Annotated in this window: 33 protein-coding genes (1 of these 33 running past the window's edge); 13 read left to right on the top strand and 20 right to left on the bottom strand. The window is 71.5% G+C overall.

Translation table 11 applies throughout. The features are described 5' to 3' along the window. The 8 genes from V5O40_RS02955 to V5O40_RS02920 all read right to left on the bottom strand — a co-directional run. Positions 1-1,856 carry the 5' portion of an amino acid adenylation domain-containing protein gene (locus tag V5O40_RS02955; protein ID WP_332904012.1) on the bottom strand. Its footprint begins 5,905 nt before the window's first position, so 1,856 of the gene's 7,761 nt are visible here — the first part of the coding sequence; it begins with the start codon at positions 1,854-1,856; its stop codon lies off the left edge, out of view. A 10-nt stretch (positions 1,857-1,866) separates the two neighbouring features. Further along, positions 1,867-9,621, bottom strand: coding sequence for an amino acid adenylation domain-containing protein (locus V5O40_RS02950; RefSeq protein ID WP_332904011.1), 7,755 nt, complete (start codon positions 9,619-9,621; stop codon positions 1,867-1,869). A 40-nt stretch (positions 9,622-9,661) separates the two neighbouring features. After that, positions 9,662-10,849 carry an NAD(P)/FAD-dependent oxidoreductase gene (locus V5O40_RS02945; RefSeq protein ID WP_332904010.1) on the bottom strand — a complete coding sequence of 396 codons (1,188 nt, stop codon included), beginning with the start codon at positions 10,847-10,849 and terminating at the stop codon, positions 9,662-9,664. Positions 10,850-10,968: 119 nt separating this feature from the next. Further along, positions 10,969-11,199: an acyl carrier protein gene (locus V5O40_RS02940; protein WP_332904009.1), complete on the bottom strand. Its 231-nt coding sequence runs from the start codon at positions 11,197-11,199 to the stop codon at positions 10,969-10,971. Between the two features lie 17 nt (positions 11,200-11,216). After that, positions 11,217-12,791 (bottom strand): amino acid adenylation domain-containing protein, encoded by a 1,575-nt coding sequence (locus tag V5O40_RS02935; RefSeq protein ID WP_332904008.1) that lies wholly within the window; start codon positions 12,789-12,791, stop codon positions 11,217-11,219. A 112-nt stretch (positions 12,792-12,903) separates the two neighbouring features. Next, the gene (locus V5O40_RS02930; protein WP_332904007.1) at positions 12,904-13,560 is read right to left on the bottom strand and encodes an LmbU family transcriptional regulator; all 657 of its coding nucleotides are present in this window, start codon (positions 13,558-13,560) and stop codon (positions 12,904-12,906) included. Between the two features lie 130 nt (positions 13,561-13,690). Continuing rightward, complete coding sequence (locus V5O40_RS02925) at positions 13,691-14,341, bottom strand: FMN-binding negative transcriptional regulator (RefSeq protein ID WP_332904006.1); 651 nt, start codon at positions 14,339-14,341, stop codon at positions 13,691-13,693. 33 nt (positions 14,342-14,374) lie between these two features. Continuing rightward, positions 14,375-14,590 carry an MbtH family protein gene (locus V5O40_RS02920; RefSeq protein ID WP_269742079.1) on the bottom strand — a complete coding sequence of 72 codons (216 nt, stop codon included), beginning with the start codon at positions 14,588-14,590 and terminating at the stop codon, positions 14,375-14,377. A gap of 377 nt (positions 14,591-14,967) precedes the next feature. On the opposite strand from V5O40_RS02920, the gene V5O40_RS02915 reads away from it, so the two are divergent. The 4 genes from V5O40_RS02915 (at position 14,968) to V5O40_RS02900 (ending at position 19,496) form a co-directional block, all read left to right on the top strand. Further along, on the top strand, positions 14,968-15,921 hold the full coding sequence (locus V5O40_RS02915; RefSeq protein ID WP_332904005.1) for an ATP-binding cassette domain-containing protein: 954 nt from the start codon (positions 14,968-14,970) through the stop codon (positions 15,919-15,921). Continuing rightward, positions 15,918-16,679, top strand: a complete 762-nt coding sequence (locus V5O40_RS02910) for an ABC transporter permease (protein WP_332904004.1) — start codon at positions 15,918-15,920, stop codon at positions 16,677-16,679. Before V5O40_RS02915 ends, V5O40_RS02910 begins: the two co-directional genes overlap by 4 nt. Before the next feature lie 181 nt (positions 16,680-16,860). Then, positions 16,861-17,817, top strand: a complete 957-nt coding sequence (locus V5O40_RS02905; RefSeq protein WP_332904003.1) for an ABC transporter ATP-binding protein — start codon at positions 16,861-16,863, stop codon at positions 17,815-17,817. Beyond that, entirely contained in the window at positions 17,814-19,496 is a 1,683-nt protein-coding gene (locus V5O40_RS02900; RefSeq protein WP_332904002.1) for an ABC transporter permease, read from the top strand. Before V5O40_RS02905 ends, V5O40_RS02900 begins: the two co-directional genes overlap by 4 nt. Positions 19,497-19,594: 98 nt before the next feature. On the opposite strand, the gene V5O40_RS02895 is transcribed toward V5O40_RS02900, so the two are convergent. Then, positions 19,595-20,806 (bottom strand): cation:proton antiporter domain-containing protein, encoded by a 1,212-nt coding sequence (locus tag V5O40_RS02895; protein ID WP_332904001.1) that lies wholly within the window; start codon positions 20,804-20,806, stop codon positions 19,595-19,597. Between the two features lie 202 nt (positions 20,807-21,008). Here V5O40_RS02895 and V5O40_RS02890 point away from each other — a divergent pair, with 202 nt between their 5' ends. Together V5O40_RS02890 and V5O40_RS02885 are read left to right on the top strand one after the other, a co-directional pair. Next, positions 21,009-28,262 (top strand): SpvB/TcaC N-terminal domain-containing protein, encoded by a 7,254-nt coding sequence (locus tag V5O40_RS02890; protein WP_332904000.1) that lies wholly within the window; start codon positions 21,009-21,011, stop codon positions 28,260-28,262. Between the two features lie 28 nt (positions 28,263-28,290). Next, positions 28,291-37,527, top strand: coding sequence for a Tc toxin subunit A-related protein (locus V5O40_RS02885; RefSeq protein ID WP_332903999.1), 9,237 nt, complete (start codon positions 28,291-28,293; stop codon positions 37,525-37,527). Positions 37,528-37,718: 191 nt separating this feature from the next. Here the strand turns inward: V5O40_RS02885 and V5O40_RS02880 are convergent, their stop codons facing one another. The 6 genes from V5O40_RS02880 to V5O40_RS02855 form a co-directional block, all read right to left on the bottom strand. Then, positions 37,719-39,029, bottom strand: a complete 1,311-nt coding sequence (locus V5O40_RS02880; protein WP_332903998.1) for a sensor histidine kinase — start codon at positions 39,027-39,029, stop codon at positions 37,719-37,721. Continuing rightward, a complete protein-coding gene (locus tag V5O40_RS02875; RefSeq protein WP_332903997.1) occupies positions 39,026-39,694 on the bottom strand; it encodes a response regulator transcription factor in 669 nt (222 codons plus the stop codon). Before V5O40_RS02875 ends, V5O40_RS02880 begins: the two co-directional genes overlap by 4 nt. 110 nt (positions 39,695-39,804) lie before the next feature. Further along, on the bottom strand, positions 39,805-41,172 hold the full coding sequence (locus V5O40_RS02870; protein ID WP_332903996.1) for a cytochrome P450: 1,368 nt from the start codon (positions 41,170-41,172) through the stop codon (positions 39,805-39,807). Further along, positions 41,169-42,281, bottom strand: coding sequence for an alpha-hydroxy acid oxidase (locus V5O40_RS02865; RefSeq protein WP_332903995.1), 1,113 nt, complete (start codon positions 42,279-42,281; stop codon positions 41,169-41,171). Before V5O40_RS02865 ends, V5O40_RS02870 begins: the two co-directional genes overlap by 4 nt. Before the next feature lie 3 nt (positions 42,282-42,284). Next, entirely contained in the window at positions 42,285-43,865 is a 1,581-nt protein-coding gene (locus tag V5O40_RS02860; RefSeq protein ID WP_332903994.1) for an FAD-dependent oxidoreductase, read from the bottom strand. A gap of 34 nt (positions 43,866-43,899) precedes the next feature. Beyond that, the gene (locus V5O40_RS02855; protein ID WP_332903993.1) at positions 43,900-45,450 is read right to left on the bottom strand and encodes an aromatic amino acid ammonia-lyase; all 1,551 of its coding nucleotides are present in this window, start codon (positions 45,448-45,450) and stop codon (positions 43,900-43,902) included. A 73-nt stretch (positions 45,451-45,523) separates the two neighbouring features. Between V5O40_RS02855 and V5O40_RS02850 the strand changes: the two genes are divergently transcribed. Next, positions 45,524-47,095, top strand: coding sequence for an NAD(P)-binding domain-containing protein (locus V5O40_RS02850; protein WP_332903992.1), 1,572 nt, complete (start codon positions 45,524-45,526; stop codon positions 47,093-47,095). Next, on the top strand, positions 47,092-48,645 hold the full coding sequence (locus tag V5O40_RS02845; RefSeq protein WP_332903991.1) for a class I adenylate-forming enzyme family protein: 1,554 nt from the start codon (positions 47,092-47,094) through the stop codon (positions 48,643-48,645). The genes V5O40_RS02850 and V5O40_RS02845 overlap by 4 nt, the downstream gene beginning before the upstream one ends. A gap of 57 nt (positions 48,646-48,702) precedes the next feature. Here the strand turns inward: V5O40_RS02845 and V5O40_RS02840 are convergent, their stop codons facing one another. Then, positions 48,703-49,137 carry a LysE family translocator gene (locus V5O40_RS02840; RefSeq protein WP_332903990.1) on the bottom strand — a complete coding sequence of 145 codons (435 nt, stop codon included), beginning with the start codon at positions 49,135-49,137 and terminating at the stop codon, positions 48,703-48,705. A 292-nt stretch (positions 49,138-49,429) separates the two neighbouring features. Between V5O40_RS02840 and V5O40_RS02835 the strand changes: the two genes are divergently transcribed. From V5O40_RS02835 to V5O40_RS02825, 3 genes are all read left to right on the top strand, one after another. Further along, positions 49,430-50,476, top strand: a complete 1,047-nt coding sequence (locus V5O40_RS02835; protein WP_332903989.1) for an extracellular catalytic domain type 1 short-chain-length polyhydroxyalkanoate depolymerase — start codon at positions 49,430-49,432, stop codon at positions 50,474-50,476. Between the two features lie 150 nt (positions 50,477-50,626). Continuing rightward, on the top strand, positions 50,627-51,874 hold the full coding sequence (locus tag V5O40_RS02830) for an FAD-dependent oxidoreductase (RefSeq protein WP_332903988.1): 1,248 nt from the start codon (positions 50,627-50,629) through the stop codon (positions 51,872-51,874). An 8-nt stretch (positions 51,875-51,882) separates the two neighbouring features. After that, positions 51,883-52,347 carry a MarR family winged helix-turn-helix transcriptional regulator gene (locus tag V5O40_RS02825; RefSeq protein ID WP_332903987.1) on the top strand — a complete coding sequence of 155 codons (465 nt, stop codon included), beginning with the start codon at positions 51,883-51,885 and terminating at the stop codon, positions 52,345-52,347. 95 nt (positions 52,348-52,442) lie between these two features. Here V5O40_RS02825 and V5O40_RS02820 read toward each other — a convergent pair whose 3' ends face one another. After that, entirely contained in the window at positions 52,443-52,763 is a 321-nt protein-coding gene (locus V5O40_RS02820; protein ID WP_332903986.1) for a histidine phosphatase family protein, read from the bottom strand. 159 nt (positions 52,764-52,922) lie between these two features. On the opposite strand from V5O40_RS02820, the gene V5O40_RS02815 reads away from it, so the two are divergent. Next, positions 52,923-53,738 (top strand): hypothetical protein, encoded by an 816-nt coding sequence (locus V5O40_RS02815; protein ID WP_332903985.1) that lies wholly within the window; start codon positions 52,923-52,925, stop codon positions 53,736-53,738. Positions 53,739-53,876: 138 nt separating this feature from the next. Here the strand turns inward: V5O40_RS02815 and V5O40_RS02810 are convergent, their stop codons facing one another. The 3 genes from V5O40_RS02810 to V5O40_RS02800 all read right to left on the bottom strand — a co-directional run bounded on the left by V5O40_RS02810 (position 53,877) and on the right by V5O40_RS02800 (position 55,784). Next, the gene (locus V5O40_RS02810) at positions 53,877-54,479 is read right to left on the bottom strand and encodes a mycothiol-dependent nitroreductase Rv2466c family protein (protein ID WP_332903984.1); all 603 of its coding nucleotides are present in this window, start codon (positions 54,477-54,479) and stop codon (positions 53,877-53,879) included. Positions 54,480-54,499: 20 nt separating this feature from the next. Continuing rightward, positions 54,500-54,943, bottom strand: coding sequence for a hypothetical protein (locus V5O40_RS02805; protein ID WP_332903983.1), 444 nt, complete (start codon positions 54,941-54,943; stop codon positions 54,500-54,502). A gap of 262 nt (positions 54,944-55,205) precedes the next feature. Then, positions 55,206-55,784, bottom strand: a complete 579-nt coding sequence (locus tag V5O40_RS02800; protein ID WP_332903982.1) for a DinB family protein — start codon at positions 55,782-55,784, stop codon at positions 55,206-55,208. A gap of 260 nt (positions 55,785-56,044) precedes the next feature. Here V5O40_RS02800 and V5O40_RS02795 point away from each other — a divergent pair, with 260 nt between their 5' ends. Then, positions 56,045-57,610 (top strand): SGNH/GDSL hydrolase family protein, encoded by a 1,566-nt coding sequence (locus V5O40_RS02795; RefSeq protein ID WP_332903981.1) that lies wholly within the window; start codon positions 56,045-56,047, stop codon positions 57,608-57,610. Positions 57,611-57,671: the final 61 nt, after the last annotated feature.

Raw genomic sequence — 57,671 nt, 5'->3', positions numbered from 1 at the left:
ACCGCGACCCCCTTGGGCACGCCGGTCGACCCGGAGGTGAACATCACGTACGCGAGATGATCCGGCCGCACACCGGTCTCCGGCAGCTGCGCCGCCGGGCCGTCCAGGCACAGGTCGTCGAGCCGCAGCACCGACGGCGCGCCGGTGACCACCGTCGCCGTCGCGGCGTCGGTCACCACCAGGGCCGGTCGGGCGGCCTCGAGCAGGAGGGCGACCCGTCCGGCCGGATAGGCCGGGTCGACCGGCAGGTAGGCCCCGCCGGCCTTGAGCACGCCCAGCAGCGTGACCACCAGGTCCACCGATCGTGGCAGGGCCACGGCGACCACGGTGTCCGGTCCGACACCGCGCTGCCGCAGCAGCGCGGCCAGCCGGCTCGCGCGGACATCGAGTTCCCGGTACGACACCGTGGTCGGTCCGCACACCACCGCCGTCGCGTCCGGGGTGCGGACCACCTGGGCGGCGACCAGTTCCGCGACCGTGGCGTCCGGCACCGGTGCCGTCGTCCGGTTCAGCCGGGCCAGCCGGTCCCGCTCGGCGTCGGTGAGCAGGTCCACCGCCGCGAGTCGCGCCGCGGGATCGGCGACCACCTGCCGCAGCACCCGCAGATAGCGGTCGACCAGGTGCTCGGCCGTGGCCGGGTCGAACAGCTCGGTCGCGTACTCCAGCCGCCCGTAGGCACCGCCGGCCGGGGCCGGGACGATGTTGAAGAAGAGGTCGAACTTCGCGGTCCCGGTGCCCGCCGGTACCGGGGTGACCCGCAGCCCCGGAAGCTCGACCTGCGCCCATTCGAACTGCCAGGCCAGCATCACCTGGAACAGCGGCTGGTAGGCGGTGGTCCGGTCCGGGCTCAGCAGCTCCACCAGACGCTCGAACGGTACGTCCTGGTTGTCGTAGGCGGCCAGGGCCCGGTCCCGGACCTGCCTGAGCAGATCCTCGAACGTCGGGTTGCCGGACAGGTCGACGCGCAGCACCCAGGTGTTGGCGAAGAAGCCGATCAGGTCGTCGAGTTGCTCGTCGGCGCGCCCCTCGATCGGGCTGCCGATCGTCAGGTCGTTGCCGGCGCCGAGATGGTGCAGCAGCACCGCCAGCGCGGCCTGGGCGACCATCGGGGCCGTGCCGCCGTGCTGCGCGGCGATCTTGGCGACTCCGGTGAGCAGTTCCTCGTCCAGCTCGAAGTCGACGTGACCGCCCTGGTGGCTGGCGGCCGTCGGACGCGGCCGGTCCAGCGGCAGGTGCAACGGTTGCGGCACGTCGGCCAGCTCCGCACGCCAGTACTCGACCTGCGCGGCGGCGATGCTGTCGGGGTCGGACTCGTCACCGAGCAGCTGTTGCTGCCAGATCGTGTAGTCCTTGTACTGCACCGGCAGCGGGGCCCACTGTGGTGCGGCACCCCGCAGCCGGGTCGAGTACGCCGTCACCAGGTCCCGCAGGAACGGCCCCATCGACGCCCCGTCCGCGGCGATGTGGTGGAACACGAACGCCACCAGGTGCTCCTGCGGAGCCTCCTGGAAGATGGTGGCCCGCAGCGGAATCTGCGTCTGCAGGTCGAACCCCTGGCGTACCGCGGCCTGCACCGCGGCGTGCGAGGCGTCGCGGGCGACGGTGAGGAACCGGCTCTGGAAGACCGCCTCCTCGGGTGACAGCACCCGCTGTTCGGGGGTGCCGTCCGCGTTCTCGACGATGAGGGTACGCAGGCTCTCGTGCCGGGCGATGACATCGGTGAAGGCCGCGCACAGCGCCGCCGTGTCCAGTGGCCCACTCAGGCGCAGGACGAACGGGATGTTGTACGTCGCGGACGCGCCCTCCAGGCGGTGGAGGAACCACATCCGGCGTTGGGCGAAGGACAACGGGATCATCGACGCACTCCTACACGTTCATCGGGCGCAGCTGAGGGCGACTTGAGGTGGAGAGCTTCTCGATCTGCGCCGCCAGCTGGGCGACAGTCGGACTGCGGAAGACCATGGTGACCTTGACGTCGACCTTGAGCTCCTTGCGGATGCGGCCGATCAGGCGAGTGGCCAGCAGGGAGTGGCCGCCGTGCTCGAAGAAGTCGACGTCGATGCCGACCTCGTCCACCCCGAGCAGTTCGGCGAAGAGCCGGCAGAGGACCTCCTCGGTGTGGTCACGCGGTCCCCGCCCGGTCGCGGCGGTGGACTGCTCCGGGGCGGGAAGTGCGTTGCGGTCGAGCTTGCCGCTCGACGTCAGGGGAAGTCCGTCCAGCGGGACGATCGCCGAGGGGACCATGTACTCGGGCAGGCTCTGCCGGGCCTGCTCGGTGAGCGCCGTCAGGTCCAGCCGCGCGGCGTCCGCGGCCGCGGTGGCCGGTACGACGTACGCGACGAGCCGTTGGTCGCCGGGGCGGTCCTCGCGCAGCACCACCACCGCGGTGCCGACCTGCGGGAGTGCGGTGAGCACCTGCTCGATCTCGCCCAGCTCGATGCGGAACCCGCGAACCTTGACCTGGAAGTCGGACCGACCGAGGTACTCGATCTGGCCGTCCTGGTTCCAGCACACCAGGTCGCCGGTGCGGTACATCCGGGACCCGGGGGCGCCGAACGGACAGGCGACGAACCGGCCGGCGGTCAGCCCGGTCTGTCCCAGGTAGCCGCGGGCCAGCCCGGCGCCGGCGAGGTACAACTCGCCGACCACTCCGGGCGCGACCGGGCGCAGCGACCCGTCGAGCACGTACACCTGGGTGTTCCACACCGGCGCGCCGATGGGCACCCGGTCCGCGCCCGGCACGTGCCGCCACGCCGTGACCTCGACCGCGGCCTCGGTCGGACCGTACAGGTTGTGCACCTCGCAGCCGGGCAGCAGGTCGACCGCCGCGTTGGCCAGGGCGGCGGGGAACGCCTCCCCCGCGACCTCGATCCAGCGCAGGCTGTCGCACTCCTTGGCCGTGGGCTCGGTGAGGAAGGCGTCCAGGAGGGAGGGCACGAAGTCCGCTCCCGTCACCCGTTCCCGCTGGATCAGGTCACTGAGGTAGGCGGGGTCCCGGCGTCCGTCCGGCCGGGCGATCACGACGGCGGCGCCGACCTGTAGCGCTGCGAACAGCTCCGGCACCGACACGTCGAAGCTCGCGGTGGTGCTCAGCAGCACGCGGTCCTCGGCGCCGACGTCGAAGTGCGCCAGGCCCCACCTGAGCCGGTTCATGATCGCCCGGTGCGTCACCTGCACGCCCTTGGGCACACCGGTCGAGCCGGAGGTGTAGATGACGTACGCGGCGTGGTCGGGCGACAGCGTGCGCCGTGGGTTCTCCGTCGGGTGGCCGGACACGTCGGGCAGGTCCTGGTCGAGCACCAGCAGCGGCCGCGCGCTGTCCAACACCTTGCGGGCCCGGTCGGCCGGTAGCTCGGTGTCCAGCGGCAGATAGGCCGCGCCGGCCTTGACCACCGCGTAGATCGCGACCAGCAGGTCCACCGAGCGGGGAATCCGCACCGCGACCAGCTGCTCGGGTCCGGCGCCCTGGTCGACCAGCCAGTGCGCCAACTGGTTGGCGCGCCGGTTGAACTCGCCGTACGTCAGGTTCTCCCGCTCGTGGATCAGCGCCAGCCGGTCCGGGTCGCGTTCCACCTGGGCCTCGAACGCGCCGGGAAGCGTGTCCGCGGGCACCGGGTGTGCGGTGTCGTTGACCTTCCGCAGCAACCAGTCCCGCTCGTGGTCGGAGAGCACGTCCACGGCGCCGACGGCGGTCGTCGGGTCGTCGAGCATCTGCTCCAGCACCCGGACGAGTCGCGCGGCGATCACCTCGGCCGCGTCCCGGTCGAACAGGTTGGTCTGGTAGTCGAGGGAGAGCCGCAGATAGGGGTCGGAGGAGTTGAGCGTCAGCGGGTAGTGCGAGCCGGCGAGCGGCCGGATGCGGTCGATGGTGAAACCGGCGGCGGTGTTCGCCTCGACGATGCCGACCCGGTCGATCGGATAGTTCTCGAACACGACGATCGTGTCGAACAGGGCGGGCAGCCCGGTGCCCCGCTGGATGTCGGCCAGCCCGTAGTAGTGGTGGTCGAGCAGCGCGACCTGCCGGTTCTGCAGCTCGGTGACGACCTCGCCGATGCTGTCGTACGGCCGGCAGTGGGCCCTGGTCGGCAGGGTGTTGATGAACAGGCCGACCATCTCGTCGGAGCCGGTCAGTTCCGCCGGGCGACCGTTGACCGCGGCGCCGAACACCACGTCCGGCCGGCCGGTCAGCTTCGACAGCAGGATCGCCCACGCGCCCTGCAGCAGGGTGTTCAGGGTGACCCCGAGCTGCGCGGCCCGCCCGGCGAGCTCGCGTCCCTGGTCGATCGAGAACGGCACCTCGACGCGCCCGAGAGCGGAGGCCTCCTCGGCGATCGGGGTGTCCGGTGCCACGATGGTCGGCTGGTCGAAGCCGGCGAGTTCGGCCTGCCACCGGGCGGCCGACTCCTCGCGGTCCTGGCGGGACAGCCAGGCCAGGTAGTCGCCGTAGTCGCGCACCGGTGGCAGCGCCTGGTTGTCGGCGTAGAGCTGGACCAGATCCTTGATCACCAGAGGTGACGACCAACCGTCGAACAGGGTGTGGTGGGCCGTGATGACCAGCTTGGCCCGCTGCGGTCCGCAGGTGAGCAGGGCCAGGCGCAGCAGCGGCGGCCGGGTGGGGTCGAGCCGGTCGGCCCGGTCCTCGGCCAGCAGGCGGTCCAGCGCGGCGTTCTGTTCCGCGTCGCCCTGCCCCGTCAGGTCGATGTGCCGCCAGGGCAGGGCGACGTGTTCCGGTACGACCTGGACGGGATCGCCGTCGGTCGCGGTGAGGAACGCGGAGCGCAGGTTCGGGTACCTGCGCAGCAACGCCTGTCCGGCCGACCGAATCCTCGTGGGCTCGACGGGTCCGGACAGGTGCAGCACGAATTGCATGTGGTAGACGTCGAAGGTGTCGTCGGCGAGCGCGGCCTGGAACTGGATGCCGGACTGGCCCGGTGCCTGCGGCCACACCTCGGCCAGCCGGCCGTAGCGCTGCTCCCAGCCCTCGATCTCGTCCTGCCGGACCGAGACCAGCGGGGCGTCCGAGGGAGTGAGGCCACCGACGGGCGTACGGGCGGCGTACGCGGCCATGCCCCGCAGCACGTCGGCCCACAGGTCGGCCAGTTCGGTGACCCGCTCCCGGGACAACACCCCGGACGGGAACATGAAGATCGTCTGCAGCTGGGTGCCGTCGGCGGTGTCCACGGCGACCGAGTTGACCTCCAGTGCGGACAGGGCGGGCAGGTCCGGATCGGGCATCGCGATCAGCTCGGTGGACCAGGACGCCGGCACCCACCCGTGGGCACGCAGGTGTTCGGGCACGTCCGTGTCGGAGATCCGGCCGAGGTAGTTGAAGCCGATCTGCGGTGGCGGGTAGTCGGCAAGTTGCTCCCCGGTCTCCGGGTTGAGGTAGCGCAGCAGTCCGTAGCCCAGCCCCTTGTCGGGAACCTCGCGCAACTGCTCCTTGACCAGCTTGATCGCCGTACCGGCGGCCGGACCGCCGACCAGCACGTCGGCGAGGTCGACCCCGGGTACCGCCACCCGGGCCGGGTACATGCTGGTGAACCACCCCATGGTCCGGGACAGGTCCGCACCGGGCACCACGTCCTCCTCGCGGCCGTGCCCCTCCAGCCGAACCACGGTGGGTTGCGGCGCACCGCGCCACCGGTCGAGGGCCAGGGCCAGCGCGGCGAGCAGCACATCGGTCCCGGTCGCCCGGAAGGCCGCCGGCAGCTCGGTCAGCACGACGTCGGTGACCTCGGCGGGCAGCCGCAGCCGCACGGTGTCGACGGTGCCCATCAGGTCCACCGCCGGGTCGAACATCCGCTGTCCCAGCGGCGGGTTCGGCAGCTCCAGCAGGTCACGCCAGTACGCCAACTCGGTTTCCCGCTGCGGGGAGAGCGCCTCGTCGGCCAGGGCGGCGGTCCACCGGCGAGCCGACGTGCCCACCGCGGGCAGGTCGGCCGGGCGTCCGGCGCGGACGTGGTGCCACGCCTCGGCGAGGTCCGACATCAGGATGCGCCAGGAGACACCGTCCACGACCAGGTGGTGCAGCACGACGAGCAGTCGGCCGGTGCCGTCGGTCGCGGCGAACCAGACGAAGTCGGCCATGATCCCGGCTTCCGGGTCGAGCCGATCGAGCGCGGTCTGCAGTTCCGCCTGCGCCCGCGCCAGCGCGGACGGCGCCGCCCAGTTGCCGTCGCAGGCGACCGGGTGCAGCAGGTCGCCGGCTCGTACGCTGCCCGGTGGGCGGACGTCGAGGCTGAGGTCGCCGTCGCGGACCAGCCGCGCACGCAGCAGGTCGTGCCGGTCGAGGACGGCGTCCAGCGTCGCGGTCAGCCCGTCCGCGTCGATGCCGACCGGCAGCTCGAGCGTCATGGCCATGGCGAAGCGGTCGATCGCGCCGCCGTGTTCGAACACCTGCCGGGCCACCGGGGGCAGCACCATCGGGCCGACGCCGCCACCGGCGTGCTCGACGAGCGCGGGGGTGCGGTCACTTCGGGCGCTCGCCAGCTCGGCGAGCCGGGCCACGGTGCGGCCCTCGAAGATCTCCCGGGTGGTGAGGTGCAGGTTACGCGCCCGGGCCCGGGCGACCACCTGGATCGAGCGCAGGCTGTCCCCGCCGATGCCGAAGAAGTCGTCGTCGATACCGACCCGGTCGACCCCGAGCACGTCCGCGTACGCCGTGGCGATGATCGACTCGGCCTCGGTGCGCGGCGCCCGGTAGGTCCCGCCGGAGAACTCCGGTTCGGGCAGGGCAGCGCGGTCCAACTTGCCGGTCGGGCCGACCGGAAGTCGGCTCAGGGCGACGAAGGCCGACGGCACCATGTAGTCGGGCAGCCGGGCCGCGACGAACTCGCGCAGCTCGGCCGCGGAGGCGCCGGCCTGCACGTCGACGTCGCCGATGCCGCCGGCACCGTCGTCGCCGACCCCACCGTCGCCGGTGTGGACCACGTAGGCGACGAGCCGCCGACCGCCGCCGGGGACCTCGCGGGTGATCACGACGGCCTCGCTGATGCCGGGATGCTGCGTGCAGGCCGCCTCCACCTCGGCCGTCTCGATGCGGAAACCGCGCACCTTGACCTGGCTGTCGTCGCGACCGACGCACTCCAGTTGGCCGTCGGCCCGCCAGCGGACCAGGTCGCCGGTGCGGTACATCCGCTCGCCGGCCGGGCCGAACGGGTTGGCCACGTAGCGTTCGGCGGTCAGGCCCGGTTGGCCGTGGTAGCCGCGCCCGAGCGAGGCGCCGGCGACGTACAGCTCACCGAGCACCCCCTGCGGTACCGGCACGAGTCCCGGACCCAGCACGTAGGCGCGCACGTTGTCCAGCGGGGTGCCGATGGGCGCGACGTCGCTGTGCGTCCAGTCCTGGTTCGCGGGCAGGGAGAAGGTGGTGGCGTAGAAGCTCTCGCTCTGCCCGTACGAGTTGACGATCTGCACGTCGGGCCGGACCTCGCGGATCTGCCGCATCAGGCGGCCGGGCAGCACCTCACCGGCGAGCACGACGGTCCGGACGTTCGGTGCCCGGTCCAGGTGGGCGGTCAGTTCGCCGAGCACCGACGGCACCGCGCTGACCACGTGCCCGTCCCAGCCGTCGCGCTCGGCGAGTGCCAGCGCGTCGGGCACCACCTCGACGGTGCCGCCGGTGGACAACGTGGTGAGCAGCTCGAAGACCGAGACGTCGAAGTTGACCGAGGTGCCGGCGAGCATCCGCCAGCCGGGTGGCGCGTCCAGGCGGCGGGTCAACGCCCGCACCCCGTTGACGACGTTGCGGTGGGTGATCGCGACGCCCTTCGGCCGGCCGGTGGAGCCCGAGGTGTACATGACGTACGCGAGGTTGTCGGCGGCCGGCGGCCGCACCGGGGTGGTCCCGTCGGGCGCGGCCCACTTGTCGCTTTCGTCGAGGTTGACCACCGACATGTCGTCGCAAGGCAGCTCCGCCGAGGTCGCGGTGTCGGTGACGGCGAAACGCGGACGCGCCTCGGCCAGTACGCCCGCGGCCCGGGCGCCCAGGTACCGCGTGTCCATCGGCAGGTACCCGGCACCGGACCTGAGGATCCCGAGGAGGCCGACCACCAGGTCCGCCGAGCGCGGCACCGCCAGCACGACCAGGTCCTCCGGGGTGGCCCCGCGCCGCCGCAGTTCCCGGGCGAGACGCTCGGCCCGGTCGTCGAGTTCGCGGTAGGTGAGCGTCCGGCCGGCAGACACGACCGCCACCGCGTCCGGGGTGCGGGCGGTCTGAAGCCGGACCAGCTCCGGGATCGTCTGCTCGTCGACGGTCGTGGCGGTGTCGTTGAACCGGGTGAGCAACCTGTCGCGTTCGGCCGGCGCGAGCACGTCGGTCCGGTCGACGTCGCGGTCCGGGTCGGCGACGAGCTGGCGCAGCACGCGGGTGAAGCGGGCGGCGACGTCCTCGACCGTCTGCCGGTCGAACAGGTCGGTGGCGTACTCCAGGCGGACGCCGGCGCCACCGGAACCGTCCGGGATGATGTTGAAGAACAGGTCGAACTTGGCCGTTCCCGTCTCCAGGGTCTCCGACTCGGTCCGCAGACCGGCGAAACGGAGCTCGCCCAGGGGTTCCTGCCAGGCGAGCATCACCTGGAAGAACGGGTGGTACGCGGTGGAGCGGTCCGGGTTCAGCAGCTCCACCAGTCGTTCGAACGGAAGGTCCTGGTTGTCGTAGGCGCCCAGGCAGCGATCACGCACCCGGTCGAGCAGCTGACGGAAGGTCGGGTTGCCGCTGAGGTCGACCCGCAGCACCCAGGTGTTGACGAAGAACCCGACCAGGTCACGCAGCTCCTCGTCGACCCGGCCGGCGATGGGCGCGCCGATCGGCACGTCGTCGCCGCAGCCCAGGTGGCGCAGCAGCACCGCCAGCGCGGAGTGCATGACCATCGAGACCGTGACGTCCTGCTCGGCCACGAGTCGCTGCACGGCCGCGAGCAGCTCGGGTTCGATCGGGAACTGCACCAGGTCGCCGTGCGAGCGCATCACCCGCGGACGGGGCCGGTCCGTCGGCAGCGCCAGGGGCTGTGCCAGACCGTCGAGGGCCGCACGCCAGTACGCCAACTGCCGGGCGGCCACGCTGTCCGGGTCGGACTCGTCACCGAGCATCTCCTGCTGCCACAGCGTGTAGTCGGCGTACTGCAGCGGCAGCGGCTCCCACTGCGGCGCCCGGCCCTGGCGACGCGCCGCGTACGCGGTGCTCAGATCGCGCAGCAGCGGCCCCAACGACTCCCCGTCCAGGGCGATGTGGTGCACCACCAGGACGAGGGTGTGCACCTCAGGTCCGGTGCGCAGCAGCCGGGCGCGGATCGGTGGGTCGGTGGCCAGGTCGAAGGTCTCCTTGGCCACCTCGTCGACCGCCGCCGGCCGGTCCGCCTCCGCGACCTGCACGGCCGGCAGGGCGAAGGGCCTGGCTCCGGACGGCAGCACCTCCTGATACGGGATCCCGTCGTCGCCCTCGACGATCACCGTACGGAGTACCTCGTGCCGGTCGATGACGTCCCGGAGCGCTGACTCCAGCGCACCGACGTTCAGCTCACCGGTCAACCGCAAGGCGAAAGCGCCGTTATAGGTCGGCGACGGCCCCTCGAACCGGTCCACAAACCACAACCGGCGCTGCGCGAACGACAACGGAATCATTGTTTCTCCAAATCGGCGAACCTGGGGAGCAGAACGTCAGTCAGTCCTGGTCGAGCAGAGCCAGAAGTTCCTCGTTGTAGAAGTCGTCGATGGAGATCGCCCCCGACAGGGTCGAGAAATAGCGATCGATGTGCTCCTGGTGACCGACCAGCTTGCGCAGCATGTCCGTGCGCCCCTCGGGCTTGAGTTCGGCCACGTTGAGCGCGCCCTGGTAGTGGTTGAGCGCCTCGTTGCTCAGGCTGCGCTCGTAACGCCGCAGCGCCGACCGCAGCTCCCGGTCGTCGTGCAGGTCCGCGCCGACGTAGTCGGTGAGCGTCTGGGCCTGCACCCACGCCTCGGTGATGCCACGCGCGGTGATGGAGTCCTTGTGGTTGACCGCGTCGCCCACCAGCACCCAGCCGGGCCCGTACGCCTTGCGGAAGTAGTTCTCCTGGTGCCCGGTGCCGTACAGCTGCTCCACCCGCTCGCCGGACCGCATCCGCTCGTACAGCTCGGGTGCCGTCGTGCGGAACGCCTCCAGATAGGCGGGCTCCACCGCCTTGCGGACATCACCGAAGTCGGCCTGCGGGAAGTAGGTCATCAGCAGGGTCAGGTCGTTGTTCGTGGGTACGACGCCGATCCAGCGGCCGGGCCGCTCGTAGAGCTCGAAGTTCGCCGGCACCCCGGCCCAGTAGCTGTAGTAGACGCAGGTCAGCCGGGCGTGCTCGATCACGTTCGGCGCGCCGACCTTGCGGGCGACGAGCGAACGCATGCCGTCCGCGCCGACCACGAGCCGTGCCCGTTCGGTCGTCTGCACGCCGGCGGGCGTGGTGTACCTGACCCCCACGACCCGGTCGTCCTCGTAGATCAGGTCGTTGACCGCGCAGGACTGCTGGAACTCCGCCCCGGCCCGCACGGCACCCGCCGCGAGGATGGGGTCGAGGACGTACCGCCGGGGCGCGTACGTGGTCCGCAGGCCGTTGATCGGCAGGGAGAACCCCTCCACGCGCACTCCGGGTGCCTCGTACACCTGGTGGGTGATGGGCTGGACGTCGGTGGCGCGCAGCTCGTCGAGCAGCCCCCACCGGTCGAGCAGCGCCACGCCCTGCGAGTGCAGGTAGTGCGAGGAGAGCGTGTCCTGCGGGAACTTCGCCTTCTCCAGGAGCAGGACCCGGTACCCCTGCCGCGCGAACAGCATGGCCGTCGGCGAACCCGCGCAACGGGCACCTATGACAATGACGTCGTACATGGCGCCTCTCTTAACCAGGCTTCACAATTGATACGGTCCCGGACGGGGGCCGGGTGAGATAAGCGTTCACACAGCGCGTGAAGAACCGCTGTCGAGCGTCGGCAGGCCGGTGTGTGCAGCTATCCGGTCGTGGCCCGCGTGGATTCGATGTACGCCGAGATGGACGCCACCGTCGGATTGCGGAACAGCTGGTCCACTGGCACCTCGACACCCAGTTCGACGATGAGGGACCGCTGAATTCGGGCCATTATCACCGACTGGCCACCGAGGGCGAAGAAGTCGTCGTCGACAGCCACGTCGTCCCGCCCCAGTTCGCGGCGCCAGATCGCGTGTACTCTTTCGGTGATCATCACGTTCCCTTCGTCGGTCATCGGGCCGGTGACCCGGTCCGCAGCTCGTCGAGCAGCGCCGCGCGGTCGACCTTCCCGTGCGGCGTCAACGGCAGTCGGGCGATGGTGCGGAATCGGGCCGGGACCATGTTCCGCGGCAGGGACTCCAGCAGGCGGGCACGCACGTCGTTGTCGGCCAGCTCGGCACCGGTCGGCACCAGGAAGGCGGTCAGCTCGCAGTCGCCGGAGTCGTCGGGGCTCACCACGACGGCGGCCTGCCGGACTCCGGTCAGCCGGCCCAGCGCCCGTTCGATCTCGTGCGGATCGATGCGCATGCCGCGTACCTTCACCTGCGTGTCGATCCGGCCCAGGACGATGAGCTGACCGGTGTCGGTGACGTAACCGCGGTCACCGGTGCGGTAGATCCGCACCGGAGCGCCGTGGATCTGGATCGTGGTGAATCGCGCCGACTCGGGACCCGAGCCGTTCAGGTAACCCGCGCCGACGCTACGTCCGGCGATGCAGATCTCGCCCGGTTCCCCGGTGGGTATGCCGCGCAGCTGCTCGTCGAGAATGTGGATGTCGGTGTTGTAGCCGGGCCGGCCGACCGGCGCGACGTCGTGCTCGTCGCTGCGATAGTCGGCGAGGTCGTACGAGGTCGCGACGTCCGCGCACTCGGCGACGCCGTACTGGTGCAGCAGGGTGCAGGTGTTCCCCTCGGCCCTGGCCCACTCCAGGACGCGTTCGACGTGCAGCGGCTCCCCGCCGAACAGCACGTAGTCCAGCCGGGTGAGGGCGTCTCCGCCGCTCGCGACCTCCCAGTCCACCAGGACGTAGAGCGTGGACGAGGCGCAGTTCACCGTCCGGATGTCGTGCTCGGACAACATCCGGTACGCCATCGCGGCGTCGAAGTTCCGAGTGGCCATGAGGTACTGGGTGGCGCCGCAGAACAACGGCATCATCAGGCTGCGCTGCGAGAGGTCGAATCCGAACGCGCTGACCACGAGGTTGTGCGACCCACGGTGCAGGTCGAACTCGAGGGTCAGCCAGTTCAGGAGGTTGAACCAGTTCTCGTGCCGGACGGCGGTCAACTTCGGCGTACCGGTCGAGCCCGAGGTGAAGACCGCATAGCAGAGGTCCTCGCCGGTGAGCGGCACGTCCGGGTTGACCACCGGCATCGCCGCCAGCGCGTCGGACGCCTGCGCCAGGTCGATGACCGGGGCGTTCGCGCACTCCACCAGCTCGACCGTGGCGGGCGCGGCGACGATCGCGGCGAGCTGCGGTATCTGCCCCAACAGCAGTCGCAGGCGTGCGGCCGGGTACGCCGGGTCCAACGGTACGTAGGCCGCACCCGCCTTGAGGGTGCCCAGGATGGCGACCAGCATGTCGATCGAATAGTCGAGGCAGACACCGACCTTGGCACCAGGGCCGTGCCCGCGCTCGGCGAGCAGATGCGCGAACTGGTTGGCCCTGGCGTTCAGGTCTCGGTACGACAACCGCTGCCCGGCACAGTGGACCGCGATGGCGTCGGGAGTGTCCGCGGCGTGTGCCTCGAACCGGTGGTGGACCACCGGCACCGAGGGCAGCGGTACTCGTTTACCCGGAAGAATCATCAACCTACTCCGATGTGACGGGTGGCCGGCCGGCCTGCAGCCGGTAGCGGCGGATCACCCACTTGGGACCGAGGGGATGCCGGATCACCACGAGGGGGACGGTGCGGCGTCGTCAGGCGACGCGCCGATCGACGGCGTCGAGGACACGGGTGACCCATTCGTCGACGGAGAGACCGCGCGCGGCGGCCAACCTCGAGTAGCAGTCCAGTTGGTTCGCGGACAGCTCGATCGTGATCTTGGTGGTCGAGCCCTTGCGTTTCTCGGCGTCGCTCGCCTCTGGCAGCTGCACGACGCCCTGGCTCTGCTCGCCGTCGGCGACCGGGGGTGCGGCGTTCGCGCCGCGCTCGGCCAGGCTGGCCCGAACCGCCTTGCGGAGTTCGTTGCGCGACCATTTCTGCTGCTCCGCCTTGCGGAGCCAGTAGTCCTGCTCCGCCGGTGCCAGGCGGGCCAGCTCGGCGTGGTGGGCGAAACTGAGCGTGTCCCGCCGGCGGCCCTGCTCGAACCGCCGGGCCACCCACGCGTAGTTGCGCAGCGTCTGGTAGTCCAGGCCGGTTCGCTCGATGGCCTCCCGGTACCGCCGCCACCCGTAGGTGGCCTCTCCGAAGATCAGCCAATCGGCGAGCCACCAGGCCGACGAGTTCGCCAGCTCGCGGAGACTGCTGCCGATCTGTTCCCAGGATCGCTCGGACAGACCCTGCGGGAAGACCATTCCCGACTTCCGTACCGTCGCCTGGTTGCCGACGAACGAGACCACGAGATCGTGCTGCACGGGTCCGCCGGCGCTCACCGGTCTGGTTCGGCATTCGTCCACGGTCTTCACTGATGTCCCCCAATCCTTGTCGAAACCAGAGGCGGGCGGCGCGAGTTCACCCGAGCGAACCTCCAGCCGCCCGGCCCGCTCAGCCGCGCTCGGCCATCCTGGTCATGTACTCCGCCACTTCGCGCTGCCCCCCGGCTGCTTCCTGAAAGTGTCGGCACACCTGACCCTGCGTCTCACGGTTCTGTTCCTGACTGAGCTTGAAAATCGCCTCGGACCGGGTGACGGTGAAACGAAAGGCGCCAACCCCGGGAAGAATGCGGCGGAAGTGGCCCATCGAATCGGCCATGTCCCAACCGTTTCCGAATTCGGCCTCCAGGGTCCCCGCGGTCGCCCGCACCACCGCCAGCGTCTCCTCCGCGGTCCCGATCGGCTCGATCACGCCGCGCAGCTGCACGGCCGTGTAGTTCCAGGTCGGCGCCGCTGGCGTGAACGGGTACAGCGTCGGCGAGACGTATCCGTGCGGGCCGGCGAAACTGAGCACCGCGGGCGTGCCGGTGCGCAGCGCCTTCCACTGCGGATTCGCCCGGTTCATGTGGCCGAGCAGCGTGGTGCCGGTCAGGTCCGGCGAGTCGTGGGCGGCCGCGGCCGGATCCGCGATGACCGGCAGGTGGGTGCCGAACGGCCCGTCCGCGTCGGCACCGTTGGTCATCAACAACGCCAGCGGATTCCGCCGAATCAACTCCCCGATCCACTGTGGGTCGGGCTCCCGGTACATGCGAGGCACAAACATGACGCTCCACTCCTCCGCGAGATACGACGACGGTCAGTTCGCCGCCATGGCCTCCCGTAGGCTCCGCGGGCGCAGGTCGGTCCAGTTCTGCTCGACGTATTCCAGGCAGGCGGCCTTGACGTCCGCGCCGAAAACGACCCGCCAACCAGCCGGCACCTCGGCGAAGACCGGCCACAGGGAGTGCTGGTCCTCGTCGTTGACCAGGACGTAGAAGCTGCCGTTCTCGTCATCGAAAGGGTTCGTGCTCACGTGCCACCGTCCTTGAGATCGTCGCGGAATGACTCGGGTTCGAATCGAGATGACGCCCGACATTCAACGGCCGCCGAATAAATGCCAGGTCATCGTAGGCGCCGGCCGCAGATACCTGTCAAGGATGGCGATACCCCTGTTCCGGAGGGCTCTCCCCCAACCATTTACGGGGCCCCTGTCGCAGAAACGTTCCCGCCCGAGACGGCCCCTATTCTCGTCCGGCAACCCCTATAGGTGGCTTCGGGACGTAGACACCGCATTGGCGACAAATACGCTTACTACTCGGCAGACGCTGAGCCGAACCATCCTGAGAGGGACGCCGGTGCCCGATCACGGCGAACGCGCTGCGTTTCGGACACGACGAGGACGGTGGAGAAGTGAGACGTTCAGCGGTTTCTGTTTCGGGACTGCGCAAGAGCTACGGCGACAAGGTGGTCCTCGACGGCATCGACTTCGACGTCCCCGCGGGATCGGTCTTCTCCCTGCTCGGCCCGAACGGGGCAGGCAAGACCACGACCGTGAACATCCTGACGACCCTGATGCGGGCCGACGCCGGCACGGTGCACGTCGCCGGACACGACGTGACGACCGCGACCAGGCAGGTCCGCTCGGCCATCGGCGTGACCGGCCAGTTCGCCGCGGTGGACGAGCTGTTGTCGGGCCGGGAGAACCTGCGCCTGGTCGCGGACCTCAAGCACCTGCGTGCCGGTGACACGGTCGTCACGCGGCTGCTGGAACGCTTCGACCTGGTGGCGGCCGCGGACAAGCTCGCCTCGACCTACTCCGGCGGCATGCGACGCAAGCTCGACCTGGCGATGACGCTCGTCGGCAACCCGGACATCATCTTCCTGGACGAGCCGACGACCGGCCTCGACCCACGTAGCCGGCGCACGATGTGGAGCATCGTCCGCGAGTTGGTCGCCGACGGCACCACGATCTTCCTGACCACCCAGTACCTCGAGGAAGCCGATCAGCTCGCCGACCAGGTGGCGGTCCTCAACGAGGGCCGGCTGGTCGCCCAGGGCACCCCCGAGCAGCTCAAGCGCCAGGTCCCCGGCGCACACCTGCAACTGCGGTTCGCCGAGGTGCACGACCTCGACGCGGCGGCCCGGATCCTGGGCGCCGTCACCCGGGACGACGACGAGCTGACCCTGCAGGTGCCACACGACGGTGAGCCGCGGTCGCTGCTGGCCCTGCTCAACCGCCTCGACGAGCAGTCGATCACGCTCCGGGAGTTCGCCGTCCGGACCCCCGACCTCGACGACGTCTTCCTGTCCCTGACCGAGCACTCCGCCACCAGCCGCCCGCGTGAGGAGGCGATCGTCCGATGAGCACTGTCGCGACCTCGTTCGGTGACTCGACCGTCATGCTGCGCCGCAACCTCCGGCACACCCTGCGCAACCCGACCACGGTGTTCAACGCGATCCTGTTCCCGATCGTGATCATGCTGATGTTCGTCAAGGTGTTCGGCGGCGCGTTCGACGTCGGCTCCAGCTACATCGACTACGCGACACCGGGCCTGCTCGTGATGGCGGTCAGCTACGGGCTGGGGGCCACCGCGACGGAGGTGAACTCCGACATGACCAAAGGCATCATCAATCGTTTCAAGGTCATGGACGTCTCTCGGGGATCCGTGCTGACCGGGCACGTGATCATGACCACCCTGCGCTGCCTGGTGGCCTGCGCCGCCATCATCGGAGTTGCCTTCGGGTTGGGCTTCCGCCCCAGTGCCGGTCCCGTCGACTGGCTCGCCGCGATCGGCGTGATCGTGCTGCTCGGCTTCGCGGCCGGATGGCTCACCGTGGCGTTGGGGCTTGCCGCGAAGACCGTGGAGTCGGCCGGCATCGCCACCGTACCGCTGATCATGCTGCCGTTCCTGAGCAGCGCGTTCGTGCCAGCGGACTCGATGGGCGCCGGCATGCGGCAGTTCGCGGAGTACCAGCCGTTCACCCCGATCATCGAGACGCTGCGCGGGCTGTTGATGGGCCAACCCTCGACCGGTAGCGCGCTGGCAGCCGTCGCCTGGTGTCTCGGGCTGGCGTTCATCGGATACCTGTGGTCGGTCTCCACCTTCAACAAGCGCGCGTGACACATCGATCCCTCACTATGTAGTTGGGCCCGGGCGCCAGGGCGGACACCCCCGGCACCTCGGCCCCCGTGGCACCGGCTCGACGAACCTTGATCGCCGAGCCGGTGCCGCACGGTCGACACGCCGCACCGACCGGCCAACGCTCACACCGCGGCACCCGCCTCTCTCCCTGGGAGTGACAATGACAGCGAACCCCGTCGAAATCGCCGACCTGCGCAAGTCGTTCGGCTCCGTCAAAGCGCTCGACGGCCTGCACCTGACCGTCCGTCCCGGTGAGATCGCCGGATTCCTCGGCCCCAACGGCGCCGGGAAGTCGACCACGATCCGGGTGCTGCTCGGCCTGCAGCGCCGCGACTCCGGTACCGCCCGGCTCTTCGGTGGCGACGCCTGGCGCGACGCCGTGGCCCTGCACCGCCGGCTCGCCTACGTTCCCGGTGACGTGAGCCTGTGGCCCAACCTCACCGGCGGCGAGGCCATCGACTACCTGACCCGGCTGCACGACACGTCCGACCGGGCGGAGCGGCGAAAGCGTAAAGCCACCCTGCTGGACCACTTCGAGCTCGACCCGACCAAGAAGGCACGCACCTACTCGAAGGGCAACCGCCAGAAGGTGGCGCTCGTGGCCGCCTTTCTCATCGACCCCGAGCTCTACATCTTCGACGAGCCGACCTCCGGCCTGGATCCCCTGATGGAGGCGGTCTTCACCGAGCACGTCCAGCGGGTCAAGGACGCGGGACGGGCGGTGCTGCTCTCCTCGCACATCCTGAGCGAGGTGGAGAAGGTCTGCGACACCGTCACGATCATCAGGAGTGGTCGTACGGTCGAGTCCGGCACCCTCGCCGAGCTGCGCCACCTGACCCGTACCACGGTCAGCGCGCTGGTCGTCGACGACCCGGCGGCCATCACCGGACTCGCCGGTGTCCACGACGTCACCACCACCGCCGCCAGCGGCGACGTCACCAAGGTCGACCTCTCCGTCGACAACGCGCAGATCGGCGCGGTCCTGGCCGCGCTGTCGCGGCTGGACGTACGCGGTCTCACGGCCACCCCACCGTCGCTGGAGGAACTGTTCATGCGGCACTACGGCGCGGAACCGGCCGCCGCGGCGCCCCGAGACGTCGAGGCGGTGACCCGATGAGCACGCCGACCGCCGACATCGCTCGGCAGGCGCCGCCCACCCGCCCCGCGACGACACGAACTCCGGCGTCCAGCGCCACCCTGGCGGGCACCGGCTACCTCCTGCGGTTCATGTTGCGACGCAACCGGGTCCGACTGGCGGTCTGGACGGGTTCCCTGGTGGCGTTCTGCGGTTACTACGTGGTCGCCATCGCGGCGGTCTACCCCACCGCCGCCGACCGGCAGAACCGGGCCGACTCGATCGCGAACGCCGGTGGCACGCTGCTGGCCGGACCGGGTTACGGGCTGGAGGACTACACCATCGGCAGGATGTTCGCCAACGAGATGGCGCTGTGGTTGATGGCGCTCCTGGCGACGATGAACATCCTGCTGATCGCCCGCAACACGCGCGCCGAGGAGGCGAGCGGCCGCACCGAACTCGTCCGGGCCCTGCCCATCGGACGGCACGCGGGCACCGTGGCGGCGTTCCTCATGGTGATGATCGCCGACGCCGCCTTCGCCCTGTTCGGCAGCGCGCTGATGATCAGCGCCGGGCAACTCGCCGCGGCGGACACCTTCACCCTCCTGACCGGTGTGATGCTCACCGCCCTGGTCTTCGCCGCCGTCACGACGGTGACCAGCCAACTGACCGTGCACAGCCGCGGTGCCTCCGGCCTCGCCTTCGCGGCACTCGCCGCCGCGGTGCTGATCCGGGGCATCGGCGACATCCAGCGGGAACACGGCAGCTGGTTGTCCTGGCTGTCGCCGATCGCCTGGACGCAGCAGACCAGACCGTACGCGGACGTCCGGCTCTGGCCGCTCGGCCTGAGCGTGCTGGCGATCGTCGTGGCGCTGGTCGTCGGGGCCGTCCTGGCGTCCCGGCGTGACCTCGGGGGCGCCCTTCTGCACGGTCGGCCCGGTCCCGCCGCCGCCGCGCCGTCGCTGGCCAGCCCGTTCGCGCTCGTCGTCCGCCAGCAGCGCGGGGCGTTGCTGTGGTGGCTCGTGGGGTGTGTGGCGATGTTCGGACCCGCCGGGCTGTTCCTCGGCGCGGACTCCGGTGACGCCCTCCAGCGGATCGCCGAGCAGAACGAACTCACCGAGACCATCTTCGGTGACGACCCGATCCTGGCGTTCCTGGCCATCATGATGCTGCACAACGCGCTCGCCGTGGCCGTGTTCAGCACCGCCTCGGTGCTGCGGGTGCAGACCGAGGAGGACGAGGGCCGGCTCGGGCTGGGCCTGTCCCGGCCGACGTCGAGGACCACCGCACTGCTCGCGCACCTGGGCGTCGCCGGGATCGGCGCGCTCGTGCTGCTCGTCGCCGGCGGTGCCCTGCCGCTCTGGGTCGGCGCCTCCCTCTCCGGCGGCGACACCAGTCTGCTGATCCTGCTGAAGAGTGCCGGTGCGTTCGCGCTCGGCATCGCGGTCCTGATCACCTTCACCGCGGCGCTCTACGCCTGGGTTCCCCGGGCGAGCGCGCTCGCGTGGGTGTTCTGCGGGATCATCGTGGTGGAGCGGTTCTTCGGATCGGTCCTCCAGCTACCCACGGCGGTCAAGGCCCTCTCGCCGTTCTGGTGGGTCGGCAGCTACCCGAACGCGCCCCTCGATCCGGCACACCTGGTGGGTCTCGGCGTGGCGGCGGCCGCGCTGCTGGCCCTGGCGGTCGCCGGTTTCCGCCGGCGTGACCTCAGCGCGGGCTGAGCACCTGTTCGACCGCCCAGCGTCGGGCGGTTCCCGATGGCCCTGGCCCGACGGCCGGGGCCATCGGCGCTACGGCCGCCAGCGACACCGAGCCAGGTTCACCCGGTGGACGCCGAAGGCCGCCGGGCGTACCAGCGACGGCCCGGGGCGGCGGTGACACCGTGCGCCACCGTGCTCGCCACCACCACCAGGCTCCCGGCAGCCCACAACCGGGGGTCGGCGACCCCGTGCTCCTGACTGTGCGTCAGATAGAACAGCGCCGACACCCCGACCGGGCCGAACCAGCCGAGAAACACCGCGCTCCGCCAGGACATCCCCAGCGCCGGCTTCAGCGCCAGCACCACCGGCAGCCGACGCAGCAGCAGCAGCGCGACGACGAAGGCGAGGACCGGCCACCCGAGTTCGACCCAGTCGCGCCACGGCACCTCGATGCCGAGCAGGAAGAACAGCGGCAACACCAGGTAGCGGGTCAGTGCGTCGTCGAGTCGCTGCTGCGACGCGCGGGAGCGGCCACCGACGACCGCGTTGTACGCGAGACCGGCGACGAAGACCGCGAGAATCCCGTCCGTGTACGCCAATCGGGCGACTCCCAGCGCGGCGACGCCGAGCACGATCGTGAAGACCAGCAGGGAGCCCCGGTCCACGTCCTCCCGCTCCTCCGCGGCCAGGATGGCCCGGCCGGCGGTCCAACCGACGGCCACGCCGATCACCAGCGCGCCAACGACCGCCCAGATCACCTCGACGAGAGCGCCGCTCAGCGACCCGGACGTGACGACGGCCAGGGCGAGCACGACGAAGGCGAAGGCGAGGCCGTCGTTGGCGCCGGACTCGCCGCTGATGACCTGCCGCAGCCGGGCCGGGAGTTCCCGCTCGGCGGGCCGACCGGAGACGACGCTGGAGGCCAGCACCGGGTCCGTCGGTGTCACGCACGCGCCGAGCAGCAGCGCGAGGGCCAGCGGAAGACCGAGGACGAGCCAGGCCAGGCCGGCGCTGACCACCGCCATGCCGACCATCGCGACGGCGAGCAGCACACCGACCGGTCGGATCACCGACCGGTAGGCCGGCAGCGGAAAACGCAGCGCTACCGCCATCAGCGAGATGGCCAGCAGTATCCGACTGGACTCCACCATCAGCCCCGTCATCTGGTCGGCGGGCAGGTCGATCAGGCCGAGCACCGGACCGGCGAGGACACCCAACGACAGCGCGAGCAGCGGCTCACTGACCGGTGCCCGTCGCACGGCACTGGACCAGAAGGCCAGCAACAGTGCCAGTACCCCCACCAGGGCGTAGCTGAGATGCAGCCGATTCATTCCCGGTCGTTACCCGTTGCCTCCCGTGGCATACCAGCCGGTTGCCGCCCGGTCGGGTGGACCGTCCCGGTCCCGGCCCGCTCGATCCCGACCAGCCCTGGTGCCCGCGTCCGCCGTTGTCGGGTTGACATCAGATGCGTGTGCGGTCCGCCGCCGGCCGCATAGCCTCCAGCCACTCGCCAGACGGCAATCGGGAGGCGCGGTGGCGACCCGGGACCGGCACGACGCCCAGCCGCCCACGACCACGGTCCGGCCGGCTGTGGCGCTGCCGACGCCGGGCGGCGCGATCCGCGGCCTCGGTGAGAAGTTCGCCGCCAACCCGGTGACCGGCAGCGCCTCGCTCACCGTGCCGCTCGGCGCCACCGCCGGTCGCTCCGGCTTCGGCCCGGACCTGGCGATCGGCTACGACTCGGCGGCCGGGCAGAGCGCTTTCGGCTACGGCTGGCAGCTCGACCTACCGACGGTCAGCCGGCAGACCGAGCGGGGTGTGCCCCGCTACCGCGACGACACCGACGTCTTCGTGCTCTCCGGCGCGGACGATCTGGTCCCCGCCCCCGACACCGTGGTGGTCCGCGACGGCTACCGGATCCAGCGGTACCGACCGCGCATCGACTCCGGCGACGCACGCATCGAACGGTGGAGCAGCATCGCCGACCGGACCGACGTGCGCTGGCGGGTGATCAGCGCGGACAACGTCACCTCCTGGTACGGCCGCGACCAGGCCAGCCGGATCGCCGACCCCACCGAGCCGGACCGCATCTTCAGCTGGCTGCTCTGCCAACGCCATGACGACAGGGGCAACGTCATGGTCTTCGAGTACCAGGCCGAGGACTCGTCCGGTGTGGACGCCCATCGCGTCGACGAGCACCACCGCACCGACGCCGGCCGCGGCGTCAACCGGTACCTCAAGCGGGTGCGTTACGGCAACGAGACGCCGTACCACCCGGGTGACGGGGCGGAGCTGCCCACCGCGTGGCACTTCGACCTGGTTCTCGACTACGGCGCGGACGGCGACGAGGCGTGGCCGGTCCGCGCGGACCCCTGGTCCAGCTACCGGGCCGGGTTCGAGGTGCGGACCTACCGGCTGTGCCGGCGCGCGCTGATGTACCACCGGTTCCCGTCCCTCGGTAACACCGCGCAGCTGGTCGCGTCGACCGATTTCGGCCACCAGGTCCGCGACGGGTACACGTTCCTCGCGACGGTGACCCGACGCGGGTACGACGGCACCGCGAGCGGCGAGCTGCCGCCGCTGTCGATGTCGTACCAGCAGGGCGTGGTGGACCCGGTGGCGCACGAGGTGACCGGCCTGCCGTACGGGTTCGACGAGACGACCCGGTTCTGGGTCGACCTCGCCGGTGAGGGTGCCGCCGGCCTGCTCGCCCGGCACCGCGGCGCGTGGTGGTACGCGCGCAACCTGAGCCCGTCGACCGGCCGGGCGCGGTTCGCGGCACCCCGCTCGACCACGGCCCGGCCCAGCGGGGACACCGGTCTGCTGCTCGACCTCGACGGCTCCGGCGCGCCCGACCTGGTCCGCCTGACCTGCACCGGATCCGTCGTCGCCCGCCGCGCCGACGACGGCGCCTGGCGGGGGGCCGAGCCGCTGACGGCGGCGCCGGTCCCGGCCGGGGATCCCGCCGGCGCGCGCCTGCACCTGGCCGACCTGACCGGCGACGGCCTGCCGGATCTGGTCGCCGAGAACGCCAGTGGGGCGCGGTGGTACGCGTGTCTCGGCCGGGACGGTTTCGCGGCGGCGATGGCGCTTGTGGACGGCGCCACCGGCGCTCCGCTGCCCCGCTTCACCTCCGGCGAGGGCACCGAGCTGGTGCAGTTCGCCGACATGACCGGCGACGGCCTACCCGACCTGGTGCGCGTCGGCAACGGCGCGGTCCGGTACCGCCCCAACCTGGGCCACGGTCGATTCGGCGCCTGGGTCCGCATGGCCGACGCCCCCTGGTTGGACGGGCCCGGCCAGTTCGACCCGCGCCGGGTGCTGCTCGGCGACGTCGACGGGACCGGCCCGGTCGACCTGGTGTACCTGGCCGCCGACGCGACCCGGCTGTATGGCAACCGCAGCGGCAACGGCTTCGCGCCGGCCCGTACGCTCACCGGGGTGCCCACCCCGGACCGGGTGACCGGCGCGGCTCTGATCGACCTGCTCGGAGTCGGCACCGCCTGCCTGGTCTGGTCCACGCCGCCGCCCGCCGGCGGGCGGACACCGCTGCGCTACCTGGACCTGATGGGCGGGGTGAAACCGCACCTGCTGATCGGCTACGACAACGGGCTGGGCGCGCAGGTGCGGATCGAGTACCGCCCGTCGACCGCCTTCTACCTGGAGGACGAGGCGCGGGGACGGCCCTGGGCCACCCGGCTGCCCTTCCCGGTGCAGTGCGCGTACCGGGTCACCACCACCGACCGGGTCCGGGAGACGGTGTTCGTCCGCCGCACCTCCTACCACGACGGTTGCTACGACCCCAGGGAACGGGAGTTCCGTGGCTTCGGCCTGGTGGAGACGCAGGACACCGAGAGCTACGACAGCTTCGCCGGTGCGGCGAACGCGTCCGACCCGAGCCTGCACCAGCCGCCCGTGCTGACCCGTAGCTGGTACCACACCGGCTCCCTGGCCGGGGAGGGCCTGCTGCACACCCGCCGGGCGCAGTACTTCGTCAACCCGGAGTGGGCCGAGCACCGACTGGCGGAGCCGGTGCTGCCGGCCGGGCTGACCGACGACGAGTACGCCGAGGCGGTGCGCGCCCTCAAGGGGCTGCCGCTGCGTACCGAGGTGTACGCCCTCGACGGGTCGGCGCGCGAGGATCTCCCGTACACGGCGACCGAATGGTCCTACCAGATCCGGCGGGTGCGGCCACGCGTGTTCCGGGTGGCCCCGGCCGAGGCGGTGCGGTACGGCTACGACCGGGTACCGGCCGATCCCCGGGTGGAGCACATGCTGGTGCTGGAGCTGGACGACCTGGGGCTGGTCCGCCGCTCGGCGAGCGTGGTGTACCCGCGTCAGCGGGTCGACCCGGCGCTGCCGGAACCGGTCCGGGTAGCGCAGGCCCGGCGGCACGTCACGTACACCGAGCACGACCACACCGCCGATGTGTCCACCGCCGACGCGCACCGGTTGCGGGTGGTCCACGACAGCCGCGGCTACGAACTCGCCGGGCTCGACGCGCCGGCCGGCTTTTTGTCCCGCGCCGACCTGCTCGCCGCCGTGGCCGGCGCCCCACGTGTGCCGTACGAGCAGCTCGACGGCGACGGCGTCCGGCTGCGGCTGCTCGCCCGGTGGCGGGTCGACTTCCTCGCCGACGACCTCAGCGGCCCGCTGCCGGCGGGCACCATGCAGTCGCTGGGCCTGGTCCACCGGGTGTACCGGCTCGCGCTCACCGACGGTCTCGTGGCGGCCGGCTACGACGGTGCCGTCTCCGCCGCCGACCTGACCGCCGCCGGCTACCTCCCGGGCGACGGCGGGTGGTGGCTCCCGTCGGGCACCGACGTCCTCCCGGCCGACGCCCGCGAGCACTTCTACCTACCGGCCGGCCATCGCGACCCGTTCGGTCTGGTCACCACCGTGGAACGGGACCACGACCTGCTGCCCCGGCGGATCACCGACCCGCTCGGCCACCAGACCTCGGCCCGCAACGACTTCCGGGTGCTGGCACCGGACCTGGTCACCGACGTCAACGGCAACCACCGGGCCGTGCGCTACGACCCGCTCGGGGTGGTCGTCGCCTCCGCCGCGGCCGGGCAGGACGGCGAGGGTGACACCCTCGCCGATCCGACCGCCACCGTCGAGTACGACCTGTTCCGGCAGCCCGCCCGGCTCGTGGTGCGGCACCGGGAGCAGCACGGTGCCGCCAACCCGCGTTGGCAGGAACGGCACGTCCACCTCGACGGCACCGGCGCCGCGCTGACGACCAAGACGCAGGCGCCACCCGGTCCGGCCCGCTCCGTCGACCCGGAGACCGGCCTGGCGGTCGAGGTCGACACCGGCACCGAGCTGCGCTGGATCGGCACCGGACGGACGATCGTCGACAATCGTGGCGCTCCGGTCAAGCAGTACCAGCCGTACTTCAGCACCACCCCCGACCACGAGTCGGAGGCCGTCCTCGTCGAGACCGGGGTCACTCCGGTGATCCGCTACGACCCGGTCGGCCGGATGATCCGGGTGGACGCGGCCGACGGCACCTTCACCCGGTTCGAGCACGGCGCCTGGCTGACCCGCGAGCACGACGCCAACGACACGGTGCTGGACAGCCTCTGGTACGGCGAGCGCGGCTCGCCGTCGACCGCCGATCCGGAGCCGGCCGACCCGCACCGGCGGGCGGCGTGGCTGGCGGCGGCGCACGCCGGCACGGCGACGGAACGTCACCTCGACGGACTCGGCCGTGAGGTGCTGGCCAGCGCCGACAACGGTGCGGACGGACCGGTCCGCTCCCGGTCGGAGGCCGACCTGGCCGGGCACGTCGTGACCGCCTTCGACGCCCGGGACCGCCCGGTCGCCACGGTGGTCACCGACCTGCTCGGCCGCGCGGTACGGGCGCACGGCGCGGAGCGGGGCACCCGCTGGATGCTCACCGACGTAGCCGGCACCCCCGTGCGGGTGTGGGACGACGCGGGACGGGTCTTCGCGACCGGGTTCGACGCCTTCCGTCGGCCCACCACGACGACCTGCACCCACCCCGGTGGGCAGGCCGTGGTGGGCCGGGTGGTCTACGGCGACGCGCATCCGGAGGGGGCGCGGCGCAATCTGCTCGGACTGGCGCACGTCGTGTACGACGCGGCCGGCTCGGTGACGCTGGAACGCGCCGACTTCCGGGGTCGACCGGTCGAGCTGACCCGCCGGTTCACCCACGACATCCACTCGCCGGTGGACTGGAGCGGTGATCCCGACGCGCTGCTGGAGCCGGCCGGGCACACCGCGTCGGCGCGCTACGACGCCGTGGACCGGGTGACCGAGGCGACGCTCGCCGACGGGACCGTGCTGAGCCCCGGCTACGACGTGGCCAACCGGCTCGTCGCGCTCACCGCCACCGGGCACGGGTCCACGCACACCTTCCTGGTCGGCGAAAGCTACGACGCCCAGGGCCGGCGGCTGAGCGTGGAACTCGGCAACGGCGCGGTCACCCGGTACGCGTACCACCCCCGCTCGCTGCGGCTGACCGGGGTCACCACCACGGCTCAGGGCGGTGGCCGGCTCCAGGATCTCGCGTTCTTCCACGATCCGGTCGGCAACGTCACCGAGATCGTCGACGGGGCGCAGCAGACCCACTTCTTCGCCAACGCGGTGGTCCGGCCGGACACCCGGTTCACCTACGACGCGCTCTACCGGCTCGTGCGGGCCAGCGGGCGGGAGCACGCGGGGCTGGATCAGACCGACCACACCGACCCGGTGCCGGTGGCGCTGCCGCACCTCAACGACGCGACGGCGGTGCGCCGGTACCACCAGCTCTACCGCTACGACGACCTCGGCAACCTGACCGAGGTGCGGCACGTCGCGGACGGCGGCGGATGGACGCGGCGCTACCGCTACGCGTACGACGCCGATCCGGCCGACCTCACCAACCGGCTGCTCGCCACCAGCCTGCCCGGTGACCTGCCGGGGACGTTCAGCGCGAGCTACGGACACGACGCGCGCGGCAACATGGTCACGATGCCCCACCTGGCGTCGCTGAGCTGGGACGTCTTCGACCGGCTCGCCGGCGCTGACCTGGGTGGCGGCGGCACCGTCCAGACGGCGTACGGTGCGGGCGGCGACCGGGTCCGTAAGGTCGTGCAACGGCAGGGTGGGCTGCGCACCGAGCGGCGGTACCTGGGCCCGGTCGAGTTGTACCGCGAGTGGATGAACGGCACGTTGCGGCGGCAACGGTGGACCCTGCACGTCTCCGACGGTCAGGGGCGGCTGGCGCAGGTCGACACGACCACGGTGGGCGACGGGCCGGTGGGCGTTGCGGTGGTGCGGTACCGCTACAGCAACCACCTCGGCTCGTCGATGCTGGAGACCGACGCGGACGGGGTGCCGATCTCCTACGAGGAGTACCACCCCTTCGGCACCACCGCGTACCGCTCGTCGCGGCCGTCGGCACACCACAGCCTCGCGCGCTACCGGTACACCGACGGGGAGCGCGACGAGGAGACCGGGCTCTACCAGTTGGGGGCCCGGTACTACGCGGCCTGGCTGGGGCGGTGGACCAGCCCCGACCCGGCCGGCTTCGTCGACGGGCCGAACCTCTACGCCTACTGCCGCAACAACCCGGTCACGCTGGCCGACCCGACCGGCACCAACGGCGGCCGTCGCCGGCTGCCGTACGAGTATCCGGAGCTGAACAGCGCGATGGCGGCCGACCCGGGCAGCTTCCGGGACACCGGCGAGGTGGCCGCCACCCACGGCAGAAGCGGCACCGAACTCCGTTGGCGAGTGCTCCAGCACGACACCTTCGGCCGGGTCTGGCAGTACGCCGGGGCGGTCACCGGCCCGTACCACACGGTCGTCTGGGGTGGTCCGCCACTCATCCGCGAGTCCGACGCGTTGGCCCGCTGGTCCGACGCCCGGGTCGGACCGCCGGCACCGCAGCCGCAGGAGGGCGGCGACCTCACCGGGCCACCAGGTCCCGCCGAGCCGACACCCCCGGAGGCCGACAGCGCGGGCGGCGGGGGTGACGAGCCGGCACCGGAGGCCGGGCCCGGCACCGAAGCGGGCACCGGCCAGGAGCCCGGCGAGGCGCCGGGCCGCAGCGGCGGACAGGGCGCGGTGACCATGTGGGACACCCACCAGCGCCGCCAGTACATGCAGGGCAACCGGGCCGCCTCCGACGCGGCGCAGCGGTCGATCGCGCAAAGCGTCGCCGAGGGCAACACCGACGACGCGATGCGCACCGCGCAGGAGGTGTCGGAGGCCCGCAACGCGCGGCGGCTGGCCACCCAGAGCCGGCTCAGCCCGGGCAGTCGCGCCCTGTCCCAGGTGATCGAGGGCGAACGCAGCTTCGCCTCGATGCTCAGGACGTACCTGAACCGGCTGCCCGGTGTGGAGGGCGGCCGACCGGTCCCCTCCCCTGGTCCGGGCGAGACCGCCCGGCGGATCGCCGTGGCGGCCGGCGAGAGCCGGGGCTCCCTGAAGGTCCTCACCAGGATCGGGCGGGTGGCCGGCCCGGTGGGGCTCGCGTTCGGCGCCGTCTTCGGCATCCACGCGGTGGCGACCGCGCCGGAGGGGCAACGCGGCCGGGTCGCCGCGCGGGAGATCGGCGCCTTCGTCGGCGGCGCGATCGGCGCCTCGGTCGGGATGTCGGCCGGAGTGGCGCTGGCCGGCGGCATCTCCGGATTCCTGATCGGTCTCGGCGTGATCAGCGGCCCGATCGGGTGGCTGGCGATCGGTCTCGGCCTGCTCGGCGCGGGGTTGGTCGGCTGGTGGTGGAGCCGGCGGGGTGGCCAGCTCGGCGAAGCGATCTACGACTGGTGGTAGTGGTGACGACGTTGGAAATGAGGCCGACATGCCGGTGAACGACGGACGGGACGAGGAGACGGTCCGGCTCGCCCCGGTCGTGGCACGGGACCAGCACGAGTTCACCACGGCCAGCAGGACCCGGGTGGCCCGGCTCCACCGGCTGCTCGCGCAGGCCGGGCAGCAGGTCGACCCCGGGGAGGTGGCCGCCCGCACGTTCGGCCCCAGCACGACCGCGGCCCTGCGGGCGGTGACCGGCGGCGCCGTCGTCACCGACGAGGTCACCGCGCGGCTCAAGGCACGCGCGCTCGCCGCGAAGCTGAGTTCCCGGACCCAGGTCGCCGGTGCGCAGCGGGCGCTGCGCCGGGCGCTGGAGATCGCCAAGGTGAGCGCGCCGATCGACGGCGCCGAGTTGCGTTCGCGGGAGGTGGGTCCGACGACCCGGGCGGCGATCACGGCGTTCCAACGCCGCTACGGGCTGCCGACCACCGGCGAGTTCGACCCGGTGACGTGGGAGCGGATGGCCTCGGTGAACGCCTCCCGGCCGCAGCCGGTCCGGGCGCTTACCGTCAAGCCGGACGTGCCGCTCACACCGGTGCGGAAGACGTTGCGGCTCAACATGCGCGGTCCCGAGGTCGGGCGGGCCCAGCAGGCGCTGGCGAAGCTGGGTCTGACCATCGCCGTCGCCGAACACGGCCAGCAGCGCTTCGGTGGCACGACGCGCGCGGCGGTGCTGGAGTACCAGCACCGCAAGCACCTGCGGGCCACCGGGCACCTGGACAGACCCACCCTGCGTGCGCTCAACCTGGAGATCACCGGCGGTGCGGTGACGCATCCGTACCGGCTGCGGGGCACGGTCCGCGACGAGCACTGGCGCGGGCTGGGCGGCGTGACCGTACGGGTGCGGGAGCGCCCGGTCCGCGGCGAAGGGACGCTGGTGGCGGAACGGCGGACCCTGGCCAACGGTTTCTTCGACATCCCGTACCCGGCGGCGGCCCGGCCGACGCAGCTGGAGGTCACCTTCGTGCGGGCCGGGCAGTCGCTGGGCAGCCGGGTGGTGGCCAACCCGAAGATGATCTCCTGGGTGAACCTGACCCTTGGCGACCAGCCCTACCGGGGCACGAGCGACTTCAAGACGCGGATGCGCGCGGTGGCGGCGGTGCTCGACGGCATCGCAATCACGGACCTGGTGGAGACCGAGCGGGACCAGGAGGTCACCCGGGTCGCGGTGGCGGCGCGGCTGACCCAGGACGAGGTGATGCGGCTGCTGCTGGCGCACCGGGTCGCCGCCGAGCTGGGCGCGCCCTTCACGCCCGCGACCTGCTACGGCTTCCTCGCCCAGAACCTGCCGCCCACGCTGCCCGACGACCTGCTGGCCGCCACCGACGAGTGGAACGCCGTCGACCGGCTCGTCGACGACACCGCCACCGGGCTCGGCTTCCTCGACCCGGAGACGGCGACGGCGGCCTTCGACGCGGCGACCGCCGCGAACCTGTTCCCGATCGGCGTGACCCGGCAGCGCGACCCGATCCTCGCCGCGCTCGCCGCCCGCCGGACCGCGTTCACCCTCGACAAGCCGATCCTCACCGGCTCCGGCACGCTACGCGGCCTGCTGGCGGTCTCCGCGGTCGACGAGTCGGCCTTCGGCACCGTCGCCGACGCCTTCCTGCGGCACCAGGGACCGGGACCGGAGTTCTGGGCGGAGCTGACCGAACGCGCCGCCCAGGTCGGCGGCGAGGCCGTCGTCGCCGACCTGCGCACCACGGTCGAGGTGGCGCAGGTGGCGGCGAACGACAGCGCGCTGGTACAGCACCTCAAACGGGTCATCGCCGACCCCGACGACCCGACCCTGACCAGTGCCCGGGGGCTGGCCAGGCTCACCGTCACGCAGTGGCGGTCCATGGTCGAGGTTGTCGGCGGCGGGGTGGCGACCGAGCTGGCCGAACGCGCCGAGCAGCTCTTTCCCGACGTCGCTCTCGTCGCGCACGTCGGCCGGGCCACCGGGCATGGTCTCGCGCACGTGCCGCAGGTGGCCGAGTTCCTCGACGAGCGGCCCGACTTCGTGCTGCGCGAGGCGAACGTGGACAGCTATGTGGCCCGCAACGCCCCGGGCACCGACCCGGCGGTGGTCGGCGAGTTGCGCGTGGTGCAGCGGGTGCACCGCCTCGCCCCGGACGCCGACACCGGCAGCCGACTGCTCGCCGCGGGGCTGCACAGCTCGGCTCAGCTGCTCGCGCTGGGTCAGGACGGGCTGGCCCGCGCCCTGCCCGGGGTCGGTGCCCTGGCCCGCAGTCACCTGCTCGCCACCGCGCAGCTGCAGTACGCGCAGGTGCTCGACCGGATCGCCGAGTTCCGCCGGGACCTGCGCCCCGGTGACCCGTACGTGCTGGCCGAGCAGAACCTGACCGCCGAGCAGGTGCAGGAGGTGCTCGGCGAGATCCCGAACCTGGAACTGCTGTTCGGGCCGCTCGACTACTGCGACTGCCCCGGCTGCCTGTCGGTGTACAGCCCGGCGGCGTACCTGGCCGACCTGCTGCGCTTCCTGGGCAACCGGTCGGCGGTCGCACCCGGCACGACCGTGCTGGACGTGCTGCTCGACCGGCGGCCCGACCTGGCCGACGTCAAGCTCAACTGCGCCAACACCGAGACACCGATGCCCTACGTGGACCTGGTCTGCGAGGTCCTGGAGAGCCGGATCCCGGGCGCGCCACCCGCGCCGCAGACGTGGCAGACCACCCGGGCCGCGGCCGAGGTCCGCGCCTTCCCGGAGCACCAGCGCACGGCGGCGTACGACACGCTGCGGCAGGCCGACCACCTCACCGGTGGCTTCGACCTGTGGCAGGAGGAGGCCCGGCTGCTCCTGGAACACCTGGGCGTGCCCCGCCCGGAGCTGATGGCGGCGTTCGCCGGCACCAACCCGACCGAGGTGAGCGTGGCCGGTGAGTACTTCGGTCTCTCCTCGCACGCGACGACGCTTGTCACCACCGTCGCGGCGGACGCCGCCACGCAGACCGACATCTGGGGGCTGGACGCGACCCGCACCCAGCTCTCCGTGGCCGAGTTCCTCCAGCACAGCCGGCTGTCCTACGACGAGCTGCTGGAGCTGCTGCGGGTGCCGTGGTCCGGGCCGGTCACGCTGCACCGCCCGGACGGGACGTGTGACCTCGACCGGCAACGGCTCACCGGGCTCACCCCGACCGTCTTCGACCGGCTGCACCGGTTCCTGCGGCTGTGGCGGCACACCCCGTGGCGGCTGCACGAACTGGGGCAGCTGCTCGCCGCGCCGGGCGTGTGCGGTGGCGCGCTGGACGGTGCCGCGTTGGTGTCGCTGCACCGGTTCGCCCAGGTGTGCCGCCGGCTGGCACTGCCGTTCACCTCGGCGCTGTGCCTGTACGACACGATCGGCACCGCCGCCGAACCGGGCCAGGTGTCGCCGTACGACGCGTTGTTCCAGAACAAGCTGCTGACCAACCCGGTGGATCCGGCGTTCACCCGTCCGCTGCCCGGCACCGAGCCGCTCGCCGCGCACCGGGCGACGCTGGCCGCGGCGTACCAGGTCACCGAGGCGGAGCTGGTGCTGCTGCTGGCCCGTACCGGCCCGCTGCTGACGCTGGACACCCTCACCGTCGCACTGCGCCACGTCACGCTGGCCCGGGGGTTGCGGATCCCGATCGCGGACCTGCTGCTGCTGGTGGACCTGTGCCACGGCACGCTGCCGGATCCGTTCGCCACCCCGCAGGCCACGCTGGAGCTCATCGGCCGGTACGAGGAGATCGCCCGGTCCGGGTTCGCCGTGCCGGAGGTGGACCATCTGCTGCACCACCGCCCGGACTCCCCGTTCGAGCCGCGTGCGGACACCGTCACGCAGCAGGTCGAGGCGTTGCGGGAGAGCCTGCGCAGCACGCCGGCCGCGGACCTGCACGGTCAGATCGTGGCGCACGTGGCGGTCACCTTCGGCTTGGCCGACCAGCAGAGCGCGGTCCTGCTCGACGCGCTCGGACTGCTCACCGACCTGTCCGACCCGGCGCTCACCGAGCAGGACTCCGACGGCGTCTTCGTCAACCCGGTCACCCCGGTCGCCTTCCCGGCCATCTACCGGGCCTGGCACCTGCTGCACAAGACCGCGATCCTGGTGCGTCGGCTGCGCGTCGAACCGGCCGTGCTGGGCTGGCTGTTGGACCGGGCCGGGACCGCCGGCTGGCTGCACCCGGGCGACCTGCCGGTCACCGCCCCACCCGCCGGGCCGCTGTTCGACAGGTGGCGGCAGCTGGTGCGCTGGCTGCACCTGCGGGCCCGGTATCCGGAACCGGAGGAGGTCACCCTCGCCGGCATCTTCGACGCGGCGCTGGCGGCGGCCCCGATCGGCGAACTCCGTACCGCCCTGGGCACCCTCGCGCACGCCGATCCCGGTGATCTGAGTGCCCTCGACGGTGGGGATCCGGCCGCGTACGCGGACGTGGTGCGGCTGGAGCGGATCCTGCACGTGCTCGGACTGGCCCGCCGGCTCGGTGTCGACGTGGTGACCGCGCGCGGCTGGGCGCGGCGGGACGGCTCGGCGACGGCACAGCGGGCCGTCACCCGCGAGATCGGGCAGATCGTCAAGGCCAAGTACGACCACGACGTGTGGCTGGCCCGGATCACCCCGATCCAGGACGCGCTGCGCGAACGCAAGCGCGCCGCCCTGGTGGCGTACCTGCTGGAGGAGTCCGCCCGCAGCACACCGCCGACCATCAGCGTCGACGGGCGCGAGTGGGCCAACCCCGCGTACTGGCGGGACACCAACGACATGCTGCGCTGGTTCCTGCTCGACGTGGAGATGTCCGCCTGCCAGCTCACCTCGCGGATCAAACAGGCCATCGGCTCGGTGCAGATGTTCGTGCAGCGCTGCCAGCTCAACCTGGAACGCCCGCTGGTGGTGATCTCCGCCGACGAGGCCGCCGACACCACGTCGCTGGACAGCTGGCGGCAGTGGACGTGGATGAAGAACTACCGGGTCTGGGAGGCCAACCGCAAGGTCTTCCTGTACCCGGAGAACTGGATCGAGCCCGAGCTGCGCGACGACAAGACCCCGTTCTTCATCGACCTGGAGGACGACATCCTCCAGGGCGAGATCACCGACGCGAGCTGCGAGACGGCGTTCCACCGCTATCTGCGCAAGGTGCACGAGGTGTCCCGGCTCACCGTGGTCGGCACGTACCACGAGATCGACGCCGGCACCAACGTGCTGCACGTGGTGGCGCGCACCCCGGCCGACCCGGCGCGGTACTTCTACCGCACCTTCGACCTCGGCTACGGGCGCTGGACGGCGTGGGAGAAGGTCGAGCTGGACATCGTCGGCGATCACGTGGTGCCGGTCGTCTACAACCGACGCCTGCACCTGTTCTGGCTGGTCTTCGCCGAGAAGACCCAGCAGGTCCGCAAGCAGCCGCCCGCGCGGGCCACCGAGACACCGGCCGACACTCCGGAACCGCCGAAGCTGCTGGAGATCCAGCTGGCCTGGAGCGTACGTACCCCCGACGGCTTCGCCGCCCGGCGGACCTCGCCGTTCCTGCTGGTGCATCCGTGGCAGCGGCCGACCTCCGCCTACCATCTCAAGCCGCGCCACAAGTCCCGGGAGAACCATCTCTGGCTGGACGTGTACCTCTCCACCACCCGGGAGTTCAACAACACCCGGTTCTACGACCCGTACGCCGACCAGTACGCGTACGTGACGAAGAACCGTTTCGACGAGCGGCTCCGGCCCTGGCACTCGTCGTCGTTCGTCTTCGACGGCGAGGTGGTCGCGCTCAAGCTCAAGCCGTTGCGCGGGCAGTACCGGGTGCTGCTGCCGGGCGGCATCATGTCGGAGCATCCGGTCGTCACGGACTCATACGCGTACGTGCACGACTCGCTGGACAGCCGGACCCTGGCGCCGCTGAACGGTCCGTACGAGATCGCGCCCCGGCTGGTGCTGCCCGAGGGAATGCACTTCGAGTTCACCCGGCTGACGAACAACCGCCGGCACGCGGCCAACGGCAACACGGTGCGCGTGATCTCCGGCGGCACCAGCGTCACCCTGGCCCGGGGTGGCAAGGCACCGTTCGAGGTGGCCCAGTCCCCGCACCAGATCCAGTACGACGTGCAGACGAATCTGTCGCCGCTGCTCTACCAGGACCGCAGCCGGTCGTTCTTCATCCTGCCCCGGTGGCGGCCGATGCTGATGTCCTGGTGGGGCGCCAACGCCGGGATCCAGTGGTTCACGGTGCTCGGCTTCACCTGGTACCCCTTCCACCACCCGTACACCGCGCTGTTCCTGCGCGAACTTGGCCGGTCGGGGCTGGACGGCCTGCTGAACCGGCGGATCCAGCGGTTCCCGCAGCACTACCCGCCGGGCAACGCGTTCACCTTCGCCGGCTACCAGCCGGCGGCCTGGAACGCGGCGGACAGCACCGCCGCCACCGACGTGGTCGACTTCACCGCGTACGGCGCGTACGCCCAGTACAACTGGGAGATCTTCTTCCACGCGCCGCTGCTGATCGCCGGCAAGCTGGTGGCGAACCAGCGGTTCGAGGAGGCGATGCGGTGGTACCACCGCATCTTCGATCCGACGAACACCGAGGCGCTCTCCGCGCCGCAGCGTTACTGGATCACCAAACCGTTCTTCGACCAGAACAGCGAGGACTACCGCCGGCAGCGCATCGAGACGCTGCTGAACAACCTCGCGGGCAACCTCGACCAGGTACGGGAGTGGAAGAACAACCCCTTCAACCCGCACCTGATCGCCCGGCGCCGGCCGGTGGCGTTCCAACGTGCCGTCGTGATGAAGTACCTCGACCTGCTCATCGCCTGGGGCGACCAACTGTTCCGCCGGGACACCCTGGAGTCGATCAACGAGGCGACGTTGCTCTACGTGCTCGCCGCCGAGCTGCTCGGCCCCCGCCCGGTGAAGGTCCCGCCGGTCGAGCACGCCGAATTCTCCTACCGTGAGCTGGTCGCCGAGGGCCCGCTCGACCCGTTGGGCAACACCACGGTCGACGTGGTCGTCGAGAACTTCGTGCCGGCCCCGACCCCGGGCCCGGTCGACGATTTCGCCGCGCCGGGCGTACCGGCGGCGCCGCTGCCCCACCTGGAGGTGCGGTACTTCGGCATTCCCGCGAACACCCGCCTGTTGTCGTACTGGGACACGGTCGCCGACCGGCTGTACAAGGTGCGCAACTGTATGAACATCGAGGGCGTCGTCCGGCAGCTGCCGCTGTTCGAGCCGCCGATCGATCCGGCGCTGCTGGTCAAGGCCGCCGCTGCCGGCATCGACCTGTCCAGCGTGCTCGGTGTCGGCGCGTTGCCCGCCGGCCAGTACCGCTTCCGCACCCTCGCGGAGCGGGCCGCGACGCTCTGCGCCGAGGTCCGCGCCCTGGGCGAGCGGCTGCTGTCCGCCCTGGAACGCCGCGACGCCGAGGGGCTGGCCCTGCTGCACGCCGGCAACGAGGTCTCGCTGCGGCAGGCTGTCCGGGCCGTCCGCGAGGAGCAGGTCGACGAGGCGCTCAAGACCCGGGCCGCGCTGGAGAAGGGGCTGCCCGTGGTGGACAAGCGCATCCAGTACTACGGCGACATCCCGCGGATGAACGCCTGGGAGATCGCCGGTACGGTCAGCCACGGCCTCGGCATCGTCTCGGAGATCGTCGCGACGGTGCTCAACGCGGTCGCCGGCGGCACCGCCTTCATCCCCTACATCACCGCCGGTGCGGCGGGCTTCGGCGGCTCACCGCTGTTCACCGTCTCGTACGGGGAGCAGCCGTCGAAGTCGTCGTTCAACTTCGCCGCCATGTTCACCGGGCTCTCCGGGATCCTGCACCACGCCGGCGAGATGATGACCACGCAGGGTGGCTACACCCGGCAGGACGAGGCCAACCAGTTCAACAAGCGGCTGGCGGAGCTGGAGCGCCAACAACTCGAGGTGCAGATCGAGGTGGCCGGCATCCGGCAGGGCATCGCCGAGTTGGAGCTGGCCAACCACGAGTTGTCGATCGCGCACGCCGACGCGGCGCACGCGTACCTGACGGAGAAGTACACCAGCGCCCAGCTCTACGACTGGCTGGTCGGGCGGCTGTCCACCACGTACTTCCAGGCGTACCAGCTCGCCTTCGACCTGGCCCGCCGGGCGGAGCAGGCGTTTCGGCTGGAGCTGGCCGAGCCGGGCGCGAGCTTCGTCCAGTTCGGCTACTGGGACAGCCTGAAGAAGGGACTGCTCGCGGCGGACCGGCTCGGCAACGACCTGCGCCGCATGGAGGTCGCCTACCTGGACCGGCACGCTCGCGAGTTCGAGATCACCAAGCACGTGTCGCTCGCCGAGGTGGCTCCACTGTCGCTGCTCGCGCTCAAGCTCACCGGCAGCGCGACGGTGGCGTTGCCCGAGTGGTTGTTCGACCTGGACTACCCGGGCCACTACCGTCGGCGGATCCGGTCGGTGGCGCTGAGCGTCCCGTGCGTCGTCGGGCCGTACACCAGCGTGAACTGCACGCTGTCGCTGACCAACAACGGCATCCGGCTCACCGACAGCGTCGCCGGCGGATACGGCGACCCGCTGGCCGGGCCGGATGAGCGGTTCGTCCGCAACCCGGTGCCGGTGGCCGCGATCGCGACGTCACACGGCGCCAACGACCGTGGCATGTTCGAGCTCGGTTTCGTCGACGAGCGGTACCTGCCGTTCGAACTCGCCGGGGCGGTCAGCGAGTGGCGCATCGACCTGCCGAGGCAGAACAACCGCTTCGACTTCGACACGATCGGCGACGTGGTGCTGCACCTGGACTACACGGCGGTCGCCGGCAGCACCGCGTTGGCCGACGCGGCCCGGGCGAACCTGGCTGCGACGTTGCCGACCGCCGGCACCCAGCTGTTCGTCCTCGACGAGCAGTTCGCCACGGGCTGGCACCGGATGCTGCACCCGGAGGAGGACGGCGAGCAGACGCTCACCGTCACGCTCACCCCCGACCATCTGCCGTTCTGGGCGAAGGCCCGGATCGCCGACGGCGGCACCGCGACGGTCACCGGCGTCGACGTGGTCCTCGACGCGGCCGAGGCGTTCGACGGGCAGGTGGCGGTGCCCGGCGGTTCGTTCACCGACGTGCCGGGCCCGCTCGACGGCGCTTTCGGCGGCGTTCCGCACCTCGCCCTGGTTCCCGCGCCGGGCACCGCCGTGCTCGGCGAGTGGCGGTTGCGGCTGCGCCGGGCGGGCAGCACCGGCTGGACCGGGCTGGTCGAAACCGACGTCCACCGGGCCTATCTGGTCCTCCGCTTCACGGTGTCCTGACGGCTAGCCGACACCACGGTTGCCGGCCGCGCACCCGGGTGGGACATTGTTTCCGCTGGGTGGTACTTAATGGTGTGGTATTGGTTGCTGAATTGTCTTTGGAAGAGAAATTTGGCGGCGTCAAAAAAGGCTATCTCAGCTGTTTTACGAGGGGGCGGTCGCGCATTGGCTCGGGCGCCCTTTCTTTCTGCTCAGGGGTTGCCGGAGACCGACGCGGGCGTCGGCGTCGAAGCGGCCGGTCGCGGGCTCGGCCGGACCGGCAGCCGCACGGCGAACCGGGCTCCCCGGCCGGGGTGGCTGCGGGCGTCGATGGTGCCGCCGTGTCCGGTGACCACCTCCCGCAGCAGCGCCAACCCCAGCCCGGTGTGCCGCTTGTCCGGGCCGGCGCCGCTGTGGAACCGGTCGAAGATGCGGTCGGCCGGATCGAAGCCGTTGCCGGTGTCGGCGACGATCAGTTCCGTCACGTCGTGGGCGGGCAGCCGCACGGTCACGTCGATCCGCCCGCCGGCCGGTGTGTGGGTCAGGGCGTTGGTCAGCAGCTCACTGATCACCCGCCGCAGCGCCGATTCCACCCCGGAGACCGGGACCGGCACGTCCGGGCGGCTGAAGGTGAGCAGCACACCCTGCTCCCCGGCCCGGTCGTTCTCGGCGAGCACCGCGGCCTCGGCGACGGCCGCCAGGTCCACCGGATCGGCGGCCGCCCCGTCACCCGGCGCGGCGGCCAGCCGGGCGGAGAGCAGCAGGTCGTTGACGACCTCACCGAGCCGTCTGGTGGTGCCGGTCAGGCGTTTCAGCTCCGCCTGGTACTCCACCGGCACACCGGCCGCGCCGGCCCGCCGCGCCAGCAGCTGCGCCCGGGTGTGCACCTGTGCGATGGGCGTACGCAGTTCGTGGCTGACGTCGGCGATGAACCGGCGCTGCCGGGCGAGGGAGTCGGCCAGCGGCGCGACCGCGAGCCGGCCCACCACCGCCCCGCTGGCGACGGCCACGACCAGCCCGAGCAGTTCCGCCACGGCGAGCGCGACGAGCAGGTGACGCCGGTCGGCGAGCTGGTACCGGGCGTCGAAGATCGCCTGCACGACGTCCTCGCCACGGGTCTCGGTCAGCACGAAGTAGACCGTGCCGTGGCGCTCGATCGTCGTCTCGGACGGGATTCCGGTGCGGGCCGTGGTGCTCATCGCCGCCGCGAGCGGGAACCCGGACGGTGCCGGCACCGCGCCGCCGGAGATCTCGCCGTCGTGGAGCAGGAACAGCCAGGTGCAGCCGGGTGGACCGGACGGGTCGCCCCGGCTGGCCGTGTAGGCGAGTTCCCGCTTGATCTGGCGTTCCTGGCCACGGATCAGCATGCCGTAGGAGAGCACGCCGACCGCCGTGACCAGGACGGTCACCGCGAGCCCGACCAACAGGCCGACCCGGCGGCGGGCCCGGGCCACCACGACGCGCTCGGCCGCCAGCCAGGAGAGGCCGGCGGGCGCCGTCCGCGCCCTTCGCCACGGCGTCACAACTCACCGAGCCGGTAGCCGAGGCCGTGCACCGTGCGGACCGCCGTCCGGCCGAGTTTGCGGCGCAGGTAGTACACGTAGGTGTCGACGATGGAGGTGGCCTCCGCCGCGTCGAAGACCCGGCGGCGCAGCTCGGCGCGGGTGTGCACCGCCCGGGGTCGGACGGCGAGCGCGCGGAGCAGCTCGAACTCCCGGGCGGAGAGCGCGACCCGGGTACCGTCGGCGAGCACCACGTCGCGCAGGCCGAGGTCGAGTCGGCCGGTACCGATCGGCAGCGCCTCGGCGCCGTCCGACGTGCGTCGGCACAGCGCCCGGATCCGGGCGCTCAGTTCGTCCAGGTCGAACGGCTTGATCAGGTAGTCGTCGGCGCCGGCGTTCAGGCCGGCGACCCGGTCGTCGACGGTGCCGAGCGCGGTGAGCAGCAACGCACGCGCGCCGATCGCGCGGGAACGCAACCGGGTCAGCAGGTTGAGCCCGTCGAGCGCCGGCAGCAGCCGGTCGATCACCATCACGTCGTACGGTCGGGTGAGCCCGAGATGCAGGCCACGTTGCCCGTCTCGCGCCACGTCGACCTGGTAGCCCTCGTCGGCGAGCACCTCGGTGAGCATGTCCGCGAGTTCCGCGTCGTCCTCGACCAGAAGCAGCCGGTGTACGCCTGGTGACACCTCGCTTACCTGTAGCACATGTCGAGAATCCCACACCCGTCCGTAGTATTGATTGTGACCAATGTCTCTATGTTGTTGCGCCGGAGATCATTCCGGTCGATCCGCCGTGGTCATCGCCGGACCTCCTCGAAGTAGCGCGCACACAGGCGCTGGCGCCGGGCGTCGAGCACCATCCAGGTACCCAGCACGAGTTGGACGAGGCTGCGCCACACGTCGGACCAGCGATCACCCCAACGCATCACCGCCAGCCGGAACCGGGCGGGCGGACGGGCCCCGGCCGGGACGAGGAAGCACGGCCCGCGGTTCGGCAACGACCGGGTGTGCCGCACGCTGGAGACCAGCGCGTACCGGCGTAGCACCTCCCGGGTCACCGCGCGCATCATCACCGGCGCCACGCCGCGTGCCGGGCAGGCCCGGTTGGCGGTGACACCGAACGGGACGAAGTGCGCCGCACCGCGCTCCAGGGTCAGCCAGCGGGCGGGCTCGAACGTGTCGTCGGCCGCCGGTCCGCTGCGCTGGTAGGCGAGGTAGTTGAACAGCAGCACCGAACCGGCGGGGATGGTGAGCTCCGGGTCGACCTCGATCGGGCCGGACGTGATCCGGTGCGCCACCCCGAAGAGCGGATGTACCCGCAGTGTCTCGTCGATCACCCGGTCCAGGGCGGCGTCACCGTCGGGGTCGTCGAGGGCGGCGACCAGGTCACGCCGCACCGCCGGATGCTGCGCCACGGCGAGCAGGAGATGCGCCATCGCCTCCGACATCTGCACCACGGCGGTGTTGAAGAAGGTGCCCTGCAGGTACCAGGCGGTCTCCTCGGCGGTGAACGGCTCCGGCAGCGTCACCGGCGCCGTGCCGGCCTCGACCCGGGCACGCAGATAGCGGGTGAGCCGGTCGCGCCGGTCCAGGTGTCGCAGCCCGCAGCACTTGAGCGCGGTGACCACGTCGTCGGCGTTGGCCACGATCAGCGCCCGTACCTCCGGCGGGCAGGCCGCGTCGAAGACGAGTTCGTAGTAGACCTCCGCCCAGATCGGCATCATCAGGTCCCGCAGCCGGACGCGGCGGGTCCGGCCGGCCGGCAACCCGTCGAGAATCCGTCGGGTCGCCGCACCGGCCAGCTCGGACGAACGCCGCTGCGACACCGCGACCACCCGTCTGGTCGTCCGGGCGACCGTACGGTAACGCTCGCCCGGCTCCAGGTGCTCCTGGTGCATCTGCGGACCGGGTGCCAGCCAGTACCAGAACAGGTCGGACAGACCGGCCCCCCGACTGCGCCCGCTGGCCGCCGGATGGGCGTAGATCCGCGCGAAGTGCTCGGGCCCGATCCGGGGACTGGGCACCGGGATCCCCTCGGCACCGTTCACCCGCCTGAAGATCCACTCTCGGAGCCGGACCACCGCCGGCGGCAACCGGCGAGGCAGCAGCCACCCCACGGCCAGCAGACCGCCCAGCGAGCACAACAGCACCAGCGTCCGGGTCATACCGGTACCCGGTCGAGGATCATCTCGCGGGTCAGGTCGGCGGGCCGGACCGCGCCGGCGAGCGTCATGGCCCGGGCCAGCTCGGCACGGAGCAGGTCGAGCAGCTGCCGCACGCCGGGCTCGCCGCGGGCCGCCAGCGCCCAGACCACCGGTCGGCCGATCCCGACGGCGACCGCCCCGAGCGCCAGCGCGGCGAGGATGTCGGTCCCCCGGCGGATCCCACCGTCGAGCAGGACGGGGATGCGTCCCCCGACCGCCGCCACCACCGCCGGCAGCGCGTCGACGCTCGCCGGTGCCCCGTCGAGCTGCCGCCCGCCGTGGTTGGAGACCAGCACGGCGTCCACCCCGTGCTCGACCGCGAGGCGGGCGTCGGCGGGGTGCAGGATCCCCTTGAGCACGATGGGCAGCCGGGTCGTCTCGCGCAGCCACTCGATCCGGGCCCAGTCGAGGGTGGCGTCCATGACGATGTCCCGGACCCGGCCGCTCTCCGGATCCCGCATGTTCTCGCAGCGGCACCCGGGCGGCAGGTCGAGGAAACCGTTGCGCAGGTCGCGGTCGCGCCGGCCGAAGACCGGTGAGTCGACCGTGACCACCAGGGCGCGGCACCCGGCCGCCTCCGCCCGCCGGATCACCGAGGCGGTGAAACCCAGGTCCGGCTGTGGATAGAGCTGGAACCACAGCCGCGCCGGTGGGTCCGCCGCCCCGGCGACCGCCTCGATCGGCGTGGTGGCGGCCATGCTCACCACCATGACGGTGCCGGCCGCCCCGACCGCCCGGGCCGTCGCCACCTCTCCCTGTGGGTGTGCCAGCCGGTGGAAGGCCGTCGGCGAGACCAGCACCGGCATCGGCAGCGTCTCACCGAACAGCTCGATCCGCAGGTCGCGCTCGCCACCGCCGCGCAGCACCCGGGGCAGGATCCGATATCCGTCGAAGGCCGTCTCGTTGGCCCGTAGCGTGCGCTCGTCCCCGGCACCCCCGGCGAAGAAGTCCCGGTGCACCGGATCGAGCCGCCGCCGCGCCTCCGCCTCCAGGTCGTCGACGCGGTACAGCGGAGGAGGATCGGCGGTGGCGGCGCGTCGCGGCGTCGCCTGTGCGGGCACCGACGACACGGGTCAGCCCACGGTGCCGGTCAGGCAGCGGTGCAGGAAGGCGACCAGCGGCGCCCGGTGCGCCTGCGGCTTGTTCCACTGGTTCTCCAGGTTCTCCGCCAGATGGTGTTCCGCCACCACCCGGCCGTCGCGCCGGTGGCGCACCACCGGATGCAGATACGCCGCGTCGTGGGCCTGGCCGGCGACGTCCTGGGCGATCCGGCGCACCGAGATGTCGAAGGGGTCGACCTGGTCGTGGTCGGGACCGTACTCGAGGGTGACGACGAACGCGTGCTCGACCGGATGGTCGGCGGTCGCCAGCTTGGCCTGCCCGAGGTGGTCGACCGGCACCTCCTCGTGGTACCGGGCGTCCGACCCGGCCACGGTGACCACGTCGGCGAGCACCGCGAACTGCTGCCAGAGACCGGAGGACCGGTTGACCCGCTCGATGATCGCGTCGGCCGCCGCCTCGGGCGTCGCGTCCAGCTTCTCCGCCGGCCACGGGTTGTCGTGGTAGCGGTGTTCGAGGATGCGGTGCAGGGCCCGCACGCCGTACCGGAAACCGTGGACGAAGCCGTTCGTCGACCGCTTGAAGTCGCGCTCCTGGGTCAGTGTGCCGGCGAAGAACAGATCCGGGACGTTCACCGACTCGAACGCCGGGGTCTGGGCCGGGAAGCGATCGTTTATCACCAGCGCCGGGCGGCAGTCGTCGGCGAAGATCGACGCGTCGAAGCGGAATCCGGTGCAGGCCAGCACCCGGTCGTACCGCAGCTCCTTGACGACCTCGTCGGCCCGGGAGAAGCCGAAGGTGACCCGGTAGCCGTCGTCGTCACGCGCGATGCCGCGCACGTGTCCGTCCAGGATCGCGTTGGCCGACTTGAGCTGGTAGGTGTCCAGGAAGTTGTTGTTCACCGCCCGCAGGTGCCCGACGTAGTGGGTCCGCCACGCCATCCGGACCGGACTCGGCCCCGCCACGTGCACCAGCGTGGTCGTCTCCATCAGCGCGTCGGCGGTCTCGAAGGCGGAGTTGCCCTTGCCGATGATCAGCACCCGCTGGTCGAGGAAGTCGCGCGGGTCGACCGGCATCGCGTCGTACCGCTCCGCCAGCTCGATGCCGGGGATCGGTGCGACGTAGGGCTGTGAGACACCGGTCGCCACGACGACCCGACGCGCCCGGTACGTCGTACCCTCCTCGTCGGTGACCTGGAAGCCGGCGTCGTCGGGCCGGGCGACCCGGACCACCCGGCTGCGGTAGCGGATCCGGACTCCGGTGGCCGCCGCGAAGTCCGCCAGGTAGCGGACCATCACCTCGGCGTCGGGGAAGTAGCGTTCGGTGTAGCGGGTGAAGCGCAGCGCCGGGTCGTCGCTGAGCAGGGAGTTCCAGTCCAGCCGCAGGTTCAGCTCCGGGTCGTCGGATCCGGTGTGCGGCTTGTTGATCGAGATGAGTTGGCGGTGCCGGGGAAACCGGGTGAAGAAGGCGCCGGGTACGTCGGCGGACTCCAGTACCAGGTAGTCCCGGCGGCCGTCCCGTTCGAGCAGCGCCCCGAGCTGAAGCCCGGCCGGTCCCGCCCCGATGATCAGATAGTCGAGCATCTCTCCGGTCACCAGGCGACCGTACGAAGGCGAACTCAGAGAAAAATCAGCCGTCGGTCCCGGCCGTCGCCGCCGGCGCCGGCCGGTGCGGTGCCCCGGTCAGCAGGTCGAGCAGGTCGGCGGCGCGACGGACGTCGTCGTCGAGCGGCCGGTCCGGATCGATCGCCGGCACGGTCTCCGCGAGCCGCCGCAGCACCGCGACGCAGGCCGGCGCGGTCGGGGTACGCGCACCGACGTGGACCGCCTGACGCAGCCCCACCGCCAGGGTTCCGCAGATCAGCCGCAGCAACCGCGCCTGGTCCACGGCGCGCAGCGCGGCCTGCGTGCCGAACGGCACGACGTCCTGGTTGTGCAGGTTCGTGGGCAGACTCTGCATCCCGGCCGGGGTGGCCTGCCGACGGATCTCCGCGACCATCGCGGTCGCGGCGAGCTGGGCACCCTGCAGCCCGTGCTGCCGTCCCGGCCCGGCCGCGAGCATCGGCGGCAGCCCACCGTTGCGGGCCGGATCGACCAGGAGGTCGAGCTGCCGCTCGACGAGGTTGCCGAGCTGGGCGGCCACCGTCGCCAGCAGGTCGGCGGCGAAGGCCGCCGGCTGACCGAAGAAGTTGCCGCCGTGCAGCACCAGGTCATCGTCGGGGACGAACACCGGGTTGTCGCTGACGCTACCCAGATCCGACTCCACCACGCCGTCGACGTAGCGCAGCGCGTCCTCGGCCGCCCCGAGCAACTGCGGGGTGCAGCGGATGCTGTACGCCTCCTGCAGCGGGCGTCCGCTCGACGGCACCGCTCCGGTCAGGCACCGCCGCATCCGGGCGCCGACGTCGACCGCGCCGGGGTGCCCGTACGCGGCCAGCAGCCGGGGATGCAGGAACTGATCGGGGTCGCAGCCGAGCACGTCGACGAGCAGGCAGCTCAGCAGCTGGGCGGCCCGGTGCGCGCGGCGGATGTCGTCCAGGGCGAGCGCGGTGGCGGCGGTGGTCAGCGAGGTGCCGTTCACCAACGCCAGCGCGTCGCGTCCGTCGAGCAGCAGCGGGGTCAGCCCGGCTCCGGCCAGCGCCTCGGCGGCCGGCATCCGGTCACCGTCCAGATAGGCCCAGCCCCGACCGCGCAGCGACTGGGTGGCGTAGGCGAGCGGAATGAGGTCACCGCTGGCCCCGACCGAACCGAGGCGGGGCATCGCCGGCACGAACGTCGTACCGAACATCGCCGCGAGCCCCTCGACCACCCGCGGCGAGACGCCGGAGGCACCCTGGCCCAGCGACCAGACCCGGACCAGCAGCGCCGCCCGGACCACCTCCGGGTCGATGTCCGGGCCCTGGCCGGCACCGAGGTGGGCGAGGGTGTTGTCGCACTGGTCCGCGTCGTCGTCGCGACCGGCGAACCCGACGAGCGCGCCGAACCCGGTGGTGGCGCCGTAGACCTGACGGTCGTCGCCGAGCACCGCGCGCAGATGCTCGCGGGAGCGCCGCACCCGGTCGCGTACCTCGGCGGTGAGTTCGACGGTGACCTCGGTCGCGGCCCGGCGCAGGTCCGCCACCCGCAGCGGGCGGGCCAGGTCGATCGGTTCGGCCACGGCGGACACGGTGTGGGTCGTCATCCGGCCGACCGTAGCCGTGGATTCTCAGAGCGGTCTGAGTTATCTCTGATGACCGGTGGCTACCGTCCGGCACATGACGCACGCCTACCTGATCATCGGCGCCGGGCCGGCGGGACTGCAACTCGGCGCGCTGCTCGAACGCGACGGTCATGACTACGTCGTCCTGGAGGCCGGCGCCGCACCCGGCACCTTCTTCCGCAGCTATCCGCGGCACCGCAAGCTGATCTCCATCAACAAGGTCCACACCGGTTCCGACGATCCCGAGTTCAACCTGCGGATGGACTGGAACTCACTGCTCAGCGACGACCCGGAGTTGCTGTTCGGCCGGTACAGCGAGCGCTACTTCCCGGCCGCCGACGACCTGCTGCGCTACCTCGCCGACTTCGCCGAGGCGACCGGAGTGCGGGTGCGCTACCAGACCCCGGTGGTCCGGATCGGCCGCGACGACGACGGCTTCCACGCCCTCGACGCCCACGGTCACACGTGGCGGGGACGTCGGCTGATCGTCGCGACCGGCGTCTCGCGGTTGTACCTGCCGGCCATCGACGGCATCGAGAACGCCGAGCGGTACGACACGGTCAGCGTCGACCCGGCCGACTTCGTCGACCAACGCGTCATGATCATCGGCAAGGGGAACTCCGGCTTCGAGACCGCCGACGCGCTGATGGAGACCGCCGCCGTGGTGCACCTGGCCGGTCCCCGCTCGGTCCGCTTCGCCTGGCAGTCCCACTACGTCGGGCACCTGCGGGCGGTGAACAACAACTTCCTCGACAGCTACCAGTTGAAGTCGCAGAACGCCGTGCTCGACGGCACGGTGGAGAGCATCCACCGCCGGCCCGAGGGTGGCTACCTGGTCCGCTTCCGGTACGCCCGCACCGTCGAGGCGATCCGGGAGATCCGATACGACCGGGTCATCGTGTGCACCGGATTCCGGTTCGACGCGAGCATCTTCGACGACAGCTGCCGGCCCCGGCTGGTCATCGACGACCGGTTCCCGGAGCAGACCTCGGCGTACGAGTCGACCACCGTCCCCGACCTCTACTTCGCCGGCACCCTCACCCAGCAGCGGGACTTCAAACGGTCGACGAGTGGCTTCATCCACGGCTTCCGGTACGGGGTCCGGGCGCTGCACCGCATCCTCGCCGCCCGCTACCACGACGCGGACTGGCCGACCACCCGACTGGCGGCGACCGCCGAGGCGATCACCGACGCGATCATCGCCCGGATCAACCGCTCCTCGGCGCTCTGGCAACAGTTCGGGGTGCTCGGCGACGTGGTGACGGTCCGCGACGACACCGCCTACTACCACGAGGAGGTGCCGATGGCGTACCTCGCCGACGGTGGGCTGGGCGGCGGCTGGGCGCTCGCCGTGACCCTCGAGTACGGGCCGGACCACGACTGCGTCGACCCGTTCGACGTCGCGGTGCCCCGGGTGGCGGAGAACGACGCGTACGCCGCGCACCAGGCCACGTACCTGCACCCGGTCGTGCGGCAGTACCGGGACGGGCAGGTGGTGGCGGTGCACCACCTGGCGGAGAACCTGGAGAACGAGTGGAACCTGCCCACCGTGCACCAGCAGCCGCTGACGGTCTTCGTCAAGGAGTCCCTGGCCGGCGTCGCCGCTGCCGCGGGAGCGTCCGGGTGACCACGGACCCGGTGCCGGGCTACCCGCAGGCGATCCTCGACCTGCTGGCCGGCGGACGGGACCGGCCGGTCTTCGAGCACGGCTCACGCACCGTCCACGCCGACGAGGTGACCGAACTGGTCGCCCGGATCGCCGCCGGCCTGCGAGCGGCGCACATCGGTCCCGGTACGGGGGTGGCGGTGCTGCTCGGCGTGTCCCCGGAGGCGTTCGCCGCCGTCGTCGCGGCACACGTGGTCGGCGCCCGGGTCGCCGGGGTACGCCCCGGACTCCCCCACGAACACCTGCGGCACCTGCTCGGCCACCGGATCTCGGCGGTGCTCGTCGACCGCTCGACCGTGACCCCGCAGCTGCGGGCGGTCACCGCCGGCCTCACACTGCTCGGCGTCGGCCCGGTCGACGGGACACCAGACCTGACCGCCACGCCGGCCGGCGGCGCCCCACCGCTGCCCGCCGGGCGTCCCGACGACGTAGGCCGGGTCGTCTACACCAGCGGCAGCACCGGCAACCCGAAGGGCTGCCTCCAGACGTACGCGTCCCTCGACGCCGCCTGGGCGGCGCACCCGGACCGGTGGCCGCCGGCGGTCCGCGACCTCGCCGGCCACCTCGACCGCTACCTGGTCTTCGGCTCGCTGGCCAGCCAGGTGATGCTGGAGTACGGCATTCTCACCCTGGCCGCCGGCGGCACGATGGTGATCGCCGAACCACCCCGTGCCGGTGTGCCGTTCCTTCCCGAGGCGCTGGTGCGGCACCGGGCGAGCGCCAGCGTGATCACCGTACCCCGGCTGGCGAAGCTGGTCGCCGCCCAGCGCGCCGCGCCGGCCGACCTCGGCGCGCTGCGCGCCCTGCTGGTCTCGGGCTCGCCGCTGCACCCGGCCCGGCTCGCCGAGGCGCTCCACGTGCTCGGGCCGGTCGTCTACCACGGCTACGGCCAGACCGAGACCGGCATGATCGCCATGCTGACCCCGGCGGAGATGCTCGCCGTCCCGGCTCGGCTCGCCTCGGTGGGCCGCCCGCCGGCCGTGGTCGACGTACAGGTCCGCGACGCCGACGGGCGGCCCGTCGTCTCCGGCGTCGAGGGGGAGATCTTCGTCCGCACGCCGTCGCAGGCCAGCGGTTACTGGGACGAGCCGACGGAGACCACCGAGGTGTTCACCGGCGGCTGGGTACGCACCCGCGACCGTGGTCGGCTGGACGACGACGGTTACCTGCACCTGCTGGGGCGGTCCCGGGACGTCGTCATCGTCAACGCCGACCTCCGGTACGCCGGCCCGATCGAACGTGTCCTGGCCAGCTGCGCCGACGTGGCCGAGGCGTACGTGGTGGCCGCGCCCGACGAGGACACCGGCGAGGCGGTGCACGCCTTCGTGGTCCCCGCCGCGGGCCGGCAACCGGATCCGGACGTGCTGCGTACGCTGGTCCGACAGCAGCTCGGCGAGCCCAGCACTCCCCGGACGATCACCTTCATCGCCGAGGCGCCGGTCACGGCCGCCGGCAAGCCCGACAAGCGACGCCTGGCCGGCACACTGCACGCGCACGACGCCCCCGGCTGACCGGCGGCGACCTGCCCCGCCGGGCCCGCCGGCAGCCCGCGGCGACCGGGAGTGGGCTTACCTGGCGCTGGTGAACACGAGCCGGACACCGAGGCCGATCAACAGCGCGCCGCTCAGCCCGTCGACGAGGCGACGGGTCGCCGGCCGGGAGAAGGCCCGGCGAGCCGCGGCGACCAGGTTCGCCACGGTGAGGAACCACCCGACCGTGATGGCCACGGCGATCGCCGACAGCGCCAGCATGGGAACGAGGCCGGCGTCGGCCGGGAGGAACTGTGGCAGCAGCGCGACGAAGAAGACGGCCGCCTTCGGGTTGAGCGCGTTGCACAGCAGACCGTCGCGGAACGCCGCCCACCATCCCGACTCGACGGTGGTCCCGGCGTCCGTTCGGCCGGCGAGAGCCGAGCGGCGTACGACGACGGCGAAGTCCGGTCCGGGTGACATGGCGCCGAGAACGACGACACCACTGAAGGTCAGCAGCTGCCCGGTTGTCATCACCACTCCCCCGCTGTCCAGGCGGCGAACATGGTTTCACACCGCCCCAGTCTCTGGCTGCCGCGCAGCCTTCAGCAACGACCTGCTACCGGATGGCCGCCGGTCGACCTGTTCCTGACCTCCAGCAGGCGTACGTCCCGGACAGCGCCGTTGCGTACCGAATGGTCGGCTTGCGCCCGGCGGGCCGGACGGTCGGTTCGCGCCCAGCGGCGGCGACCCGTGACACCACGTCACACGCGGTCATGACACGGCGCCACTGACAGGTCGGCTGATTGCGCGCTGTCATGGGTACATGTCCGTCACCCCTGTGGTCGAGTCCCGCCGTCCCCGACGGCGGTGGCTACGGATCGTCCCCGGCATCGTCGCCACGGTCATGGCCGTCATCTGCCTCGGCGTGGCCGCGCTTCAGCTCGGCCTGCCCTGGCAGCTGGGCGAGGGCGACCGCAACCATGTCTACGAAGGCCCCGCCGGTTCCCAGCGCTACCAGGTCCATCTGCCGCCTCAGCACGACGGGACGGCCCGACTGCCGGTCGTCATGGCGATCCACGGGTGCGCGATGACCGGCTACGGCTGGAACTCGATGAAGGCGACCACCCAGTTCAACAGCCTGGCCGACCGGGAGGGCTTCATCGTCGTCTACCCCACGCAGTTGATCACCCGCAACGTGATCGCCTGCTGGAACTCGGCGGACCCCCGCAATCAGCAGCGACACACCGGAGAACCCGCGCTGCTGGCCGGTGTCGCCCGCCAGGTGGTCGAGAGGTACCACGCGGATCCGACGCAGGTGCACGTGGCCGGCGCCTCGTCAGGAGCGGGTACCGCCGTCATTCTCGGCGCGACCCATCCCGACGTCTTCGCCACGGTGACCTCGGTCGCCGGTGGTGAGTACGGACTCAACCAGGTCGATCCGGACGACCCGGACGCCACGTCGCCGCTGGACACGGCACGTCAGGCCTGGGCACAGATGGGCGAGCGGGCCCGGCGGGTGCCGCTGCTGATCATCCAGGGCGAGCGCGACGAGGTCGTGCCGCCCCTGGTCGCCACCCGACTCGCCGCGCACTGGACCGCGGTGGGCGATCTCGTCGACGACGGGCTGCCCAACGACAGCCTCGACCTGACCGAGGAGACCGTCTCCGTACCGCCCGCAGCGGGACGACACGCGTACACGCACACGACGATCACCGCATCGGACGGCTCCTCGATCGTGGAGTCGTACCACGTCAAGGGCATGGGACACGCCTGGCCGGGCCCGGACGGCGACGGCCGCTACACCGATCGCGCGGGCCCCGACGCCAGCGAGATCGTGTGGCGGTTCGCCGAGCGCCACCCGATGCCATGAGTATTTCGCGCGGAGACACCGCCGTCACGATGATGCGTGCCCAGCAACACCCGATCCGCCGGTGCCGGCCGGGACGAGGCGTCCCGGCCGCACCCTGACGGTGGTGCAGGCAGCCTTGGCTCGAATTGTCTTAGTCATTAAGATAAAAGCATGAGGGTATCGACTGACTTCTCGGTGGCGATCGCCGGTGCCGGTCTCTCCGGCCTCTGCCTCGCCCAGTACCTGACCCGCGCCGGCATCGACGCGCACGTCTACGAGCGGGATCCCGGCCCCTTCGTCAGGCGGCAGGGCTACCGGATCATTCTCAACCGGCACGGACTGGAGGCGCTGCGCGAGAGCCTGCCCCGACCGCTGTACCGCCTGGCACTGAGCACCGGTGACGAGCCCGGCGGTCAGCTGCGCTTCACCGACAGCCGACTGCGGGACGCGTTCACCATCACCCTCAGGGACGAGCCGCACGCCTCCCGTCAGGTCGACCGGCTGACCCTGCGGTCGATCCTGCAGTCCGGGCTGGACAATCGCATCCATTACGGAAGGACCGCCGTCGCGGTGGACAGCGGCGACCCGGCCCGGCTGCGACTGCGGTTCGCCGAGGGCGGGTCCGTCGCCGCGACCGTCGTCGTGGGCGCGGACGGCGTCGGCTCGGCGCTGCGCGCCCAGCTCATGCCCGACGCGGAGCCGGCCAACACCGGGATGGTGGGCATCTACGGCCGGTCGCCCCTGTGGCGGCACGGCGAGAACGTCCTACCGGACGCGCTGCGTGGCAGCGGCGTCCTGGCCATTGCGGACCGGCCGGGCCGCGCCTTCTTCTTCACCTCGATGCGCTTCGGCGAGCGCCCGCAGGAGGCGTTCGCACGCCTCGCTCCGGGCAGCTACGCGCCCACCGGTGCCGACTACGTCATGTGGGCGCTACTGCTCCCGCAGGAGGAGGTGCCCGACGACGTACGGGGGCACCTGCTGGCGCAGTGGAAACTGGCCTCCCGGCGGAGCGCGGACTTCCATCCGCTCGTCCGGCGGCTGGTCGACACCGCCGAGGTCGACGCCACGGTGCTCAACCATTTCGCCACCGGCCGGCGCCCCCGCCGATGGACGGTGCCCCGGGCGACGATGATGGGCGACGCCGTGCACGCCATGCCGCCGTTCGGCGCCCACGGCGGCAACACCGCGCTGCGCGACGCCGCCCTGCTCGGCCGCAGGCTGGTCGAGGCCCGGACGAGCGGTACCCCGGTGGAGAAGGCGATCGCCGGCTACCAGAACGCGATGGTGCCCTACGCCTTCCGCGCCGTCGACACCGCCGCCCGGCTGATGCGCCGTCTCACCGGCGGCGCGGCCGCACCCCACTGGGTGCTGACCCGCCTGCTACCTCGGCTGCACCCGGTCACCGTGCCGGAGGCATGATGACGGACATGTCCACCGAACCGGCCCGTACCTGCGCGATCGCCGAGCTCATGCGCGCCGGGCGGGAGACCGCGCGGCTGTCCATGGTGTTCCGGTACGCCATCGCCGACCGGCTCGGCCTCACCGTCAGCGACCTGGAGTGCCTGGACTACCTGGCCGACGTCGGATCCGCCACCGCCGGGCAGGTCGCCGAGCGGACCAACCTCACCACCGGAGCCGTGACCAGCATGCTCCGGCGGCTGCAGCAGGCCGGCTACGTCACGGCCGAACGCGATCCGGCCGACCGACGGCGGGTGGTCGTCACCCTGCGGCCGGAGCGGACCGCCGAGTTGGCGCGACCGTACGAGCGGTTCGCCGCACGGGCGGCACGGCTCGTCGACGGTTACACCGTCGAGGAGATCGAGCTGCTGGTCCGGCACAACGAGCGCATGCAGGCGATGTACCTCGCCGAGTTGGACCGCCTCGGCAGCTGACATGTTCCCTGCCGGACGTGCGTCCGCCCATGTCGCGGGCCACCGCAGGCCGGACACCTCGCCTCTGACGACCGCACGCGGACGTGGCCGAGAAGCTACAGGTGCCCCGTGTCGTTGAAGCTGACGAGCGTTGGTGGCCGGTCGGCTTCCCATTGCACGACGGTGATGCCGCAGTTGGCCTGGTTGAGGCCGATCCAGCGCCACGTGGGGGCGTCGAGGGTGTGGCGGACGAACCAGCCGATGACGAAGTTGTGCGTGATCAGCAGTTCATGCCGGTCGGCGTCGCCACTGACGCCGAAATGGGCGACAGCGGCCTCCAGGGCTGTGGCGTCCTCGTCACGTTCGTCGTCGGGTACGGCGTCGAGCCAGGCATGCCATCGGTCCGGGTAGCGGCCTCGTTGTCCGGCGGAGGGCACCGGGGACGACGAGGAGCACCATAGATCACGCCACGCCGGGTCGCTCGTCGTGTCGATGCTTCCGACGGGGACACGACGCGTCCCCGCGACCGCTCGCCAGCGTCACCCTCCGGCCGAGCGCCTGCCGCTCGCGGCAGTGGTGATCTTACGATCCCGGGTATGGCGGTGGGGGCTGGTGACGGGTGGCGGTGGTGGCTGAGCGCGGGCAGCGCCGGACTGCCGGTGTTGCCGTACTGGCAGGGTGCGCCCTGGCCGGCGATGGTGGCGGCGGTCTTCGGGGTGATCGTGGTCTGCGCGTGGGCGTGGGGCACCCGCAGCGGCCGTGGCGTGGGTGTGGTTGTCGGTGCCGGTTTCATCGGCGTGCTGGCCGCGTTGTTCGCTGTCTCGCAGTGGCCTCGCGGCCTGCCGGTCGCGCCGTGGCTTGACTGGTTCGTGATGTGGTTGCTCGTCGGTGCGGTGTGCCTGGCGGCGTTGGTCATCGACCGCGTCTGGCATACCTCGATGGTGGAGTGGAACCGGCTGACGGTTCGGTGGTTCGCCTCGGTGGTGCCACTGGCCGCTGTGGTGCTGCTGTGCGGTGGTGGCCTCTGCGTCGCCCAGATCGACGGCGACGGCAGGTTCCGGGTACCGGTTCGCGACGACGAGATCCTTCCGCTGCCGACGTCGCTGCGCCTGGTCTCGGCTGACCCGTGCGCCTCCGGTGGCAGCAGCGGAAACTGCACGGCCAGGTTCGTGGTGACGGCCACCGACGGTGCCAGCCGGGAAACGACCGTGACCCGACTCGTCGCGCACCTGCGCGACCGCGGATGGCCGCTGCGACCCGAGCCCGGCAACTATTCCGGCAGCCGCGAGATCAGCGGACTCCTGCACTGGAGTCCACACCGGATCTGGCTGTACACCGAACCCGAACCCGCAACCGCGCTTGAACCGGCGACACCACACGACATGGTGATCATCTACATCGACAACCTGTGACACGTCCGCGCCGCCCTCGAACCAGTGGCGGTAGACCGTACATGCCGGCCCAGTCACGGCGGCAACTGAGCCAGTCGGGGACGAGGGTGCGTGCGCCGGCGCGTCAGCGGACTGGCCGACAGGGCCGCCGTCAGCGAGTCACCACACCGGCGGCTGGTGGCGGCGGCCCTTGAGTTCGTGAAATCCATCGGCCTCGGCGACCAGGAGCGTGCCGTCCCACAGTCGGCCAGCCGCCTCACCCTGTGGCACTCGGGACAGCACCGGCCCGAACCAGACGATCGGCCGACCGGCCTCGGGCTCCACCAGGGTGATCGGGGTTCCGACGTGATCCCCTATCCGACTGACTCCGGCCGTGTGTGACGCCCGCAGCACCTCGTCGTGCTCGGGCGAGTGCCAGGCGGTCGCGAGGTCTGCGGGCAGTCCGGCCGCGGTCAGCACCGTCTCGACCGGACCCCAGACACCACCATGGGCCATTACCCCGTACCGGTCGTACAGCCGACCGACGGCCTCAGCGCCGTACTGGTGCTGCACAGCGGCGAACAGACGAGCCGGTCCCCACAGGAAGCCGTCCGGGTCGTCCTCCGGGTCGTCGTCGCGGTCCTCGTTGAGGATGGAAAGGCTCATGATCTGCCATACGACACGCACCGGACGGACCTGCTCGACCTCGCGCATCCACCGTGAGACGAGCCAGGTGTACGGGCAACTCGGGTCGAACCAGAACCTCACGGTCAGCTGAGGCATGACACCGGACCGGGGACTCCTCACGCGTCCGGGGCCCGGTCCTGCCACTCGGGGACGGACGTCCCGCGCCGTGGCGTGACCGACACGACGGCGGCCACGCCGAGGACCAGCGCCGGAATCACGAAGTAGACACCGTCACCGAGGCCGAGAAGCAGCCCCCAGGCCAGGATGACCATCGCTGCCAGCGTCGTCGTGACACCGACCACGCGGCCCACCAGGTCCGCGGCGAGGGGCAACAGGGCCGCGACCGTCGGCACGCCCAGCAGGTAGCCGGCCGCGGCACCACTGTCGGACACCGTGTCGGGCAGCACGGCGACGGCGATCCCCAGCGTCACCCCGAGCGCGAGCAGTCGCAACGACCGACCCAGCGCGTCCGGCGTGGCGCGCCGACGGCTCAGGTACACGAACGCCGCCGCCGCGACGAACAGTGCCAGCACCACGCCGAGAACCCCGGCGACAGTCATGACGGTCCCTCCGCTGCCATCAGTTCCACGACAAGTGTCTCTCGGTCCGCACCAGCCACCAGCCTGCTGGCCGGAGACGGCGTGGCGCCCACGCCGCCGACCAGTCTGAGCGTGAAGGCGGGCCTGAGGCAGCTCGACGCACGCCGCCTGGTGCCGGAGCGCCGTCGACCCCTGCCGCTGACCGCGGTCGCGGCTGTGCCGACTGTTGGCGGCTCGTGATGGCTGTTCGGCGGCAGCCGCCGATACCTCGCGGCGGGCGGCCTCAGGCGAACTCGCGGGCGGTGGATTCGAGCCGCTCGACGTAGGTGGCCCACCAGGCCTCGTCGCCTCGGGCCACGTTGTCGCCGGGCCGCCACCAGCCAGTCTGTCCGTCGGTCAGTTCGCGCAGGATGTCGGCGTGGCCGGCGTGCCGGTTCAGCTCGGCGAGCATGTGCACGAGGATGTGGTGCAGTGTCACCGGGGTGTGTTGCCACCACCGCACCGAGCCGGGCGCGTCGATCGGGAGCGTCTCGATCGTGACGTCGGCGTGTGCCCAGGCGCGGTGCCACAGGCCGATGATGTCGTCGCGGGACTCGTCGGCCGCGGCCCACATGTCCACGTTGGGTTCGGCGTCCTCGTTCAGGCCAGCAACGGGTTCCGGGAAGGGGCGGTCGAACACCTCGCCGAAATACCCGGCGGTCACCGAGGCCACGTGCTTGACCAGCCCGAGCAGGTTCGTCCCGGTCGGCACGTGCGGGCGCCGCACGTCGTACTCCGAGAGTCCGTCGAGCTTGCCGAGCAGCGCCTCGCGCGTCTCCCGCAGGTACCGATGAAGATTCGCTTTGGCGTCGAGGTCAGGCATGCCGCCCAGGATCTCACCGCCGCGGCCGTCGCGGCCGCCGCGACGTCCCCGTCCGCGCCCGCGAGAGGACCGCACCCGCCCTGCGGCGACGAGGATGTCTTCTCACGCGCGTCTTTGCGTAGTTTCACGGATCCGCGCCTCTTATCGATTGCCTAACATCCATGTAACTGATCGTCACAAGGCGATCACGTGACGCTGGGAGGTAGGCCGTGACATCACGCGGAGCCGTGCCACCGGGACGGCAGAGGCGACTACTCGCCATGGTTGCGGTCATCGGTGGGCTGTTCGTCAGCGCACAACCCGCGCTGGCCGCAACGCCACCCGTCGATGACGGCGCCGCGGCCCGACCGGCAGCGCGGGGCGCAGGTTGGCAACCCGACATCCGGGCCCTCGACCCGGTGACGATTCCCGGCACCACCAAGAAAGTCACGCCGTTCGCGACGCCGCTGACTCCGCGACAGCCCGAGGCGCTGCCGGGAGCCTCGAAGGGTCCCGGCGCCACGCTCAAGGCGGACAGCTCGGCCCGTGCGGCGGTCCGCAAGGTCGACATGCCGACCTTCCGGGGGACGTCGCCGCAGGCCGACCCAGACGACCCGCCAACCGGGCTGTACTGCACCGAGGCGATCACACGGAGCGGTTCCGTCAGCGGTACGCCCAACCAGACCAACTACGCGGCGAACGTCTCCTACCTGGCGGAGTTCGGCTGCAACTTCTGGCTCAACGCGGCCTACATCGCCACCGGCGTGATCGACCGCGGCCGCTTCGACGGCCAGTTCCTCTACACCACGGCACCCCTGACCTACGGGCCGACCTACTACGGCGCGACCTCCGGCGGCGTCAGCATCCCCGGCGAACTCTTCGACGGTGGCCGCACGGTGGAGATCGCCTTCGAGCTCTACCTGGTGGCTCCGGCCGGGGTCTACTGGGGCGGCTGTTTCCCCATACCGGGGCTGCGCTACCTGCTGTGTGAGGGCCTCGGCACCAACCTGCTGCACATCGTGCTGGGCACCGGGCCGTTCGGGACCGGGCTGCAGTCCCCGGTGATCCGCCATGTCGCGCTCGGTGACTCCTACTCCTCCGGCACCGGTGCGCCACCGTACTCCGACGCGTCATGCCGACGGTCGCCCGCGACCTACGCCAACCTCATCACGGGAACACCGCTGTCCGGACTGCCGGTGGACCGGCCGACGCTGGCGGCGTGTCACGGTGCGAGGATCACCGACCTGTACGCGAGCCAGCAATCCGGCGTGCCGCCCCAACTGGACGCGATACAACCGCACACCCGGCTCGTCACGCTGACCATCGGCGGCAACGACCTGGGATTCTCGGCCAAACTCACCGGCTGCTACCTGGGCGCCGACTGCTCCGGGTCCGGACCGTTGGTCACCCCACAGGAGCTGTACCAGGTACAGGCCCAACTCACGACCCTGTACCGGCAGATCAGGGCGGAGATGCACCCCGGCGGGAAGCTCATGGTGCTGAGCTACCCGGCCGTCGTACCCAACCCGGACGACCCCGCGGACCCGCAGCCGGCCCAGGACCGCTGCCCCGACCTGGGAAGTAACCTCGTCGAAAGCGAGCGGAGAGCGATCTACGAGGCGACCGTCCAGACCGACAGAATGATCCGCGACGCCGTGTTGGCCACCGGCGACTCCCGCGTCGTCTACGTCAACGGACTGGACCTGTTCCGCGGCCACCGGCTCTGCGGCACCAACGGCGTATGGGCCAACGGCCTCACCTCGCCGCTGAGCGACTCGTTCCACCCCAACGCCTCGGGGTACCAGGCGATGGCCACCCGGGTTGCCCAGGTCCTGCCCCCACTGTGAACCCTGCCCGAGCGTCGGGGCGCCCTGGCCCGCCAGGGCGCCCCGACCTCGCACGCCGGGG

It is taken from the genome of Micromonospora palythoicola, assembly GCF_036689795.1.
Lineage (GTDB): Bacteria > Actinomycetota > Actinomycetes > Mycobacteriales > Micromonosporaceae > Micromonospora > Micromonospora palythoicola.
Note: the sequence above shows the minus strand (reverse complement) of the source record. Positions and strands in the feature narration are given on the sequence as shown.

Bases quoted from the DNA above. Each gene is read 5' to 3' on its own strand.
- V5O40_RS02855 (WP_332903993.1), bottom strand. From the start codon at position 45,450: ATGACGACCCACACCGTGTCCGCCGTGGCCGAACCGATCGACCTGGCC.
- V5O40_RS02950 (WP_332904011.1), bottom strand. From the start codon at position 9,621: ATGATTCCGTTGTCGTTCGCGCAGCGCCGGTTGTGGTTTGTGGACCGG.
- V5O40_RS02940 (WP_332904009.1), bottom strand. From the start codon at position 11,199: ATGATCACCGAAAGAGTACACGCGATCTGGCGCCGCGAACTGGGGCGG.
- V5O40_RS02835 (WP_332903989.1), top strand. From the start codon at position 49,430: ATGTCCGTCACCCCTGTGGTCGAGTCCCGCCGTCCCCGACGGCGGTGG.
- V5O40_RS02900 (WP_332904002.1), top strand. From the start codon at position 17,814: ATGAGCACGCCGACCGCCGACATCGCTCGGCAGGCGCCGCCCACCCGC.
- V5O40_RS02795 (WP_332903981.1), top strand. From the start codon at position 56,045: ATGGTTGCGGTCATCGGTGGGCTGTTCGTCAGCGCACAACCCGCGCTG.
- V5O40_RS02935 (WP_332904008.1), bottom strand. From the start codon at position 12,791: ATGATTCTTCCGGGTAAACGAGTACCGCTGCCCTCGGTGCCGGTGGTC.
- V5O40_RS02800 (WP_332903982.1), bottom strand. From the start codon at position 55,784: ATGCCTGACCTCGACGCCAAAGCGAATCTTCATCGGTACCTGCGGGAG.
- V5O40_RS02850 (WP_332903992.1), top strand. From the start codon at position 45,524: ATGACGCACGCCTACCTGATCATCGGCGCCGGGCCGGCGGGACTGCAA.
- V5O40_RS02895 (WP_332904001.1), bottom strand. From the start codon at position 20,806: ATGAATCGGCTGCATCTCAGCTACGCCCTGGTGGGGGTACTGGCACTG.
- V5O40_RS02885 (WP_332903999.1), top strand. From the start codon at position 28,291: ATGCCGGTGAACGACGGACGGGACGAGGAGACGGTCCGGCTCGCCCCG.
- V5O40_RS02825 (WP_332903987.1), top strand. From the start codon at position 51,883: ATGTCCACCGAACCGGCCCGTACCTGCGCGATCGCCGAGCTCATGCGC.
- V5O40_RS02945 (WP_332904010.1), bottom strand. From the start codon at position 10,849: ATGTACGACGTCATTGTCATAGGTGCCCGTTGCGCGGGTTCGCCGACG.
- V5O40_RS02805 (WP_332903983.1), bottom strand. From the start codon at position 54,943: ATGACTGTCGCCGGGGTTCTCGGCGTGGTGCTGGCACTGTTCGTCGCG.
- V5O40_RS02925 (WP_332904006.1), bottom strand. From the start codon at position 14,341: ATGTTTGTGCCTCGCATGTACCGGGAGCCCGACCCACAGTGGATCGGG.
- V5O40_RS02870 (WP_332903996.1), bottom strand. From the start codon at position 41,172: ATGACCCGGACGCTGGTGCTGTTGTGCTCGCTGGGCGGTCTGCTGGCC.
- V5O40_RS02840 (WP_332903990.1), bottom strand. From the start codon at position 49,137: ATGACAACCGGGCAGCTGCTGACCTTCAGTGGTGTCGTCGTTCTCGGC.
- V5O40_RS02905 (WP_332904003.1), top strand. From the start codon at position 16,861: ATGACAGCGAACCCCGTCGAAATCGCCGACCTGCGCAAGTCGTTCGGC.
- V5O40_RS02830 (WP_332903988.1), top strand. From the start codon at position 50,627: ATGAGGGTATCGACTGACTTCTCGGTGGCGATCGCCGGTGCCGGTCTC.
- V5O40_RS02910 (WP_332904004.1), top strand. From the start codon at position 15,918: ATGAGCACTGTCGCGACCTCGTTCGGTGACTCGACCGTCATGCTGCGC.
- V5O40_RS02810 (WP_332903984.1), bottom strand. From the start codon at position 54,479: ATGCCTCAGCTGACCGTGAGGTTCTGGTTCGACCCGAGTTGCCCGTAC.
- V5O40_RS02815 (WP_332903985.1), top strand. From the start codon at position 52,923: ATGGCGGTGGGGGCTGGTGACGGGTGGCGGTGGTGGCTGAGCGCGGGC.